This is a genomic window from Ramlibacter sp. G4-7 (assembly GCF_057784995.1).
The window spans coordinates 217618-271280 of record NZ_JBYNTT010000005.1 but is presented as its reverse complement, the minus strand read 5'-3'; the positions used below and the strand labels follow the sequence as shown (position 1 = coordinate 271280).

Sequence of the window (53663 nt, the reverse complement as noted above, 5' to 3'; positions counted from 1 at the left end):
GAGAAGCTCCCGAACATGCAGAAGCAGTTCAGCGTGATGCGCGGCATCTCGCACGCGAGCTTCCAGCAGAAGAACTACATGATGGTCTACCAGATCCTGCATGCGTTCTTCACGCTGCAGGACCCGGTGTACACGGGGTGATGCCATGCAACGCACCCTTCCCGCCATCCTCACGGGCCTGGCCCTGGCGCTGGGCACGCTCTCCGCGCACGCGCAGTCCGGCGCCCAGAACTACCCCAACCGGCCGGTCAAGCTGATCGTGCCCTTCGCCCCCGGCGGCTTCACCGACGTGGTGGCGCGCATCCTGGGGCAGAAGCTGTCGCAGGCCATGGGGCAGCAGTTCGTGATCGAGAACAAGCCCGGCGCCGGCTCGAGCATCGGCAGCGACTTCGTCGCCAAGGCGCCTGCGGACGGCTACACGCTGCTGATGGTCTCCAGCACGCACGTGATCAGCCCCTGGATCTACAAGAACCTGCCCTACGACCCGATCAAGAGCTTCACGCCGGTGGGCAAGCTGGTCGACTCGCCCTATGTGCTGCTGGTGCATCCCAAGGTGCCGGCCAAGGACGTCAAGGAGTTCATCGCCCTCGCCAAGTCCGCGCCGGACACGATCCACTACGCGTCCTCGGGCAACGGCAGCGCGCAGCACCTCATGGGCGGGCTGTTCGTGGCGCTGACGGGCGCGCCCCTCAAGCACGTGCCGTACAAGGGCAGCTCCGGCGCCGCCAACGACCTCGTGGCCGGCCAGGTGGAAAGCAGCTTCGCCGGCGTGCCCAACGCGCTGGCGCAGGTGCCGCAAGGGCGGCTGAAGGCCCTGGCCGTCACCACCGCCAAGCGCGCGCCGCAGCTGCCCGACGTGCCCACCTTGCAGGAAGCGGGTGTGCCTGGCTACGACGCTTCGGTGTGGCTCGCCCTGCTCGCGCCTGCCGGCACGCCGCCGGACATCGTGCAGAAGCTCAACGGCGAAGTGAACAAGCTGCTCGCCTCGGCCGACACGAAGAAGGCGCTGTTCGACGCCGGCGTGGAGCCCACGTCGTCCACGCCGCAGGAGCTGGGCACCTACATGGCCCAGGAACTCGATCGCTGGGGCAAGGTGGTGAAGGAAGCAGGGATCAAGCTCGAGTGAGGCGGGGTGGCGCTACACCAGCAGCGCCACCACGAAGATCCCGATCATCATGAAGGCCAGGACGAACTTGGCCAGCATCCCCGCCATGAGGCCGAGCCAGGTCGCGATGCCGACCCGCACGGCCTGTTGCTGGTTGCGCCGCGCCATGTACTCACCGATGGCGGCGCCCACCAGCGGCATGAACAGCACACCGACCAGCCCCATGAAGATGCCGGCCACCGTGCCGATGGCCGCGCCGACGATGGCCTGCCGGCTCGCCCCGGCGCGCTTGGCGCCCAGCATCGCGGCGACGTAGTCCATCGCCCAGGCGAGCACCGCCAGCACCGCGATCGCTGTGAGCGCGATCCAGCCGACGCGGGTGAAGTCGTCGATCCAGGCGCCCAGCACGATGCCGCCCAACACGAGGATCGTGCCCGGCAAGGCCGGCAGCACGATGCCCGCCAGGCCGACGAGGATCAGCCCGACACTCAGGATCCACAACAGGGACTGGCTCGCTTGCATGTCGCTCCCATTCAGGTTTTTTGGTCTCGGGAGGAGAGCGTAGTCCGTTCGCGGCTTTTGGGGGTGCCGGGAAGGCTGCCGCACGCCGCCGCGGGTGCCGGCACCGGGTCACCCGGCCGATTGCGCCGCAAGGGCCCTTCCCCTATCCTCCCCCCGCACGCTCAGGAGGCTCCATGGCGCTCTACCGCTTGATGGTCAACGGCTCCCCGCAGCAGGTGGACGCCTGGGACGGCGACATGCCGCTGCTCTACGCCCTGCGCAACACGCTGGGCCTGCACGCGCCCAAGTACGGCTGCGGCCTGGGCCAGTGCGGCGCCTGCACCGTGCACATCGACGGCCAGGCCGTGCGCTCGTGTGTCGTGAAGCTGTCCGACGCGACCGGCAAGCGCATCACCACCAACGAAGGCCTGGGCACCCCGGAGAAGCCGCATCCGGTGCAGGCCGCCTTCATCGCCGAACAGGCGGCGCAGTGCGGCTACTGCACAAATGGCATGGTGATGACAGCGGCCGCCCTGCTAGCGCGCAACCCGAAGCCCACGCGTGAACAGGCCCAGGCGGCGCTCGCCGGCAACCTGTGCCGCTGCGGGTCGCACGACCGCGTGCTGCGCGCCATCGCCCGTGCCTCGGGCCAGGGGGAAGCATGATGGACCTGCGCCGCCGTGAACTCCTCAAGGGCAGCGTGTGCTTCGTCGGCTTCTCGCTGCTCGGCCAGCTGCCACCCGCTGCGGCACAGGTTCCGGCCGCCCGCGGCCCGCTGCCGCTGGACCAGGTCGACTCCTTCCTCGCGCTGCGGCCCGACGGCTCGCTGGTGGTCTATTCCGGCAAGGTGGACCTCGGCACCGGCCACCGCATCGCGATGCGCCAGATGGTGGGCGAGGAACTGTCACTGCCCGTCGCGCGCATCGAGCTCGTCGAAGGCGACAGCGCGCTCACCCCCAACCAGGGGCCTACGGCAGGCAGCAGCGGCGTGATGCGGGGCGGCGTGGAGCTGCGGCGCGCGGCGGCCAGCCTGCGGGAAGGGCTGCTCGCGCTGGCGGCCCCCAGGCTAGCCGCCGACGCCGCCAGCCTGAAGCTGCAGGACGGGCGCGTGCTGGCCTCCGACGGCCGCTCGGTCGCGGTGGCGGAGCTCACGGGCGACGCGCCCCTGCGGATCGCCATGAACGCCAACGTGCCGCTGAAGAAGCCGTCGGAGTTCCAGCTCATTGGCAAGCCGCTGCCACGGCCGGACGTGCCGGGCAAGATCACCGGCCGCCACGTCTACATGCACGACTTCACCCTGGCCGGCATGCTGCATGCGCGGGTGGTGCGTCCGCCCGCGGTCGGCGCGCGCGTGGTGGCGATGGACGAGTCCTCCGTCGCGAAGCTTCCGGGCGTGCGCGTGGTGCGCATCCAGGACTTCGTCGCCGTCGCCAGCACGGACGAATGGGCCGCGATCCGCGCCGCCCGCGAGCTGAAGGTGCAATGGAGCGAGAACGCCACCCTCACCTCGCACGAAGGCGTGCTGGCCTGGGCCAAGGCCGGGCCGTTCGGGGCCGAGGAGACGCTTGTGAACAAGGGCGATGCGAGCCGTCTCTCGGAGATGGCCAGCGCGCCCCAGCACCTGCGCTCGGCCTACTACTGGCCGGTGCAGTCCCACGGCTCGATCGGTCCCTCCTGCTCGGTGGCCGACGTGCGTGCCGACGGCGCCACGGTCTGGACCGCGTCGCAGGCGAGCCACCGACTGGCCGTCTCCTGCGCCGCCGCGCTCGGCCTGGAGCAGGCGAAGGTGCGCACGGTCTACCTCGATGGCGCCGGCTGCTACGGCATGAACGGGCACGACGACGCCAGCGTCGAGGCGGCCATGCTGTCCAAGGCGCTGGGTGCGCCCGTTCGCGTGCAGTGGAGCCGCGAGGACGAACTGGGCTGGGACCCCAAAGGCCCGCCGCAGGTGCTGGAACTCAGCGCGACGCTCACGCCCGAGGGGCGCATCGATGCATGGAACACCGAGATGTGGGTGCCGCGCGCGACCGCCAACCTGGCGTGGATCCCGCTGCTCTCGCCGCAGGCTGCCGGGCTGCCGCAGCCCAAGGGCCAGGCGACCGGCCTCATTTCGCAGAACGGCGACCCGCCCTATGCCGCCAAGGCCGTGCGCGTGCACGTGCACTGGCTGGAGAACGCGCCCCTACGCCCGTCCAACATCCGCGCGCCGGGCAAGGTGGCCAATTGCTTTGCGGTGGAAGGCTTCACCGACGAACTGGCGGCGCAGGCCCAGGTCGATCCGCTGGAGTTCCGGCTGCGCGACCTCGCGCAGCCCCGCGGGCGCGAGACCATCGAGCGGCTGGCGAAGCTGATGAAGTGGCAGCCCCGCCCTTCCCCCGGCCCGGACGCGCGTGCCGCGCTGGCCCGCGGCCGGGGCATGGCCTACATCCACTACAAGCACAACGAGACCTTCGTCGCGATGGGCATGGACGTCGAGGTGGACCGCCGCAGCGGCGCCATCCGCGTGCTGCGCATTGCCTGCGTGCACGACTGCGGCCTCATGATCAACCCCGACACCGTGCGCGCGCAGGTGGAAGGCAACATCCTGCAGACACTCTCGCGCACGCTGCACGAGGAAACCACCTTCGACCGCAGCCGCGTGACCAGCGTCGACTGGGCGGGCTACCCGCTGCTGCGCTTCCCCGAGGTGCCGCGGCTGGACATCGAACTGGTGCAGCGGCTGGACCAGCCGCCGCTGGGCGCCGGCGAGGCGGCCTCGGCGCCCGTGCCGGCGGCACTGGCGAATGCGGTGTTCGATGCGGCCGGCGTGCGGCTGCGCAGTGTGCCCTTCACGCGGGAGAGGGTGAAGGCAGCGTTCGCTTGAGGGCGGTTAGCGCAGAAATTTGGCACGTCCCAAGGAGGTGCCGCATGAGCGCAGGCGGCGGCCGCGCCGGTGCTGCGCAAAGGTTCAAGGCGTCGTGATGCCCTCGTACTCGGACTCCGCTGGTACGCGAGGCGGTCCCGTCGGCAGCGGATTTTTCACCTTGATCTCTCCCGTATCCGTCATGGTGATTCCGGCACCCAGATCGAGGTCCGGCACCGACACCTCGAAGCTGACCGGTCCCGCAGCCACCATCAGTGCATAGAAGATGATCGCGGCCAGAACCACCACCCAGATCGAGCGATCTGCTGCCTTGTCCTGCACCCCGCGCTCACGGAGTCTCTCGGGTCCACTGCGCGGATGGGCAACGCCGCGCTTCCTGGAAGTGCTGCGGACGAGCCACTCACGCGCTTTGCGCATCGGATGAGAGGACACCGGGCGGACCGTGGCGCGGGTCAAGGGAGGGATTCGCATATGTTGTTCCACTGGTGCTGGACACGGACCTGGCGGAGCGGCGTGCTGCTGCTCCGGCGGCATGCGCACCAATGCAGCCGACCAGGACGAGACGAAGATGGTCCGACCACGACTGGACAGGATGAATCCGACGGATGAGGCCGTGAGCCACCCGTCGACCCCGAACCCGCAGGTCCTGCGCATCGCAAGTCAAGATGCCGCGCAGCGCCAAGCCACGCAGTGCTGGCGCCAAGAAATCATCGGTCGGAGATTCGGCTGCGGCTCGCCGTGGCGGGAGCAGGGTACGAGTGACCTGGAGATGCAGACTCTTGTGAAGCGCCAGCGAAGGCAGTCTATTCCAATCCCTGAATGCGGCGACAGAATTTTTTACGTCCCCGCAATGACCAGGTCAAGTCGGCAGCGCCGATCGACTCGAGCGAGGCGAGTGCGCCGCCCGCCGGCAAGGATGCGCCCTGCGGTCGGCGGGCCGGTCGAAGCCAGCCGCTCTGAATGGCTTCAGGATGAACTCGACAAAGGCCGTGGTCTTGGAGGGAAGCATCTTCTCACTGCTTGCTGCGTCACAACTGGCAACCGCGCGGCACCTCAGGCCAGCGGCAGGGAAAGCTCCCTGCGCCTGCGCAACGAGGATGGGCGCGAGCAGCTGCTGCGGCCTTGATCGCGTATAACGCCGCCCATGCGCTTCGAAGGCTCCCTGCATTCCTGGAACGACGAACGCGGCTTCGGCTTCATCGAGCCCGCGCAAGGCGGCGACACGATCTTCGTCCACATCAAGTCCCTGCCGCGCGGTTGCGGGCGGCCGCAGGCGGGGCAGCGCTTTTCCTTCGACGTGGAACCCGGGCCGCAGGGGAAGAAGCGCGCGCGGAACGTGGAGGTGGTGCGGGTAGCGCGGGCGGTGCGGGCGCCGCCGCGGCCAAGAGGAAGGCGTGAAGCCCCTGCGCAGTTCGCGACGGCGACGCTGCTGGTGCTGCTGCCGTTCGTTGTGCTCTGCCTGGTGGTCGCGCTCCTGTGGAGGCCGCCGGCGTGGTTCCCGCTGGTCTACGTGGGCGCGAGCATCGTGACCTTCTTCGCGTACGCGTTTGACAAGTCGGCGGCGCAGCGTGGCGCGTGGCGCACGAAGGAGAGCACCTTGCACCTGCTGGCCCTCGCCGGCGGCTGGCCGGGGGCGTTGATCGCGCAGCAGGTGCTGCGGCACAAATCGGCGAAGGCGGAATTTCGAGGTGTGTTCCGGGGGACGGTGGCCCTGAACGTGGCGGGGTTCTTGTTCGTTTGTTCGCCGATGGGGCGGGGGGTGCTGGGTGCGTGAACGCTGGGGTTCGCGGCCGCTCACCGTCCGCGGCTGGCGCCGCGCCAGCCTACAGGGAACCGGCCGCGGCAAAGGAAGCATGTCATTGCGGGCTTGACCCGCAATCCATAGGGTGCCTCCATCTCACACACCTCACCCATGCCTCGCCCGTGAATCCGCCGGCGCCTGCTCCCGCGCGTCCTTCCCATAATCCCGCGTCACCTCCGCAATCCGCAACCGGTACTCCTTGAACATGGTGCGGCGGCCGGCGCTCTGGGCGGCGCGATGCGCTTCCAGGTTGCGCCAGCGCGCGAGGCATTCCTCGTCACGCCAGAACTGCAGCGACAGCAGCTTGTCGGGATCGGTGAGGCTCTGGAAGCGCTCGATGGACAGGAAGCCCTCCATCTTCACCAGCTCGCTTTTCAGCTCCGCGGTCCAATCGAGGTAAGGCTGGCGGTGTTCGGGATGGGGCCAGACTTCGAAGATCACGGTGACCATGGGTTTCCTCACGAAGTGAAGACAGGGATGCGTGCATTGGGCAGGGGGCGGTAGCCGTCCAACTTGCCGAAGGTGCGCGAAAGCGGCGCCAAGGATTGCAGCGTGCGCAAGGCGGTCGCGGCGATGCGCAGGGCGATGCGCTCGCCCGGGCAGGCATGCGCGCCGCGTCCGAAGGCGCACTCCGGCACCAGCACGAGCACGAGGCCCTGCCCTGCTTCGATCGCCTGCCCGCCGAGCTCCAGGTCGGCGGCCGCGAAGCGGCGGGTGTTGTGGATCGCGGGATCCGTGCGCGCCAAGGCTGCAACCATCTGGGTCGCATCACGCGTGTCCCCCGACAATGCAGCGCGGATCGCGTTTCCCAGTAGCCCCGAGGTCGCGTCCAGCGCCTGCTGCATGAGCGCGATGCGATTCGCGGACCGCGAACGCGACAAGCCTTCGCGTTCGCCCTGCGCCATCAGCCCCACACAGGCCGCATCGGCGCGCTCCACGGCGTCGACACTCGCACCAGCCGCAATGCCTTGCGTGAAGTCGTGCACCCACGCGACGGTGCGATCGAGTTCGCCCTCGGTCACCCCGAGCAGCCGCGCCATCGCCTGCACCGGGATGGACCAGAGCAAGCCGTTGGCATCGCAGTGCGAAACGAGCGAGCGCGTTGCGGCCTCCGCCGCCTGGGCCACCGCGGCCTCGTCGAATGCTGCGATGCCAGCTTCCACCCCGGGCCGATGCCGCGCATGAAAGTCGCCGTCGTTCATCCGCGCCAGCTGTGCGAACACCTCCCCCACCGCCCGACCTTGCAATGCGCGCGGCAGGGGTTCCGCCGGCGGCCGCACGCGCAGTTGCGGATGCCCCAGGGCCTGCTCGACGAGGTAAGGTCCGCTCACGACCCAGAGCCCCAGCCCGTGATCGAAGAAGATGGGGTGCGCCACGCGCAGCCGCGCGTACCAGGCGTACGGATCGGGATGGCTCGGCGCTGCGAGCACATGGCGCGGTTCTTCCATGCATGCAGTGTGGACCACGGCCCGCGATTTGGCGAGCCGCAATAGTTTGATTAGGATCGAAGCATGGAAGCCGAACCCGACCTCGCCCGCATCGCCACCACCGTCGGCGACCCGCGCCGCATCCAGATGCTCGCGCTGCTGATGGAGGGCCGCGCCCTCACCGCGAAAGAGCTGGCACTCGGCGCGGGGGTGGAGCCTGCCACCGCCAGCACGCACCTGAAACGCCTGCTGGAGGACGGCCTGCTCGAGGCCGCCGCGCAGGGCCGGCACAAGTACTTCCGCTTCGCCTCCGAGCAGGTCGCGCAGCTGGTGGAGAACTTGATGCGCGTGGCGCCACGCAAGCCGCTGCCGGTGCGCGTGACCACGCCCTTGCCCCTGCGCCGCGCGCGCTACTGCTACGACCACCTGGCCGGCGCGCTCGGCACGGGCCTGCTCGCCCACATGTTGCGCAAGGGCTGGCTGCAGGACGACGTGGAGCCCAAGCAGCTCACGCTCACGCCGCGCGGCGCCAAGGGGCTGGCGCAGCTGGGCATCGACCTCGAAGCGACGGCCACGCGGCGACGCCAGTTCGCCTGCCGCTGCCTCGACTGGTCGGAGCGGCGCGACCACCTGGGCGGCGCCCTGGGCGCGGCGCTGGCGCAGGAGCTGCAGGAGCGCAAGTGGATCGAGCGCAGGAAGCACACGCGGGAGGTGCGGATCACGGCCGCAGGCGAGGACGGCCTGGCGGCGCTGGGGGTGAAGCTCGCATGAAGGCGGTCGCAACCTTGCTGGCCTGCGCCCTCTTCGGCACCGCGCATGCGGACGAATGGACCGACGCCGACCGCACGATGCGCCGCCTGGCGCCTGCGGAGGTCACCGCGCTGCCCGCGCCCGCGCGCGCCGACCTCGAGCGCCGCGGCTGCCGCATCCCGCAGGCCTTCAGCCACGCGCGGCCGGGAAATTTCGCGCGGGGCAGCTTCCTCGGCAAGGAGCGCGAAGACTGGGCCGTGCTCTGCTCCATCGAGCGCGCATCGCGCATCCTCGTGTACCCGGGCGGCACCGCGCAGTCCGTGGTGGAAGTGCCCGGTTCGGAGCGCAAGGACGCGGATTTCCTGCAGGAAGTGGGCGGCGGCAAGATCGGCTTCGCGCGCACCATCGCCGCGATCGCGCCACCCCAGGCGCATCGCCGCCAGACGGACAAGCTCGGTCGCGTGGTCGTGCGCATGAAGTACGCGGGCATCGAAGACGCCTTCATCGAGAAGGCCTCGCGCGTCTACTACTTCAACGGCGTGAAGTGGCTGCAGGCGCAGGGCCGGGAGTGAGCCTCAGGCGGGCGTGCGGACCTGCGCGAGCAGGTCCGACAGGACGTCCAGCACCAGCCCGGCCTCGGTGAGCTGCGGGAAATGCCCGCTCTTCTCCGCGATCACCTGCTCTCCCAGCGGCGACAGGCGCGCCAGCGCCTGCTGGTTCGCACGCCGGGCGCCGACGGCCGCGGGTGACATCAGCGCGCCCTTGGGGGTCAGCCCGCCGGTGAGCACGCGCACGGGAATGTCGGGAAACGGCCCCGCCGCAGCGATCTCGCGCACGGTGTCCTCCACGCAGGCGAGCTCCCGCTGCACGTTGGGGCGGAAGAAGACTTCGGGCAGCGTGAGCAGCTTGCCCAGCGCGTGCACCAGGTGCTCCTCGTGCTTCTGCAGCAGTTCATGGTCGTCGGGATGCGTGGACTCCAGGAACAGCACGCCGGCCACCTGGTCGGGATACAGGCGCGCGTAGAGGTTTGCGAACAGGCCGCCGAAGGAGTGCGCGACCAGCACGAAGGGCTCCGGCAGGCCGCTGTAGCCCAGGAGCTCGCGCAGGGAAGCGAGCACGACGGTACCGGTCTGCCGCTGCACGGGCGGGTCGCTGCCCTGCATGCCGAAGCGGTTCCAGCCGAACACCGTGCCGAGCTTTTCGATCGCGGGATACAGCGGCTCCCACGCCTGCAGGCTCATGCCCGCTCCGCTGAACAGCACGATGGGCGGATCACCCGATCCCGAGAGCATGTAGCCCAGCCGGCCGCTGCGCGTCTGCAGCGCGCGGACGGGTGGAAGGACGCCGATGCGGTCGCGCGGCATCGGCATGCAGGCTGTTCAGGCCCCGCCGATCCCGACGATCACCTTGCCGGTGCCGAGGCAGTTGGCGCACGACGAGGCGCCGAGGCGCCCGCTGCCGCCGCATTGCGGGCACACGCTCTCGCCGGTGCTGGGCGTGCCGGCCGGTGCCTCGTCGCCGGGCGCCATCTGCGCCTGCGCGTTGGCGGGCTGCCTGGGTGCCTGGCCCGCAGGCTGGTCGTTTCGGCCTTCGTTGCCGCGCGGCTGCACCGTGTCCATCGAAGCACCCGGATCTTCCTCGCCCGCCACGGAGGTGGCGAGATCGAGCGGATCGCCCGGATGCGCTGTTGTTCCGGAGCCCGGCGGGGAATCGTCTCTTGCGGCCATGGTGTCCCTCGGTGATGGATTCATCCTAGGCAGCAGTGCGGCCGCTGCCCGTAGGACGGCGCCGCCGCCACCCTGCGGGGACCGACCGTGAACGAGGCGAATTCCTACAGGGGCACATCGAGGGCGTGCCTACAGTGCCACTGCTTACCGCTGGCACAAATTGCAAAATCTTTCCCCGCAGTCGACCGGATCCGAAGGTGTCGCCGACGAATGGGCGGAGGAAAACCGGCAGCTGGCGGAACTAGTCGCGCTCGCGAGCCATGGCTCGGTGGCTGCTTTCGAGGCGCTCTACGACCGGACGGTGCGGTGGCTGCTTGCCGAAGTGCGCAGCGTGGTGCGCGACGGCCAAGCCGAGGACGTGCTGGCCGAAACCTACCTGCAGGTCTGGCGGACGCTGCGCACCTATGACCGCGACCGCGCCTCGCCCGGCGCCTGGATGCGGACGATCGCCCGCAGCCGCGCGCTGGACCACCTGCGCCGCGAAAAGGTGCATGGGAACGGCCATGCGCACGAGGACGCCTGCGCATTTGCGGAGCAGGGCAATACGCGCTACAACCCTGAGCAACTCCTGTCGAGCGCGGAGGAAAGCAAACTGGTCCGGCTGATGCTGTCGGGCCCCTGCCTGAGTACGGATGAACGCAATGTGATCGGACTGGCCTATTTTCGGGACCACACGCAGCAGGAGATCGCAGATCTCACCGGCCTGCCCCTGGGCACGGTGAAAACGATGATGTCGCGCGCGCAGAACAAGCTGCGCCGGGAATTGGGCGTTCTCCTTTCGCGGGACAGGGCGGCACGAACGATGCCTCCATCCGCATGAAAGATTCCGGACCTCCCGGCTCGTCCCGGCTCGCACCCTCCGTGCGCCGCGCCCTGGACGAGCAGCTGGCGGGCGCGGACGACGCCGCCCTGATCGCCCGCGTCAAGGGCCGCGTGCTGGACACGATCGCGAGTGAAGGCCAGGGCACCTGCGACACCGTGCGTGCGTCGGAAGGCGCGTGGCAAACGGTCGCTCCCGGCGTCGAACGCAAGATCCTCTGCGCATCTGCTGAGGGGCGGCCCTCGCTCTGGCGCATGGTGCCGGGTGCCTTCCTGCCGGGCCACGTGCATGACCGGGACGAGGAATGCATCGTGCTCGAGGGAACCGTTCGCTTCGGCGACAGCCTGGTGCTGCACGCCGGCGACTACCACCTGGCGCGCAAGGGCAGCTGGCACGGACGCGTGACCACGGACACCGGCTCGCTCGTCTACCTGCGCGGCGTGCCCGAGTCCCTGCTCGACGCTTCCTGAGCGGGCCTGCGCCCCAGGGCGAACGTGAGGTTGCCCCAGTAGCTGTCCCAGTCGAAATCGGCGGAGTCCTGCGTGGGGATCATGTGGACCACGCTGGCCATCCAGATGCCCCCGGCGGGCAAGGCGAGATCCACGCGGCCGCGGGCATCGGAAACGCCCTGGCGCACGACGAGCTCTTCGCCCTCCTTGTGCCATAGCTTGAGCAGTGCGCCGTCCAGCGGCTGCGCATCGAAGATCACGTCGAAACCCGCGGTCGACGCAGGCCGCCACTGCAGCGGATCGAAGCGCGGCACGATCTCCAGGCGCTGGCCGGTGCGCTGCGACACGGTCGCATCGCCTGCCCCGCCGGCCTGCACCAGGGTCTTGATGTTCCTGCGGAAACGCTCGCGCCCCGGCATGGCGCTTGTTCCGGCGCGTTCGCGTGCGGCAAGGACGGCGCGCAGGCCCTCGGTTTCCAGGTACGCGTTGAACTTGTCCGCGGGCAACACGATCGCGCTCGGGGTCGTGTCCAGCGCGAAGAGATGGGTGCCGGCCTCCGGCACCCGCATGTGCAGGACCGCAGTCGCCGCGCGCGCGGGGACGAGAGGCCGCAGGTTCATGCTGCGGCCCTGGGCGTAGCGGCGGAAGTCGGCCACCAGGGGGCCGGAGATGGCCACCTGGTCGCCGGCAAAGTCCTGGCCGACCCAGAGCGAGAGCTTGACCGTGTCGCCGGCCTCCGCGCTGAACCGGTCCGGCAACATCCAGAATTCATGCGCATCCGCCAGTGCGGCGGCTGCCAGCAGGAACGCGGCTGCCAGCGCCTGCCGGCAGCCGCGACGCGGCCACCCTGGGATCAAGGCAGGGGCTCGCTGGTCTCGCTGGTCGGCAGCGTGGCGTTGCCCAGCACGATCGGTTCGCTCGTCTCGTCGGTCCGGTTCGCGATCAGGTCCTTCAGGAACGCGTTGAGGCCTTCGATGCTGTCCTGCGCGGACTGCGGGACCTCGGATGCCGCGTTGCCGTTGCCCGGGCCATTGACGTTGCGGTGACTGTCGCCCCCGCAAGCCGTCACGAGCGCGGCCGCACCGAGCAGGGCCAGTGCCGCCACCCACCTGGATTGCAGTCGGTTCATCAGGCCTCTCCTCTCAAGGGAAACTCGCGCCGGCGGGCGCGGCAGGATTGAAATTGCCCGGCAGCGGCGTCGTGAGGTAGGGGAAGGCCGCGCCGTAGTTGGCCGCCGTCTTGCGCACGCCATCGGTGAAGGCCAGGCCGCCGGCAGGAGCATCCGCGGGCTTGCAGCCGACCTTCAGGGTGTCGGTGGCGCCGGTCAGCACGCAAAGCGCACCCATCGCCACCCGCAGCTCGACGTCCACGATGTCGTCGGCCGGCCGGCGTCCATTGGGGAAGCCGGCGTTGTCACCCGCGGCGACACCGAGCGGATTCTGCGCGGCAGGCGCAACGGGCGGGGTGGACGTGTTGAGCCTCAGCATGTCCGAAGGGGCCACGTTCCTTGGCTGGTTCAGGCCCGACAGCCCGGTGAGGAACGCCGCCACCAGGTCCGTGCGCGGGAAGTTGGTCGGTGCCTTGGCCGAGGGGAAGAGGGACTCGATCAGCGCCGGCAACGCGGGGTTGGTGACGTAGTCCGCGAACTGGGCATCGTTCCTGGGCTTGGACGCGTTGAAGCGGTCCTTATCGGCCAGCCCGATCACGACCTCGTTCACCAGCGGCATGCCGAGCCGGGACACCTGCGCCCACGGGCCACCGTCCTTGCTGGCCTTGCCGAGCCCGCCGGTGGGAGCGCCATCGATCAGCCGGGCCTGCCGCAGGCTTGCCGTGGTGAAGGCGCCGATCACTGGATCCGAAGTCGTCGCGACGCAGCCGATCGGCAGTTCGACAGCGATCGTGCTGACGTTCTTCGCCTCGAGGTCGTTGTTGTTGCCGCCGGACTCGGGGCCGAGCGGGTTGAGGTTGAACAGGTCGAAGATCTTGCCCACCGCGATGTAGAACGGCTCCTTGCGCTGGCCCACGAAGACCCGCCCCGGTGTCGCGCAGCCCGGCAGGTTGACCGTGTACACGTGCTGTGCCGCATAGGCGGCATAGCCGGAAGAAAAGCTCTTGTCGCCGATGTTGTCCACCGGCTTGTCGAAGCTGGCGTTGCCGCCGTTGGTCACGGCGCTGCGCGCGCCGCCACGGCGGTCGCCGCGCACCAGGTTCACCGTGTAGGTCTCGCGCACGTTGAGGGTGGCCGCGTTGACGCCGCTGATCGGGCCGCTGTTGATCAGCGGGATCTTGGTCGACTTGTTGCCCACCGTCAGCGCCGTGTCCTTGGACGTGTTGCTGAACCGGAACTGCAGCGTCAGGTCCTCCACCCCGTCGCCGTTGTTGTCGATGTGGATCTCGTAGAGCGCGTTCGGGTTGAACATGTAGAAGTTCGGGCCGCCCTGCGGATCCTGGAAGGGGATGTAGTTCGCCAGGATGGTGACGAAGTCCTGCCGGCCCGGCTCGTAGCTGCGGAACATGTACAGGTCCGTGGCGTCCACCTGGGGCTGCCCCGCCACGAACGGAGCCTCGCGGTGGCTTGACGCGAAACTCGTTGCCGCCAGGCTTGCGCCCAGGCAAAGCAGGCACGCACGCGCGGCTCTGCCGAAGGCAGGCGGCGGACTCAATGGGGAGGGGGTGGGGCTTGGCATGAGCACTCCTGGTGGACGACGGACATCCGTCACACCGAGTACGAAGCCAGACCCCTTCCGGTTTGTAGGACGACGCCTCGAGTATCGCCATGAAGGCGAACTCGGGGGAACGGTCGGGCTACTGCCCCTTCCAGGCCGGCGGGCGCTTGGCCATGAAGGCCTGCACGCCTTCGCGGAAGTCTTCGCTGCCGTAGGTGCGGCGGATGAGGTCCTCGGCGTCGGGCAGGCTGTGGCGCAGCAGTCGCGCCAGCGCTTCCTTGCTCACCGCCTGCGTCACGGGGGCGAGGCTCGCGAGCTTGCTGCACAGCTTCTGCGCGCTCGCCTCGATCTGCTCGGGCGCGGCGATCTCCAGCACGTAGCCGCAGGCCTGCGCCTCCTCGGCACCGATCATGTCGGCCAGCAGCAGCAGGCGCTGGACGCGCGGCCGGCCGAAGGCGGCGACCAGCCCGGCCACGTTGGCCATCGACAGGCAGTTGCCCAGCGTGCGCGCGATCGGCACCCCGAACTTGCTCGCCGGCGTGGCGATGCGGAAGTCGCAGGTGCTGGCGATCGCCAGGCCGCCGCCTATGCACCAGCCGTGCACCACGGCCACGGTGGGCATGGGCAGGGCCGCGAGCAACTGCATGGTGCCGTCGATGCGGTGCTCGTACTCCACGCCGTCCTTGCCGGACTGGAAGTCCTGGAACTGCGCGATGTCGGTGCCGGCCACGAAGGCCTCGCCGCCGGCGCCCTGGAAGCGCACCACGCGCACGTTCCTGTCCTCGCGCAGCTGCTCGCAGTGGCGGCGCAGCTGCTGGTACATGGCCCAGGTCATCGCGTTGCGTGCTTCCGGCCGGTCGAAGGTGACCGAGGCGACCGGGCCTTCGATGGTGAGATGGACGACGCCTTCGTTGCTCATGATCCGAATGCTCCTTCTTCGCGCAACCGCGCGATTTCGCTGGACGCGATGCCGGCTTCGGCCAGCACTTCTTCCGTGTGCTCGCCCAGCAGCGGCGGATGCCTGCGCACCTGCTGCGGCGTGCCCGAGAGTTTCACCGCAAAGCCGATGTTGGGCACCTTGCCCTCCACCGGGTGGTCGATCTCCATGCGCATGCCGCGCACCTGCGCGTGCTCGCTGCCGAACGCCTCCGGGTACGTGAGGATGGGGCCGGCCGGGATGCCGTTGGCCAGCAGCGTCTCCACCCAGTAGTCCTTGCCGTGCTGGCGGAAGCTCTTCTCCAGCTCCTCCTGCAGTTCGGCGCGGTGCGCCAGGCGCTGCGCGATGGTCGTGAAGCGCGGGTCCTCGACCAGCTCCTCGCGCTTCATCAGCCGGCACAGCTGCACCCACAGCTTCTGGTTGTTGGCACCCATGACGAAATGGCCATCGGCGCAGGCCATGGCCTGGTAAGGCGCCGTCATCTTGTTCGAGGTGCCCAGGGGCTGCGGCGGCTTGCCGGTGCCCCACCAGTCGCAGGTGTCCCACACCGAGAACGCCATCGCCGTGTCGAACAGCGCGGCGTCGATGTACTGGCCCTGCCCCGTATTCTTCGCGCCTATGTAGGCCGCGAGCGTCGCGTAGATGGCGAACAGCGCGCAGCCGATGTCGGCCACGGGCACGCCGGCCTTCACGGGCGGCGAATCGGGATAGCCGGTCACGCTCATCACGCCGGACATGGCCTGCGCCATCAGGTCGAAGCCGGGGCGGTCGGCCCAGGGACCGGTCTGTCCGAAGCCGGAAATGCTCGTGTAGACCAGGCGCGGGTTGATCTCCTTGAGCACGTCGTAACCCAGGCCCAGCCGGCGCAAGGCGCCCGGGCGATAGTTCTCGACGAGGATGTCGGCGTCCTGCGCCAGCGTCTTGAGCACCTCCTTGCCGGCCTCGGACTTGAGGTCCAGGGTGATGCTGCGCTTGTTGCGGTTCATGTTGAGGAAGCCGAGGCTGTCGGCCCCCTTCATCTTGAAGCCCATGGAGCCGCGGGTCTGGTCACCGGTGCCGGGCGGCTCCACCTTGATCACGTCGGCACCGAGGTCGCCGAGCAGCATGCAGGCGTAAGGGCCGGCCATGACCTGGGAAATGTCGAGAACGCGAACGCCGGCCAGGGGCAGCGGGCGGGAAGTGTCTGTCATGGGGAGAAAAGAAGAGCGTTGATGGGCGGGGGCCGTGCGTGCCCCCACCCCTGCCCTCCCCCGAAAGGGGAGGGAGGAAGGCGGGAAACCTTAAGCGTCGACCTTGACGTTCGCTTCCTTGATCACCTTGGCCCACTTCGCGTGTTCGACGTGGATGAACTCGCGGAACTTCTCGGCGGAGCCGCCGCCGTCTTCGGCGCCGGAGGCTTCGAGCTTCTCCATCACGTCGGGCATCACGAGCGCCTTGTTGACGTCCTCGTTCATGCGCTTGGCCAGCGCCGGCGACATCTTGCCGGGGCCCACCAGGCCGTACCAGGTGGTGGCCTCGAAGCCCGGGAAGCCGGATTCGGCCATCGTCGGCACGTTGGGGTGGCCGGAGGCGCGCTTCTGGCGCGTCTGCGCGATGGCGATGGCCTTGCCGTTCTTCACGTGCGGCGTGGCGGCCGTCATCGTGTCGAAGGAGTACTGCACCTGCCCGCCGATCAGGTCCGTGAGCATGGGGCCCGAGCCCTTGTACGGCACGTGGATCGCCTTCACGCCGGCCTGCAGCATGAACATCTCCAGCGCCATGTGCTGGGCGGAGCCGGGGCCGGCGGAGCCGAAGCTCACCTTGCCCGGCTCGGCCTTGCACAGCGCCACCAGGTCCTTGACGGTCTTGGCCGGCTGCATCTGGCCGCAGATCAGCAGGTTGGGCGTGACGCCCACCAGCGCGATCGGCTGGAAGTCCTTCTCGGCGTCGTAGCCCAGCTTCTGCAGGTTGGGCATCAGCGCGTGGCTGTTGATGTGCGCCATGTGCAGCACCGTGCCGTCGCCCGCCTGCTTGGCCACGTAGTCGGAGGCAATGGTGCCCGAGGCCCCTGCCTTGTTCTCCACGATGACCTGGGTCTTCCACATGTCGGCCAGCTTCTGGCCGATCACGCGCGCGAGGATGTCCGTGCCGCCTCCGGGCGCGAAGCCCACGATGATGCGCACCGGGCCGGTGGGCAACTGCTGCGCGCGGACCATGGGCAGCGCGAGGGACGCCGCCACACCGGTCACGAAGGTTCTGCGTTGCATGTTTTCTCTCTCCTGAAGGGCTTGGTTTGGGGGAAGCGAAAAAACCTCAGGCCGCCTTCTGCAGGGCGACGGGTGCCGGGTGGCCGGCGAAGTAGTCCATGGCGGCCTGCACGCCCGAGCCGGCCAGCTTCACGCCGGCGAGCCTCAGGCCCATCTCGCAGCCGGAAAGCGCCGCCATCAACGTCAGGTCGTTGCAGTCGCCCAGGTGGCCGATGCGGAACATGCGGCCCTTGAGCTTGCCCAGCCCCGTGCCCAGCGAGAGGTCGAAGCGTTCGTAGATGAGCTTGCGCACGGCGTCGGCGTCCACGCCCTCGGGCATGACCACGCCGGTGAGCACGGGCGACTGGCTCGCCGCCTCGGTCACCTGGACCTCCAGGCCCCAGGCCTTGACGGCGCCGCGCACGCCTTCGGCCCAGCGCTTGTGGCGGGCGAACGTGCCCTCCAGGCCGCCGAACGCCGGCTCCAGCAGCATGTCGCAGGCTTCGGCCAGGCCGTACAGCAGGTTGGTGTTGGGCGTGTAGGGCCAGTAGCCCGTCTTGTTCATCTCCACGATCTCGTCCCAGGCCCAGAAGGACTTGGGCAGCTTCGCGGTCTTGCTCGCCTCGATGGCCTTGGCCGACAGGGCGTTGAAGCTGATGCCGGGCGGCATCATCAGGCCCTTCTGCGAGCCGCTGACGGTGACGTCCACGCCCCACTCGTCGTGCTTGTATTCCGCCGAAGCCAGGCCCGAGATGGAGTCGACCAGCAGCAGCGCCGGATGCTTGGCCGCGTCGATCGCGCGCCGCACGGCCAGGATGTTGCTGGTGGCGCCGGTGGAGGTCTCGTTGTGGACCACGCACACGGCCTTGATCGCGTGCTCCTTGTCGGCCTTCAGGCGCTCCTCGATCAGGTGCGCCTGCACGCCCTTGCGCCAGCCTTCGATGCCGGGCAGGCCCAGGAACTCGGTCTTGACGCCCAGGCGCGTGGCCATCTTCTGCCACAGGGTGGCGAAGTGGCCGGTCTCGTACATCACCACCTGGTCGCCGGGCGAGAGCGTGTTGGCCAGCGCCGCTTCCCAGGCGCCGGTGCCGGAGGCCGGGTAGATCACCACCGGCTGCTTGGTCTGGAAGATGCGCTGGATGCCCTTGAGCACGCGCAGGCCCAGCACGGCGAACTCGGGACCGCGGTGGTCGATGGTGGGCAGGCTCATCGCCCGCAGGATGCGGTCCGGCACGGGCGACGGGCCCGGGATCTGCAGGAAGTGGCGGCCGGTGGGGTGGAAATCGATCGTGACCATGCGTGCGTATCTCGGGTGCGTTCAGGAGGCGCCCATTTTTTGCATACAAAATTCAGCTGTCAACAACCCTTCACCCTAGTTCTGACATTTGCATACAAAGAAATTTGCATACAAAATCGCCCTCCATGACTGCGGACGTGATTTCCATCCCCCGCGCCGCCCTGCACGAGCAGGTGGCGCAGCGCTTGCGCCAGATGCTGGTCGAAGGGCGCATCGCGCCCGGCGCCAAGCTCAATGAGCGCGAACTCTCCGAACTGCTGAACGTGTCCCGCACACCCTTGCGCGAGGCGATCAAGATGCTCGCCGCCGAGGGGCTAGTGGAACTGCTGCCGAACCGTGGCGCGATAGCGCTTTCCCTGACCGAGGCCGACGTCCTGAATACTTTCGAGGTGATGGCGGGCCTCGAGGGGATGGCCGGCGAGCTCGCCGCCGAGCGCATCACGCCCGAGGAACTGGGCGAGGTGCAGGCGATGCAGTTCGAAATGATGGCCGCCTACACGCGGCGCGACCTGTCCGCGTACTACGCGATCAATGCGCGCATCCACGCCGCGATCAGCGCCGCCGCCAAGAACCCGGTGCTCGCCATCGTCTACCAGCAGGTCAACGCCCGCCTGCAGGCCCTGCGCTTCCGCTCCAACCAGGACGGCGAGAAATGGAAGCGCGCCGTGAAGGAACACGAGAAGATGATCGAAGCCCTCGCCGCGCACGACGGCAACGCCATGCGCGAGATCCTGCAGCTGCACCTGCGCAACAAGCGCGACGTGGTGCTGGAGCAGCTGCGCGAAGCGGCGAAGAAGCAGCGGGGAGCCGCATGAACGCCCGCATCCCGCTCGAGATCGGTGCCGGCACCGCCGACGCCTATGACGCCGTCGCCCGTGCCAGCAACGAGGTCGCCGGCAAGCTGGCGCAGCGCCTGGCCGGTGAAACGCAGGGCGAAGTCCTGTTCTCCCCGGCCGACCGCGGCCGCTACGCGACCGACGCGTCGATCTACCAGGTCATTCCCGTCGGCGTCTTCGTGCCGAAGTCCGTCGAGGACGCGCGCATCGCCCTGGACATCTGCCGCGACCTGAAGGTGCCCGTGGTGCCGCGCGGCGGCGGCACCAGCCAGTGCGGCCAGACGGTGGGGGCCGGCCTCGTCATCGATTTCTCCAAGCACGTGCGCAAGGTGCTGGAGGTCGACGAGGCGAACCGCACCGCCACCGTGGAGCCCGGCATCGTGCTGGACCACCTGAACGCGGCGCTGAAGAAGACGGGCCTGTGGTACCCCGTGGACGTGTCCACCTCGGCGCAGGCCACGCTGGGCGGCATGGCCGGCAACAACTCCTGCGGCAGCCGCTCCATCGCCTACGGCAACATGGTGCACAACGTGCTGGGCGCCCAGGCCTGGACGTCCGACGGCCAGCTGCACACCTTCGGCCGCTTCGACGAGGCGACCGGCACCGCGCGCCAGCTCGGCGAGCGCGTGCGCGAGCTCGCCCTGGCGCTGCAGCCCGAGATCGAGGCGCGCTGGCCCAAGGTGCTGCGGCGCGTGGCGGGCTACAACCTGGACGTCTTCCACAACCAGAACGAGAAGCCGTACACGCGCGACGGCAGCGTCAACCTGGCGCACTTGCTGGTGGGCAGCGAAGGGACGCTCGCGCTGACGCGCAGCCTGAAGCTGCAGCTGTCCGAACTGCCGCGCGCCAAGGTGCTGGGGGTGGTGAACTTCCCGACCTTCTACAAGGCGATGGACTCGGCCCAGCACATCGTCAAGCTGGGAAGCGACGGCACGCTGACGGCAGTCGAACTGGTGGACCGCACCATGATCGAGCTGTCCTTGCAGAACCCGGCCTTCGCGTCGACCGTGCGCAGCGCCCTCATCGGTTCGCCCGACGCGCTGCTGCTCGTGGAGTTCGCGGGTGCCGACAAGGCGGCGCTGCTGCGCAAGCTCTCCGAACTCGAGGAGCTCATGGGCGACCTGGGCCTGCCCGGCTCCGTCGTGCTGATGCCGGACGAGACGCCGCAGAAAGCGCTGTGGGAGGTGCGCAAGGCCGGCCTGAACATCATGATGAGCCTCAAGGGCGACGGCAAGCCGGTGTCCTTCATCGAGGACTGCGCGGTGCCGCTGCAGCACCTGGCCGAATACACCGACGCCCTCACGCAGGTCTTCCGCAAGCACGGCACCAAGGGCACCTGGTACGCCCACGCCTCGGTCGGCACGCTGCACGTGCGCCCCATCCTGGACATGCGGCGCAACGGCGCGCCCGAGATGCGCCGCATCGCGGAGGAAGCCTCGGAGCTGGTGCGCAAGTACAAGGGCGCCTATTCCGGCGAGCACGGCGACGGCCTGTGCCGCGGCGAGTGGATCCAGTGGCAGTTCGGCCCCGCGATCACCACCGCCTTCGGCGAGATCAAGCGCCTGTTCGATCCGATCGGCCTGCTCTCGCCCAACCGCATCGTCGAGCCGCCGCGCATGGACGAGACCCGGCTGATGCGCTTCCCGCCCTCGTACAAGGTGATCCCGCTGCAGCCCGCGCTGGACTGGCGCGCCTGGGACGTGCAGAACGATCCCGCCACCGAGCGCACGACGGCGCCGGGCACCGGCGGCGATCCGGCCAAGGGCTTCGCCAAGGCCGTGGAGATGTGCAACAACAACGGGCATTGCCGCAAGTTCGATGCGGGCACCATGTGTCCCAGCTACCGCGTCACCCGCGACGAGCAGCACCTCACGCGCGGCCGCGCCAACACGCTGCGGCTGGCCGTCAGCGGCCAGCTCGGGCCCGACGGCCTGACGAGCGATGCAGTGCGCGAGGCCCTGGACCTGTGCGTGAGCTGCAAGGGCTGCAAGCGCGACTGCCCCACCGGCGTGGACATGGCGCGCATGAAGATCGAGTTCCGCCATGCCGACGGCAAGAAGAACGGCTGGTCCCGCAAGGACCGCCTGATCGCCCGCCTGCCGGAGTACGCGGCCACCGCCAGCCGCTTCGCCGGCCTGCTGAACCTGCGCAACCGCGTGCCCCTGCTCGCGGCGCTGGGTGAAAAGCTGCTGGGCTTCTCGGCCAGGCGCAGCCTGCCGGAATGGCAGGGCGCGCACTTCTTCCAGGGGCGGCTGCCGGGCGTCACGCGCGAGGAACTGCTCACGGCGGCCAGCCCGGTCGTCCTCTTCGTCGACACCTTCAACGGCTTCTTCGAGTCGGAGAACGCCCGCGCGGCCTTCGCCGTGCTGGAGGCGGCGGGCTACACGGTGCACGTGGCGCGCAAGGCGCGCGATGACGGCAAGCACCTGTGCTGCGGCCGCACCTACCTGGCCAGCGGCATGGTGGACGAGGCGCGGACCAAGGCGACCGAATTGCTGGACGCCTTGCACCCCCTGGCCGAGCGCGGCATCGCCGTGGTCGGCCTGGAGCCCTCCTGCCTGCTTTCGCTGCGCGACGAGGTCACGGCCATGGGCCTGGGCGAGCGGGCCCAGGTGGTGGCAGGGCAGTCGCTGCTGCTGGAGGAGTTCCTGGCGCGCGAGGCCGCCGCCGGGCGCCTCGACATCCTGAAGGCGCAATTGAAGCCGCTGGGCCAGCCCATCCTCGTGCACGGCCACTGCCACCAGAAGGCCTTCGGCGCCGTCTCGCCGGTGCTGGAGGTGCTCAAGCTGATTCCGGGCGCCCAGCCGCAGCTGATCGAGTCCAGCTGCTGCGGCATGGCGGGCAGCTTCGGCTACGAGGCGAAGCATCACGACGTCTCCATGCAGATGGCCGAACTGAGCCTGCTGCCGGCCGTGCGCAACGCGCCCGACGCCATCGTTGTCGCGGACGGGACAAGCTGCCGCCACCAGATCCACGACGGAGCGCAGCGCGAGGCCGTCCACGCGGCCGTGGTGCTGCGGATGTCCATGGAACGCACATGAGCTGACACCCCGCGCCGCCGGGCGGCGGCCGGCGGTCCCGCGATCGCACGCCTCGCGGCACAATGCAGAGGTGACCTCGATGCCCTGCCTCATCCGCTCCGCCATCCCCTCCGACGAAGCCGCATGGAGGGAGCTGTGGAAAGGATACTGCGAGTTCTACCGCGCGCGGATCGCCGACGAGGTCACCACCCGCACCTGGCAGCGCATCCTCGATCCGGACTCGCAGATCATGTGCGTCGTCGCCGAAGTCGACGGCCAGGCCTACGGCTTCGCCAACTGCGTCGTGCACGAGGCCACCTGGGAGACGCAGGCCGTCTGCTACCTGGAAGACCTGTACGTGCGCCCGGGCGCACGCGGGCGCGGCATCGCCAGCGCGCTGCTGGAGTGGTTGCGCAACGCCATGCGCGCGGAAGGCTGGGCGCGCCTCTACTGGTTGACCAAGCAGGACAACGCGGAGGCGCGGCGCCTGTACGACCGCTTCACCGGGGCGGACGATTTCGTCCGTTACGTCATCCGGCAGAAATGAAGCCGCTCGGTCGTCCGCTGCGCTTCCGGCTGTTCCTGTTGGCGGCGAGCGGGCTGCTGCCGCTGGCGATCGTGGCCGCCATCGTGGTGTCGTACGTGACGCGCGAGCGCGAACACGACGCCCAGGACGCAGCGCTGGCCGTCTCCCGCGCGATCGCCTCCGCCGTGGACGCCGAGCTGAGTTCCACCGTCGGCATCCTGCAGAGCCTGTCCTTGTCCGACGAGCTGCAGCCCGCGCGGCACGCCGAATTCCATGGGCTCGCGCGCCGCGTGGCCGAACAGCAGGGATGGCGTGCCATCGTGCTGGCGGACCGGGCCGGGCAAGTGGTCCTGAGTTCGTCGCAGCCGCTCGGGGCGTTGCCGGGCCGGCCCGTGGAGCAGGAGAGCATGCAGCGCGTGATCGCCACGCGCGAACCCGTGGTCGGCACGGTCGCGGAAGGCCGCCAGCGCCTGGGGCCGGCCTTTGCCGTGCGCGTGCCCGTGCTCGCCGACGGCCAGCTGCTGTACGTCCTGTCCGCCGTCGTGCCGGTCGAACGCATCGCCGCGGTGGTGCAGCGGCAGAAACTCTCTCCCGCGTCGACCGTGGGCATCTTCGACCAGAAGATGAACCGGGTGGCGCGCTCGCGCCTGCACTCTTCCGCCCGCCCCTCGCCTTCCCTGCAGGCGCTGCTGGAGCAGGGACATCCCGAAGGAACCGGGCCGACGTACACGCTGGAGGGTGTGAAGAGCCAGACCGGCTACGTGCGCCTGCCGGGCTCCGGCTGGGTCGTCGCCACCGGCATGTCGGTGGAGGAGGCCGACCGCGGGATGTACGGCGTGCTGGGTGCCGTCGGCGCGGGCCTGCTCGCCTCGCTGGCCCTTGCCGCCTTCGCGGCGTGGTACTTCGCGCGGGACGTGACCGATCCCATCGATGCGCTCAAGTCCGCGGCCGGCGCCCTCGGCCGCGGCGAGCCGCTGCAGCTGCGGCCCCTGGGCATCGCCGAACTGGAGGAAGTCAGCAAGGCCCTGCAGATCGCCTCGGCCGACCGCGACCGCGCCAACGACGCGCGGCGCGCCGCCGAAGCCGAGCGCGAAGGCCTGCTCGCGCGCGTGACCGAAGCGCTGCGCCATGCCGAGGACGCGGCCCGCAGCAAGGACGAATTCCTCGCGATGCTGGGGCACGAGCTGCGCAATCCGCTCGCGCCCATGGCCACCGCGCTGCACCTCATGGCGCGCAAGGGCGACCCGGGCACGCGGCTGGAGCGCGAGGTGATGGAGCGCCAGGTGGCGCACATGAAGCGGCTGGTCGACGACCTGCTGGACGTCTCGCGCATCACGGGCAAGCGCCTGCAGATGCGCCAGCAGCCGCTGCGCCTCGCCGACCTCGTGTGGCACGCCGCCCAGTCGGTGCAGGCGGTGCTGGGCCTGCGCCGGCTGGACGTGGACATCGCGCCGGAGGCCGCGAACCTGTGGGTGGCCGGCGACGAGGTGCGGCTCGCGCAGGTGCTGAACAACCTGCTGGGCAACGCGATCAAGTTCACGGCGCCGCAAGGCCACCTGGCGCTGCGGCTGCAGCGCGTGGACGACGGGGCCGAGATCACGGTGCGCGACGACGGCATGGGCATGCCGCCCGAGGTGCTGGAACACGTGTTCGACCTGTTCTACCAGGCGCCGCAGGAGGCGGACCGTTCCCGCGGCGGCCTCGGCCTGGGCCTGGCCATCGTGCGCAGCCTGGTCGAGATGCATGGCGGCACCGTGTGCGGTGCCAGCGCGGGCCCGGGCCAGGGTAGCAGCTTCATCGTGCACCTGCCCACCATCCAGCCTCCCGCCGGCTCCGCGGACAGCGGCACCGGCGCCACGGCGCCCGGCGGCCAGGGCCGCATCCTGCTGGTCGACGACAACCAGGATGCGGCAGACACGGCGGCGTCGCTGCTGGAACTCTCGGGCTACGAGGTCAAGGTGGCCTACGATCCCGGCGTGGCGCTGGGCCTGCTGGACGAGTTCTCCCCGCAGGTCGCGGTGCTGGACATCGGCCTGCCCGGCATGAGCGGCTACGAGCTCGCGCAGCGCGTGCGCACGCATCGCAACGGCCGCGGCTGCCATCTGGTGGCCCTCACCGGCTATGGCACGGCGGCGGATGTCGCGAAGGCGCGCGAGGCCGGCTTCCAGCAGCACCTGGTGAAGCCGGCGGGGCCGGACGCGCTGCTCGGGGCCATACGGGAAGGATTGGAAACATGAGCACACGACGCGATCTGCTGGTGGCGGGTGCCCTCGCAGCCACCCTCCCCCTGGCCGCGCTGGCGCAGCAGCCGGCGCGCGTGCGGCTGCGCGGCACGCTCGAAGCGGTTTCCGCCACCGGCCTCACGCTGCGGCAACGCAACGGCGACCGCGTGGAGTTGGCTCTCGCGCCGGACTTCACCGTGACGGAGGTGTATCCCGTCACGCTGGCGGACATCCGTTCCGGCAGCTTCGTCGGCGTGGGTGCGATGCCGCAGGCCGACGGCACGCAGCGCGCGATCGCCGTCACGGTGTTCCCCGAAGCGATGCGGGGCACCGGCGAAGGCCACCATCCCTTCGACTTCCTGCCGCAAAGCACGATGACCAATGCGACGGTGGCCGAGGTGGCGGGTTCGCCGGACGGCGAGCGCATGGTGCTGCGCTACAAGGATGGCGAGAAGACCATCGTGGTCCCGCCCGGCACGCCCATCGTGAGCCTGCGCCCCGGCGAGCGCAGCCTGCTGGTGCCCGGCGCCGCCTTGTCCGTCACCGCGCAGGAGGTCGCCGGCAAGCCCACCGCCACGCGCGCCAGCGCCGGCCGCGCCGGTTTCGCGCCGCCGTATTGATTGCGCGTTTCTCGCTGGGTGGCAACGGCTGCCCGTCACATGTAAGGTGGCGGCGGCCAGCGGCCGCCGGACGGTGAGCACCGCGAACCCCACCGCCGCACCCCCACCCTCCTCGAACGCGCAACATCGGCGGTACCATCGGCTGCAAGGCCTTCGGCGAGGCAGTCGTCGCCGCCGTCGCCGCCGCATGAACCACACAGGATGACTTCGACCCTCAAGCTGGGCTGCATCGCCGACGACTTCACCGGCGCAACCGATCTCGCCAACAACCTCGTGCGCGCCGGCATGCGCGTCGTGCAGACCATCGGCGTCCCCGAAGGGCCGGCGCCGGAGGCCGACGCGGTGGTGGTGGCGCTCAAGTCGCGCACCATTCCCGCCGAAGAAGCCGTCGCCCAGTCCCTCGCGGCGCTGCGCTGGCTGCGCGCCCAGGGCGCGCGCCAGTTCTACTTCAAGGTCTGTTCCACCTTCGACTCCACCGCCAGGGGCAACATCGGGCCGGTGGCCGAGGCGCTGCTGCAGGAACTGGGAAGCACGTTCTGCTGCGTGACGCCCGCCTTCCCGGAGAACGCGCGCACGGTCTACAAGGGCCACCTGTTCGTGGGCGACGTGCTCCTGAGCGACTCGGGCATGCGCAACCACCCGCTCACGCCCATGACCGACGCCAACCTCGTGCGCGTGATGCAGGCGCAGTCGCAAGGCAAGGTGGGGCTCGTGGAGCACCGCGTGGTGCGCGGCGGCGCTGCGCCCATCCACGCGCGCATCCGCCAGCTGCAGGACGAGGGCTACCGGTTTGCCATCGTCGACGCCCTGGACAACGAAGACCTGATGCACCTGGGCCGCGCCATCGCGGACATGCCGCTGGTGGTGGCGGGTTCGGGCGTCGCGATCGGGCTGCCGCAGAACCACGGCCTCGCGCCGTCCGCGGGCGCCGCGGCCTTGCCGCCCGCGCAAGGCGCTTGCGCCGTCGTGTCGGGAAGCTGCTCGCTGGCCACCAATGCGCAGGTGGCGGAGTTCCTGCGCCGCGGCCTGCCCGCGCTGGCCGTCGACCCGCTGCAGATCGCCTCCGGCCGCGACGTGGCGGGCGAAGCCCTCGCCTGGGCCACTCCGCTCCTGGGCGAGCAGCCGGTGCTGGTGTACTCCAGCGCGCCGCCCGAGTCGGTGCGCGCGGTGCAGCAGCAGCTCGGCGTGGGCGATGCCGGCGAGATGGTGGAAAAGACCCTGGCGGCCATCGCCAAAGGCCTCGTCGACCGCGGCGTGCGCAAGCTGGTCGTCGCCGGCGGCGAGACCTCGGGCGCCTGCGTCCAGGCTCTCGGCGTGCGCCAGATGCGCATCGGCCCGCAGATCGACCCGGGCGTGCCCTGGTGCCATGCGGAGGCGCAAGCCTGCGGCCAGCCGGTGCACCTGGCCCTGAAGTCCGGCAACTTTGGCACCGCCGATTTCTTCACCAAGGCCTTCGGCCAGCTCGCATGAACGAAAGCCTGGCCCGCGAGGAGATCTGCCGCGTGGGGCGCTCGCTGTTCGAGCGCGGCTATGTGCACGCCACCGCCGGCAACATCAGCGTGCGGCTCGAGGACGGCTTCCTGATCACGCCCACCGATGCGTGCCTGGGCTTCCTGGACCCGGCGGAACTCGCCCGCGTCGACCTCGCAGGCCGCCAGCTCGCAGGCGGCAAGGCCAGCAAGACGCTGGCGCTGCACCGGCGCATCTACGAGGCACAGGCCGCGCTCGGCGCACCCGTGCGCAGCGTGATCCACACGCACAGCACGCACTGCGTGGCGCTGACGCTGCGCGCGGACGTCGGAGCGGAGCTGCTGCCGCCGATCACGCCTTATTTCATCATGAAGGTCGGCCACGTGCCGGTCGTGGCTTACCACCGTCCGGGGGACCCGCAGGTGGGGGAGCAGGTTGCCGCGCTGATCGCCCGCTACGGCGCGCAAGGCACGCCGATCCGCGCGGTGATGCTCGGTCGGCTGGGTCCCAACGTCTGGCACGAGTCGCCCGGGCAGGCGATGGCGGTGCTGGAGGAACTGGAGGAGACGGCGAAGCTGTGGCAGCTGAGTGCCGTGCCGCCGACGCCGCTGTCGGGCGAGGCGATCGATGAACTGCGCAGCACGTTCGGGGCGAGCTGGTGAGCTCCGCGGCGTGAGCATGGCGAAACCGCGCCCGCTCGCCGGCGGCAATCCGCAGATCGCCAAGGCCGATGGCGACGAGGCCGTCCAGTCGTACATCGCGGCGATGCCCGGCTGGAAACGCGACCTCGGGCAGCGCATCGACGCGCTCGTCACGCGCACCGTCCCCGAGGTGCGCAAGGCCGTCAAGTGGAACTCGCCCTTCTACGGCATGGCGGGCCGCGGCTGGTTCCTCAGTTTTCATTGCTTCACGAAGTACGTGAAGCTGACCTTCTTCGACGGCGCCTCGCTGCGCCCTCCTCCGCCTGGTGCATCGAAGCAGGAAGCCGTGCGGTACCTCGACCTCCACGAGGACGACACGATCGATGACGACCAGCTCGCTGCGTGGGTGGAGCAGGCCAGCCGCCTGGCGGGCTGGGGCAAGGCGTGATCGAACGGCGCTCGCGTGCAAGACGCGGCCTGCCGGCTTGCGATCCGTCAAATGCGGGGGCAACAGGCACCTTAGGATCGGGGCATCTCAGGAGCTCGCCATGACCATCACTTTCGCGCTGCGCCGGGCCCTGCCGGCCATCCTTCTTTGCGCCTTGCTTGGGGCCTGCGCCACACCGGCAGGGTCGCACTCGCACGACGCACACAACTACGGCAGCGCGATGGACATGCAGGCGATGTGCGAGCATCACCGGAAGGAAATGGCAGTGATGAGCCCCGCCGAGCAGCGCGCCCACATGGACGAACACATGAAGGACATGTCGCCGGAGATGCGGGCGCGGATGCAGGCGATGATGGAGCAGTGCCGGTAAGGGGCGCGCAGGCCGTGGGGTTCGCTGTCGCTCACCTTCCGGCCGCGAGCGGCCGCCACCCTACAAATGCGGAACGAACAGCAGCCGCGGCACGAACGGCAAACGCGGCACGAACGAAGTTGTAGGGTGGCGCGGCGCAGCCGCGGAAGGTGAGCAGCGCGAACCCCACCGCCCGCGAAGCGGTCGGCGCCCCCACCGCGACAAGGTCAGCCCTTGCCCTTCTCCTGCACCAGCAGCCCCACCGTGTTCCAGTCCATCTCCGCGCGGCCGCCGTCGCACAGCTCGCCCACCAGCTTCTCCGCCAGCGCGGCGGCCTGCAACTGCGCCCCGCCGGCCTGCGCCGTCGCCAGCGCGATGCGCAGGTCCTTGCGCATCAGGCGCGCACGGAAGCCGGGCTGGAAATCACCATCGATGATGCGCTGGCCGTGCTTTTCCAGCGCGAAGCTGCGCGCCGTGCCACCCAGCAGCACTTCGCGCATCACCTTCGGATCGACGCCCTGCGACTTCGCCAGCGCGATCGCGTCGGCCACGCCCAGCATCGCCCCCGCCACCGCCACCTGGTTGCAGGCCTTCACGGTCTGCCCGGCACCGACGTCCCCCACGTGCGTGATCGTCTTGCACATCGCGGACATCACGTCGCGGCAGGCGGCCACCGTTTCGGCCGGACCTCCGACCATGCAGGCCAGCGTTCCGGTCTCGGCCCCCTGCTGGCCGCCGCTGATGGGCGCGTCGAGATAGGAGACGCCTTGCGCCGACAGGCGCTGCGCGAAGGAGCGCGCCGACGTGGCCGCGATGGTGCTCGTGTCGACGACGCAGCTGCCCATGGGCAGCGCGCCGGCAAGGCCCTGCGGCCCGAACAACACGTCCTGGACCGCCGCATCGTCCGACAGGCACAGGAACACCAGCCGGCATTCGCGCGCCAGCGCCGCGGGCGTGGCCGCCCGCGTAGCACCGGCCGCCACCGCAGCCTGCGCCGCATCGTCGCGGCGGGCAAACACCTGCAGCGGATAGCCCGCGCGCAGCAGGCACCTGGCCATGCCCGCGCCCATCACGCCCAGGCCGATGAAGCCGATGCCGTCGTCCTTGCCGAAGCTCATTTCGCGATCGCCTTTCCGATCAGTTCATAGGCGTCGACGATTTCCTTCTGGAAGGTGGCGCCGTCCGCGTAGTCCTCGGTGAGGCCGGACTTGGCCACGTACTCCTTCCACGCGGCGGTCTGCATCGCCTTGCGGAAGCTGTCGTGCAGGTAGCGCACCACGGGCGCGGGCATGCCGGCCGGCCCCATCAGGCCCTTCATGTTGTCCAGGACGATGGGCACGCCGATCTCGGTCATCGTCGGCGTGTTGGGCAGCCCCGGCAGGCGCGTGCGCGAGAACAGCGCCAGGGGCCGTGCGCGGCCGGCGTCGATCATCGGCTTCATTTCCTCGTACGCGCCGAACGCCGAATCCACCTGGCCCGCGAGCAGCGCGTTCATCGAATCGGCCGCGCCCTTGTAGGGCACGTGCAGCAGCTTCACGCCGGTCTGGCGCTCCAGCACGACGCCCGTCGCGTGGAAGATCCCGCCCTCGCCGGTGGAGCCGTAGGAAACCTTCTCCGGCGCCTGCTTCGCCTCGGCCAGCAGCGCCTTCATGTCCGCGAACCTCGCGTCCGCGCGCACGGCCAGGATGCTGGGCGCACGCGACACCTTGATCACGGGCACGAAGGACTTGCGCGGGTCGTAAGGCAGCGCCTTGAAATTGCCCACCGCGGTGGTCTCGCTGCCGCCGCCCACGAACAGCGTGTAGCCGTCCGGCTTGGCCTCGGCGACGGCCTGCGCGGCGATCGCGCCGGCGGCACCGACCTTGTTCACCACCACGACCGGCACGGGGATGATGCCCCTGGCCGCGAAGGACAGCTGGCGCGCGATCTGGTCGGCCGAGCCCCCGGGCGCGAAGCCCACCAGGATGGTGATCGGTTGCGTGGGCGTCCATTCCTGGGCCCATGCGGGCGCGGCCGCGGCGGCCAGGAGGCCGAAAGCGGCCTGGCGGCGGGTCATCCCGCCGTGTTGCGAGTTCATGCCTGTCTCCTTTGGGTTGCGCGCGAGTGTGGGGTGGCGGCGCCGCGCCGTCCAATACATAAGAACACCCCGATTGATGCCCTCAGGGCATCATGGCCGCCGCGACCTCCTCCGTGACCTTGCGGAAGGAGCGGATCGCCGGCGTCTCCTGCCCGCGCCGCCAGGCCAGCGCGACGTGCACCGGCTCGGCCTTGTCGGCGATCTGCAGGAAGCGCACCTGCCGCGGATGCAGGTTGCGCGCCGAGGCCGGCAAGACGGCCACGCCGAGCCCGCCGCCCACGAGTCCCACGATGGTGTGCAACTGGGTCGCCCGCTGCACGACGTCCGGGCTGAAGCCGGCCTGCTCGCACATCGCCTGCACCCGGTCGTGCAGCAGCGGCGCCTCCGCCTTGTTGAAATGCACGAAGGGTTCGCCGGCGACTTCCTTCAGGCGCACCTTCTCCCGGCCCGCCAGCGCATGCCGGGCCGGCACGGCGAGCACGAAGGGATCGGGCATCACGATCGCCATCTCCAGCTCGGGCGGCGCCGGCTGCACGCGCAGCAGCGCCAGGTCGATCGTGCCGCGCACGAGGGCCGACAGCTGCGTGGTGATCGGCATCTCGGACAGCTCCAGCTCGATGCCCGGATAGAGCTGCCGGAAGCGCCGGATCACGGTGGGCAGCAGGCCGTAGGTGGAGGAGTGGATGAAGCCCAGCGCCAGCTTGCCCAGCTCGCCCGCGCCGGTGCGGCGCACGTCGGCCAGCGTGCGTGCCAGCTCCTGCTGGATCGCGCGGCTGCGTTCCAGCAGCAGGGCGCCGGCCGGCAGCAGCTCCACGCGGCGCTGCGTGCGGCGCAGCAGCGGCGTGCCCAGCGCCTCTTCCAGCTGCTGGATCTGGCGCGACAGTGCCGGCTGCGCGATGGACAGGCGCGCGGCGGCGCGGCCGAAGTGGAGCTCCTCGGCGACGGCCTGGAAATAGCGCAGCTGGCGGATGTCGATCATGGGCGACGATGCCGGCAAGGCATCAATCAGGGGTCGATTATGTATTGGACGCGAGGCTGGCCGGGCGCCACACTCGCGCGTCCATGCAATTCGAACCCTCCGCCGACGGCACGGCCGCGGCGCAACCCGCGGCCAGCACAGCCGCCGCCGCGCAGCTCGCGCTGCCGGCGCGCCTGGGCCACATCCTGTCGCTCGACGACTTCGAGCGGGAGGCGCAGCGCCACCTGCCCAAGCCGGTGTTCGCCTATGTCTCCGGCGCCGTCGAGCGCAATGCCTCCCTGCGCGCCAATGCCGAAAGCTTCGGGCAGTACGAGTTCGTGCCGCGCATGCTGGTGGACATCTCGCGCCGCACCACCGCCGCCACCCTGCTGGGCAAGCGCTGGTCGGCGCCCTTCGGCATGGCACCCATGGGCATCAGCGCGCTGTCCGCCTACCGGGGGGACCTGGTGCTTGCGCAGGCCGCGGCCGTGGAGAACGTGCCGATGATCATGAGCGGCTCGTCCCTGATCCGGCTCGAGGAGATCGTGCAGGCCAACCCCGAGGCGTGGTTCCAGGCCTACCTGCCGGGCGACGAGCCGAACCGCATCGCGCTGGTCGAGCGCGTGAAGGCCGCCGGCTACCGCACGCTGGTGGTCACGCTGGACTCGTCCATCGCCTCCAACCGCGAGAACAACGTCCGCGCCGGCTTCTCGACGCCGCTGCGCCCCAGCCTCTCGCTGGCGTGGCAGGGCCTCACGCATCCGCGCTGGACCCTCGGCACCTTCCTGCGCACGATCGTGCAGCATGGCATGCCGCACTTCGAGAACAACTTCGCGCGGCGCGGCGCCCCCATCCTGTCGTCCAGCGTGCAGCGCGATTTCTCCGACCGGGGCCACCTCACCTGGGACGACCTGCGCACGATCCGCCGGCTGTGGCCCGGGCAGCTCGTGGTCAAGGGCATCCTGGACGTGCGCGACGCGCGCATCGCGGTGGAGCTCGGCGCCGACGGCATCATCGTCTCCAACCACGGCGGCCGCCAGCTCGATGGCACCGTGCCGCCGCTGAAGGTGCTGCCTGCCATCGTCCAGGCCTGCCCCGAGGTGCCCGTGATGATCGACAGCGGCTTTCGCCGCGGCACCGACGTGCTCAAGGCCCTGGCGCTGGGCGCGAAGTTCGTCTTCATTGGCCGCCCCTTCAACTACGCGGCCTCGGTCGCCGGCGAGGCCGGCGTGCGCAAGGCGATCACGCTGCTGCGCGAGGAGGTCTCGCGCAACATGGCAATGCTGGGCGTGAACACCCTGGCCGAGCTCGACGCCAGCTACCTGCTGAAAGCCTGAGAATCCCATACCTCACCGCCTCGGCGGTGATTTCCCCTTTCCCCTCGCACCCTTCAAGGACAAGACCATGGTCGGTTTCCAGATCCTCCAGCGCCGCCGCCAGGTGGACGCGCGCCACGTGCAGGCCTTCGCGGACATTCCGGTCGCGAACGTCAGCGACTGCATGACCCGCATGACGGCGGGCGGCCCGCGACTGCGCCCGATGCACAAGGGCGGCCGCCTCGGCGGCCCGGCGCTCACGGTGAAGTGCCGTCCCGGCGACAACCTGATGATCCACAAGGCGCTGGACATGGCCCAGCCCGGCGACGTGATCGTGGTGGACGCCGGCGGTGACCTGACGAACGCCCTGTTCGGCGAGCTGATGCTCTCCTACGCCATCACGCGCAAGCTCGCGGGCATCGTGCTGAACGGTGCGGTGCGCGACATCGACGTGATCGCCGCCGGCAGCTTCCCGCTCTACGCGGCCGGCGTGACGCACCGCGGCCCCTACAAGGACGGCCCCGGCGAGATCAACGTCCCGGTGGCCATCGACGGCATGGTGATCCAGCCCGGCGACCTGGTGATCGGCGACGCCGACGGCCTGCTGTGCGTGCCCTTCGACGACGTCGAACAGGTGCTGGCTGCCTCCCGGGAGAAGGTCGCCCTGGAACAGAAGACGATCGAGAACATCCGCTCGGGCAAGCACGACACCTCCTGGGTCGACGCGCGCCTGAAGGCCCAGGGTTGCGATCCCACGTCGCGCTGACGATGACCGACCACAAACGCGTCGTCCGCACGGACCTCTGGATCAACCCCGCCTTCGACCGGCGGCTGAAGAACGAAGCCGGCGTCTCGGTTGCCGTCTTCCCCACCCGCGGCAACCCGGCCGCGGCATGGGACCTGCTGGCTGCCGCGAACGTGTACCACGTGTCCGCTGCCAAGGACGAACTGCCGCGCGAGTGGTTCGTGACCGCCGAGCTGCTGGCACGCTGCCCGCAGCTGCTGTGCGTCTCCTCCAGCGGCGCCGGCTACGACACGGTGGATGTCGCGGCCTGCACCGCCGCCGGCGTGCTGGTGGTCAACCAGGCGGGCGGCAACGCCGCGTCGGTGTCCGAGCACACGCTGGCCATGATGCTGTCGCTGTCGCGCCGCATGATCGAGTGCGACAAGCGCATGCGCCGCGAGACCGGCTTCGGCCGCGAAACGATCATGGGCCACGAGCTGCGCGGCCAGACGGTGGGCCTGGTCGGCATCGGCCACGTGGGCACCCGCGTGGCGGCCCTGGCGAAGGCCTTCGGCCTGGAGGTCATCGCCTGCGACCCGCTGCTGGCACCGGAAGAGATCGAGCGGCGTGGGGCGCGTGCCGTGAGCCTCGACGAGCTGCTGGCCGAAGCAGACATCGTGTCGCTGCACTGCCCGCGCGATGCCACGACGCTGAAGATGATCGATGCCCGCGCCTTTGCGCGCATGAAGCAGGGCGCCATCTTCATCACGACCGCGCGCGGCGGCATCCACGACGAGCAGGCCCTGGTGGAGGCGCTGCGCTCCGGCCACCTCGCCGGCGCCGGCGTGGACGTGTGGGACCGCGAACCGCCGCCGCTGGACCACCCGCTGCTGGCGATGGAGAACGTCTACGCCACCTTCCACACCGCGGGCGTGACGCACGAGTGCCGCCGCGACGTGGCCGCCATGTCGGCCGAGCAGATCGCGCAGGTGCTACAGGGCGGCCGTCCGCCGCGGCTGGTCAACCCCGAGGTGTGGCCCGCCTACGAACAGAGACGCGCGCGCATCCTGCGCTGAGTGCTCGCAAGACCCAAGGAGACGAAGAGATGAAGTTCATTCCCACCGTGCTGCGCCGGCTGCTGCCTGGCCTGGTGCTTGGCGCCGTCGCGGCCGTCGCGCACGCGGCCTACCCCGAGCAGCCGATCAAGATGATCGTGGCCTACGCCCCCGGCGGCGGCACCGACATCACCGCGCGGCTGATCGCGCCCTACATCGCCAAGTACCTGGGCAACAACGCCTCGGTCGTGGTGCTGAACCGGCCGGGCGCCGGCGGCGGCATCGGCTTCTCCGAGGTGGCCAATGCGCCGGCCGACGGCTACACCATCGGCTTCATCAACACGCCCAACGTGCTGACGATCCCCATCGAGCGCAAGGCGACGTACCACTGGAGCGGCTTCGACCTGCTGGGCAACGTGATCGACGATCCGGGCAACTTCTCGGTGCACGCCGACACGCCGGTGAAGAACCTGGCGGAGCTGGTCGCGTATGCCAAGGCCAATCCGGGCAAGGTGAGCTACGGCACGACGGGCATCGGCTCCGACGACCACCTCGCCGCGATGATGTTCGAGCGCGCCGCCGGCGTGAAGCTGACGCACGTGCCGTTCAAGGGCGCGGCCGAAGTGCACCAGGGGGTGGTGGGCAAGCAGATCTACATGGCGTCCATGAACATCGGCGAGGCGCTGCAGTACGAAAAGGGCGGCTCGCCCATGCGCAACCTGGGCCAGATGAGCACCTCGCGCACGACGCTGGCCCCCGGCCTGCAGACGTTCAAGGAACAGGGCTACGACATCGTGATGGCATCCCTGCGCGGGATCGCCGCGCCCAAGGGGCTGCCGCCTGCGGTGAAGGAGCAGCTGGTGAAGGCCGTGGAGAAGGCCGCCGCCGATCCGGAGTTCCAGGCCAAGGCGGCCGGCTACTTCGCGCCGCTGCGCTACATGCCGCCGGCCAAGTACGAGGCGGAGCTGAAGGAAGCGGAAGCCGGCTTCAAGCAGCTGTGGAAAGAGATGCCCTGGAGCGAGACCGCGACCAAGTGAGCGACGCGTGCGCGGTGGGGTTCGCCGCTGCGCTGGCGCACCGCCACGCTACAAGACGAACCACGCTTCGTAGGGTGGCGCGGCGACGCCGCGGCCGGTGAGCGAACGCGAACCCCACCGTCTTGCGTTCACTTCAACGCCGCGATCGACCCGCCCGCCTTCTCGATCTTCCTGCGCGCCTCCTCGGCATCGACGCCGAAGCGCTTCATGACGATGGCGGTCTTCACGTGGCCACCGGAGGCGTCCAGCAGGCGCTCGGCCTCCGCCCGGTCCACGCCCAGCGTCTCCACCAGGATGCGCTCGCCGCGGTCCTGCAGCTTCTGGCAGGTGACCTGCAGGTCCACCATCAGGTTGCCGTAGACCTTGCCCATGCGCACCATCGCGCCGGTGCTCAACATGTTCAGCACCATCTTGGTCGCCGTCCCCGCCTTCATGCGGGTGGATCCGGTGACCACCTCGGGTCCCACCAGCGGCGCGATGACCACGTCGTGCGTCTGCAGCAGCTCCTCGGACGGATAGGTGCACAGCAGGAAACCGGTCCGCGCACCGCGCTCGCGCGCACGCTGCAAGGCGCCGTGCACATAGGGCGTCGTGCCCGAGGCGGCGATGCCCAGCACGAAGTCCTTCGCGTCCACGTTGCGTTCGTCCATGGCGGCGGCGCCGTCGCCGGGATGGTCCTCGGCGCCCTCCTGCGCGCGCAGCAAGGCCTCGTAGCCGCCGGCCATGACCCCTTGCACCATGTCGGGGTCGGTGCGGTACGTGGGCGGCATCTCCGAGGCGTCCAGCACGCCCAGGCGGCCGGAGGTGCCCGCGCCGACATAGATCAGGCGGCCGCCCTGCTGGAAGCAGTCCACGACGAGGTCGATGGCCCGCGCGATCTGCACGCGCTCGTCGCTGACCGCGGCGGCGCACAGCCGGTCCTCGGCGTTGACCAGGTCGACGATCTCCAGCGAGGACAGCTGGTCGATCCGCGTGCTGCGCGGATTGCGCTGCTCCGTCAGGCGCGCGTCCAGCGGGGGCTCGGGGAGTGGGGGGGACGTCTTGGGATTCGCGTCCATGGTTTGGCTGGCAGGCTCCTGCTTCACGTCAGGCATGCGATGGTCCCATGGTAGAGGTGAACCAATGGTCCTGCGGCCAGGAGGGCTTGCCTGTAGGAATCGCGTGCGTTCGAGTGTGGTATCCCAGCCGCAAAGCCGCGCCAGCACGCCCAGCCGTGCGGGGCGCCGGGCTTGATCCAGCGCAAACCGCCAGCGGCCGGGCAGTGGCCAGATCGCGGCATGCAGCTCCAGTTCCTGGGTGCCACCGGCACCGTCACCGGCTCCAAGTACCTGCTGCGCGGCCGCGACGGCGCCGTGCTCGTCGACTGCGGCCTGTTCCAGGGCTACAAGCAGCTGCGCCTGCGCAACTGGGAGCCGCTGCCGGTGCAGGCGCGGGACATTTCGGCCGTGGTGCTCACCCACGCGCACATCGACCACAGCGGCTACCTGCCCTTGCTCGTGAAGCAGGGCTTTCGCGGGGCGATCTTCTGCAGCGCGGCCACGCGGGACCTCTGCCGCATCCTGCTGCCGGACAGCGGCTGGCTGCAGGAAGAGGAAGCGGATTTCGCCAACCGCCACCACACGAGCAAGCACGCACCCGCCCTGCCCCTGTACACGCGCGCGGACGCGGTGCACTGCCTGGAGCGCTTCGAGCCCATGCCCTGGCACGAGGACTTCCGGCCGACGCCCTGGCTCACCGCGCGCCTGTCCCATGCCGGCCACATGCCTGGCGCGTCGGTGGTGCGCATCACGGACGGCGCCCGCTCCATCGTCTTCTCGGGCGACCTGGGGCGCAGCGACGACCCGGTGCTGCACGCGCCCGAGCCGATGCCGCAGGGCGACTATGCGGTCGTCGAGTCCACCTACGGCGACCGGCTGCATTCCCGGGTCGACCCGTTCGAGCAGCTCGCGGAGGTGATCAACCGGACCGCCGCGCGGGGCGGCACGCTGGTGATCCCGGCGTTCGCCATCGGGCGGGCGCAGACCATGCTGCACGGCATCCAGGTGCTCAAGAAGCACAAGCGCATCCACCACCTGCCCGTCTACCTGAACAGCCCCATGGCCACCGACGCGCTGGAGGTGTACCGCCGCCACCGGGCGGAGCTGCGCATCTCGGCCCAGGAATGCGATGCGATCTGCCACGGCGCGCAGATCGTGCGCACGCCGGAGGAGTCGCGCGAACTCAATGCGCGCAAGGGGCCGATGGTCATCATCGCCGGCAGCGGCATGGCCACGGGCGGGCGCGTGGTGCACCACATCGAGCGCTTCGCGCCGGACAAGCGCAACACGATCCTGCTGGCCGGCTTCCAGGCCGGTGGCACGCGCGGTGCGTCGCTGGCCGCCGGCGCGCCCACGGTGCGCATCCACGGCCAGGACGTGCCGGTGCGCGCGGAAGTCGCCCGCATCGACGCCCTGTCGGCCCATGCGGACGCGGGGGAGATCGAGGCCTGGCTGCGCACGGCGCCCTCGGCCCCGCGCCGCATCTTCGTTACGCATGGCGAACCCGCCGCCGCCGACGCGCTGCGCCAGCGCATCGAACGCAAGCTGCGGTGGAACGTGACGGTGCCGGATTATCTGCAGGTGGTGGGGCTGGAATGACGACGTGGGTTTTGCAGGGTGGCCCACCGACCACCCCTCACCCCACGCGCCCCGCCCCCTAGCGCACAGCCGCCCACAACAGCGACACCCCCGAGCACAGCATCAGCCCGTCGATCAGCGACCGGTACGCCGACGGCGAGATCTTCAGCACGACGAAGCGTCCGATGAAGGACCCGGCCATGAGCGTCGCGCCGACGCCCAGCCCTTGCACCACCACCTCGATCGGCAAGGCACCGAAGACCTGGAAGGTGGCGACCTTGGCCGCGTACATGCCGATGGAACCGGCCGCCTCCGTCCCGAGGAACGCACCGCGTTCCAGCCCGTAGAAGGTGAACAGCGGCACGGTGATCGGCCCGGTCGACACCACCAGTCCGGTCAGCACGCCGATCGGTCCGCCCAGCAGCAGCAGGTGCGTGCGCGAGAGCTTGAACTCGTGCCGGTGCAGCCAGCGCCGCGCCGGGATCAGCGAGAGGAAGAACACGCCCAGCGCCGTCTCGGCCACGCCCGGCGGGATCGCCAGCAGCAGGCGCGCCCCGATCATGGCGCCAGGAACGGCCGTGGTGCAGTAGGCAGCGACGGCCCGCCAGTCGATGTCGCGGCGCCAGGCCAGCACCCGCCCCAGGTTGCCCATGATGGCCGCGATGGCCATGATCGGCACCGCCTGCCGCGGCCCGAACATCACGACCAGGATGGGCATCAGCACCAGCGAGGAGCCGGTGCCGACGATGCCGCCCAGCGTGCCGGCGAACAGCCCCGCGACGAGGACCAGCAGCAGGTCCAAAGGCTAGCGGTCCCCGTCCCAGACGTTGGCCCGCTCGGCGAAGTCGCTGCGCTGCGGCCGCACGACGCAGAAGCGCTGCCCGGTGGGCGACTCCATGACCCACCAGCGCTTGACGAACTGCAGCCGCTTCGCCCCCAGCTTCTCCAGGCGCGACACTTCCGCCTCGAGGTCGTCGGTCTCGATGTCGATGTGCACGCGGCTCGGGTGCGACACGGCCTGCACCAGCATCGTGGGCTGGTCGGGCGGCGTGTCGAACAGGCGGTACTGCGCGTCGCCGGGATCGGACAGTTCGCGCACCGGCCAGCCCAGCGCCTGGGACCAGAAGGCGGCGGCCGCGGCCACGTCCTGCGTCTGGCAGTCGATGACGATGGTCCCCAGGCGGCTCTTGTGCATCGTTGCTCAGCCCGGGATCTCGGGCTCCACCAGCTTGGCCAGTTGCATCAGCGACTCCTGCCAGCCGAGGTAACAGGCCTCGGGCGGAATGACCGCCGGGATGCCTTCCTGCGTGACCTGCATCTCGGTGCCCACCGAGACCTTCGTGAGCACCACCGTGGTGGTCATCTCGCCGGGAAGGTTCTTGTCGTCGAACACGCTCGTGTAGCGCAGCTTCTGGCCGGGCACCAGCTCGAGGTACTTGCCGCCGAAGGAGTGGGCGTTCCTGGTGCCGAAGTTGGTGAAGTGCATGCGCCACTCGCCTCCCACCTCGGCATCCATGCGGTGCACCTTGCCGGTGAAGCCGTGGGGCGGCAGCCACTTGGCCATGGCATCGGGATCGAGGAAGGCGCGGTAGACGCGCTCCGGCGGGGCACGCAGGACGCGGTGCAGGCGGACGGTGCTGGTGTTGGTGCTGGGCATGGTGCTTCCTGTTGGACAGAGGATGGCCCTCTGCATGCACGACGAAGGACTATGGCGGAAATCGACTGGGGCCCGCGCGGGAAAACCCTAGAGCTGGTCGCGGCGCAAGCGCATCAGCAAGGCCGGGCCGTCGGGGGTCTTCACGATGCCGGCATCGCGAAAGCCGGCGGCGCGGTAGCACCGGATGGCACGCTCGTTGCCGGGCTGCGGATCGGTCTGCACGACGGTCACCGCCGGGTCGGCGAAGACCTGCTCCAGGAAGGCGCGGATCATGGCGCGGCCCAGGCCCTGGCCCAGGCGTGTGCCGTCGGCGAGGAACTGGTCGATGCCGCGGGCACCGGGATCGGTTTCATCCGGCCACCAGCCCGCGCCCGAGTGCATGACCGAGTAGCACTGGATGAAGCCGATCCGCTCGCCTTCGTGCCACGCCATGCAGGCCTGGGCGGCGTCCGCCTCGGGGCCGAAGTAGTCGGCGCGCAGTTCGTCCACGGTGGGCGTGGGCTGCCACCACGCGGCGACGTGCGCGCGTTGCAGCCAGGCGTGCAGCAGCGCGAGGTCGGCTTCCCGCAAGGGCTCGAAACGCAAGCCCGGCTCCGGCATGGCTACTTCGCCGCCCGCATCGCCTTGAGTTCCTTCGTCATCCAGGTCCTGCTTTCCATCGGCGCTTCGTTGCCGCAGCGGACCTGGTAGGGCTTGCCCGACATGCTGCTCTGCGAGGCGGCGCGGTCGATGAACTGCTCGGTGGTCTGCACCAGGTTGCGGTCCTCCAAGTACTGCAGCTTGCGCATCAGGTGCGTGCGCGCCTCGGCTCCCCCGTGCCAGGAGCCGTTGCGGGCAAAGCTGCAGCCGGAGGCCTGCAGCCGCGCGAGCAGCGCATCGATTTCGGGACGTGCAGGCGATGGCGCGGCCAGGCACGCGACGGCCCAGAACGTGATCAGTGTTGCGGCGATGCGTTTCATGCTTGTGGCCATCGTACCGAAAGTGGCAAGCGCTGCCGGCCTGGAGAACGTGCGCTTGCACGGTGAGCCCGGCTTTGCGCTTCCCTAGGGGTGCAAGACCTTGCGGATGTGGCCCTGGAGCTGCTCGAGCTCCCCGTGGTGTTCCCGTGCAATCCGCTCCACCACCCTTTCGCCGGCTGGCGTGAGGCTCACCCGCACCTTGCGAAGATCGTCCGGGTCGCGCTCCCGGCTGACGAGTCCCGCCAGCTCGCACCGTCCCGCGAGTTCCACGGTCGTGTGATGCCGCAGCAGCAGGCACTCGGCCAGCTCGGCGACCAGCGCCCAGTCGCGATCCGGACGGCCCTTGACCTGCAGCAGCAACAGGTACTGCGCGAGGGTGATCTTCTGCCGGGCGCACGCTTCCTCGGTGAAGCGTTCGAACAGCCTCAGCTGGTGTCGAAAGCGTGCGCGTGCCACGTAGTCGGCCTTGTCCAGTTTGTTTTTTTTGACCATGGATGAGTGTTCCGGGGCCCGCCGGGCGCGCAGACCGCGTATATATCGTAGTCCGATATTTTGGACCAGCGGGAGATTCAGCATGACGTCGAGACTCTTGGCCGCGGCAGCACGGGCGCGCCTGCTGGTGATCGCGGCGATGTTGGCGCCCTGGCCGGCCGCCATGCCGCTGGCGCAGGAGACGGCACGAACCACGGCCAATGCCGCGCCCAACGATCCGCCAGGTGAATGGCGCAGCCAGGCGCGCGACTGGGCCAACACTCGCTACTCGACCCTGACGGACATCTCGGCCGCCAACGCCGCCCGCCTCAAGGTGGCGTGGACCTTCTCGGACGGCACGCAGAACGGCCATGAAGCCGCACCCCTGGTGCAGGGTGACACGATGTACCTGGTGACACCGTTCCCGAACATCGCCTACGCGCTGGACCTCTCGAAAGCCGGGGCACCGATCAAATGGTCGTTCGCGCCCAACCCGTCGCCGGTCTCGATCGGAAAGGCCTGCTGCGACACGGTCAACCGCGGCGGCGCGCTCGCCGACGGGAAACTGATCTACAACCTGCTCGACAACCACACGATCGCGGTCGACGTGAAGACCGGCAAGGAAGTGTGGCGGGTGCGCATGGGCGACGTGACGCACGGCGAAACCATGACGATGGCGCCCTTCGTGGTCGGCAAGACGGTGTACGTGGGCAACAGCGGCGGCGAGATGGGCGTCTGGGGCTGGATGGCGGCCCTGGACGTGGCCACCGGCAAGGAACTTTGGCGGGCGTACAGCACGGGCACCGACCAGGAGGTGCGCATCGGGCCCGAGTTCAAGCCGTTCTACGACTGGATGAAGGGCAAGGACCTGGGCATCTCCACCTGGCCGGCCGGCATGCACCGCCAGGGCGCGGGGTCGGTGTGGGCCTGGATCTCCTACGACCCGCAACTCAACCTCATCTACTACGGCACCAGCAATCCGGGGCCACGCGTGCCCACGCAGCGCCCCGGCTACAACCTGTGGACCAGCGCCGTCTTCGCGCGCGACGCGACCACGGGCATGGCGAAGTGGGCCTACCAGTTCACGCCGCACGACCAGTGGGACTACGACGGCGTGAACGAAAACGTGCTGGTCGACATCACCTGGCAGGGCAAGCCGCGCAAGGCCCTGGTGCATTTCGATCGCAATGCCTTCGCGTACACCATGGACCGCGAAACCGGCGAGGTGCTGTCCGCGCAAGCGTTCGCGTACCAGAACTGGTCGAGCGGCATCGACCTGAAGACGGGCATGCCGGTGGTCAATCCGGCGATGCAGCCCAAGCCGAACGTGAAGCTGCCCAACGTGTGCCCTCCGGACATCGGCGGCAAGGACTGGCAGCCCTCGGCGTTCTCGCCGCGCACGGGGCTGCTGTATGCGGGCATCTTCAACATCTGCATGGACGTCACGGACCATCCGCAGTCGTACATCCCCGGAACGCCGTACGACGGCATGGAAATGAAGCGCTATGCGGGCCCGGGCGACAACTGGGGCGAGTTCATGGCGTGGGACCCCGTCGCCGGCAAGAAGGTCTGGTCCATCCGGGAGAAGTTCATGACCATGAGCGGCGTGCTCGCGACCGCGGGGGACGTGGCCTTCTACGGCACCAGCGACGGCTGGTTCCGCGCGGTCGATGCGCGCGACGGCAAGGTCCTGTGGTCGCACAAGTTGGGCTCCGGCGTCATCGGCCAGCCCATGACGTACCTCGGTCCGGACAAGCGCCAGTACGTCGCGGTGTACTCGGGCGTCGGCGGCGCCGCGATGGTCAGCTCCTCGATGCCGGGGTTCCCGCCGCGCGGCAGCACGCTGTACGTGTTCTCGATCGACGGCGAGTCGCCCAGTTCCGGGACGGGCCTGCTGCAGACGGAGGCGGGCATGCCGGCGGCGCGGCACGACCACGGCATGGGGGGCAAGCCGTGAAAGCGCTCGCAGGCATCGCGCTGGGCGCGACGCTGCTCGCGCTTGCGGCCTGCCACCGCGTCCAGGGCGGAAGCACCGCCGCGGCGCCGGCGCACGCCCAGACGGCGATGGATGCGATTGCGGCAGTCCCGCTCGGTGACGTGATCGGCGCCCAGGCGCCCACGGCGGCGGTCATTGCCAACCCGTACGCCGGCCAGCCCGAAGCGGTGGCCGAGGGCAGGACGCTGTTCGTGCGCATGAATTGCGCGGGCTGCCACGGCTACACGGCCGAAGGCGGCATGGGCCCCAACCTGCAGGATGGCTACTGGCGTTACGGCGGCGCGCCGGTGTCGCTGTTCAAGTCCATCTACGAGGGCCGCCCGCAGGGCATGCCGGCGTGGAACCCGGCGCTGCCTCCGGACACCATCTGGAAGCTGGTCGCCTATCTCCAGTCGCTGGGCGGAAGCTACCCCGCCGGCGGGCTGGCCGCTTCCATCCAGGGCGACACGCCGGCCACCAGCTACGCGCCCGAAGTCACGCGCGTGCTGCCTGTCGATGCGAAACAGCCGAAGGAAGCAGCTCCCAGTGCGACGCCCAGCGCACCCGAAGCCCGGCCGGACGCCGGAGGCAGGCCATGACACGCACGCGCCGCATCGCGGCGTGCGCCGTGCTTGCACCGGCAGCGTCCCTGGCGGACGCGCCGCTGCAATACCTGCGCACCGCGGGCCCCGCGGCGGATCCCGTCACGGCGCTGGGCTGGGGGCTGGCGGTCATCTCGGGCGTGGTGCTTGCCGGTGTCTGCGCCGCGCTCCTGCTCGGGCTGGCCCGGCGGCGCGCCGTGGTGCCGGCTGGCGAGCTCGCGGTGGCGTCCGACCACGGGGGCCTGGCCTGGATCTATGTCGGCGTGGGCATCACTGTCGTCGTCCTCGCGGCTTGCACCGTGTGGACCGTGCTGACGCTGCGGGCCATCACCATGCCCGCGCATGCCGCCGACCTGACGCTCGAAGTCACGGCGGCGCAGTGGTGGTGGCGGGTGCGCTACCGCGACGCCGCGCAGCCGTCGCCCTTCATGGCGGCCAACGAAATGCACGTGCCAGTGGGCCGGCCGGTCCGCGTGGAAGTCACCAGCGAGGACGTCATCCACTCGTTCTGGTTTCCGCAACTGGCCGGCAAGATGGATGCGATCCCGGGACGCACCAACGTGCTGTGGCTGCAGGCGGACCGGCCCGGTGTGTACCGTGGTCAGTGTGGCGAGTTCTGCGGCGCGGAGCATGCGCTCATGGCGATGGTCGTGGTCGCCGATGCGCCCGGCGACTATGCCGCCTGGCGCGCGCACCAGCTGGAGCCCGCGCGGGCGCCCGGCAGCGACCCGCTGGTGCAGGCGGGGGCAGCGGCATTCGCGGCGCACTGCGGCGCATGCCACACCGTGCGGGGGGCGCGGGAGGCGGGCGGGCTGCTCGGCCCCGACCTGACGCACCTGATGTCGCGCAAGACCATCGCGGCGGGCGCCCTGCCCACGACGCCCGGCAATCTCGCGGCGTGGGTGGCCGACCCGCAAGGCATCAAGCCCGGCTCGCGCATGCCGGCTCCGCGGCTGTCGCCGCCGGAGCTGCAGGCCGTGCTCGCCTACCTGCACACGCTGGACTGAAGGAGCCTCCATGCAAGCCGCTGCCGACACCCGTGCGCCCAGCCTGGTCCGCCTGGCCGACGACACCTCCATCGCGCCCCGGCTCCAGCGGCTGTGGGAAACGGCTCCCGGACCCTGGGGCTGGCTGTGCAGCGTCGACCACAAGCAGATCGGACTGCGCTACCTGGTCACCTCGTTCCTGTTCCTGCTCGCCGGCGGCATCGAGGCGGCCGTGATCCGCCTGCAACTGGCACGCCCCGGGCAGCACCTGCTGACGCCCGAGCAGTACCACCAGCTGTTCACGATGCATGGCGTGACGATGATCTTCCTGTACGCGCTGCCCGTCCTCTCGGGCTTCTCGAACTTCCTCTGGCCCCTGATCCTCGGCTCGCGTGACATGGCATTCCCCCGCCTCAATGCGTTCTCGTACTGGGTGTTCCTGGCTGCGGGCCTGTTCCTGTATGCCAGCTTCCCGCTGGGGCGCGCGCCCGATGCCGGCTGGTTCAACTACGTGCCTTACACCAGCCGCGAATTCAACCCCGGGATCAACATCGACGTGTACGCACTGGGCATGCTGCTCCTGGGCATCTCCACCACCGTGGGCTCGATCAACTTCATCGTGTCGCTGCTGCGCACCCGCGCACCCGGCATGTCGATCAACCGCGTGCCCATCCTGGTGTGGGGCACCTTGACGGCCTCGGTGGGGAACCTGCTCGCGGTCCCCGCAGTGAGTCTCGCCTTCCTGATGCTGTGGATGGACCGGCAGTTCGGCACGCACTTCTTCGATCCGGCCACGGGGGGACAGCCGCTGCTGTGGCAGCACCTGTTCTGGATGTTCGGCCACCCGTGGGTGTATGCGATCGTGCTTCCCGCAATGGGCATCGTCTCGGATGGACTGCCCACGTTCTGCCGGCGTCCGCTCGTGGGGTACACCGCCGTGGCCCTGGCCACCGTGACGACGATGGTGCTGGGCTTCGGGGTCTGGGTGCACCACATGTTCGCCACCGGCCTGCCGCCGGTGTCGCTGTCCTTCTTCAGCGCCGCGAGCTTCACGATCGTGGTGCCGAGCGCCGTTGCCGTGTTCGCGTGGCTGGGGACGATCTGGACCGGCACGCCGGTGTTCCGCACCCCGTTCCTGTTCTTCGCCGGCTTCGTGGTGCTGTTCGTGATCGGCGGGCTGTCGGGCTTCATGACGGCGGCGGTGCCCGTGGACCGGCAGCTCACCGACACCTACTTCGTCGTGGCCCACCTGCACTACGTGATCGTCGGCATCAACGTGTTCGCGGTGGCGGGCGGCATCCACTACTGGTTTCCCAAGTTCACCGGACGCATGATGAACGAGCGCCTGGGCCACTGGACGTTCTGGGTGATGTTCATCGGCTTCAACGTCGGCTTCTTCCCGATGCACCTGCTGGGGCTGCTGGGCATGCCGCGCCGGATCTACACGTATGGCGCCGGGATGGGTTGGAGCGCCACCAACCTGGTCGTCAGCCTGGGCTCGTACTTGTTCGCCGTGGGGGTGCTGCTGCTCCTCGTCAACGTCGTGCGCAGCCTCCGCCACGGCGTCGTTGCCGGCGCCAACCCGTGGGACGCGGCCACGCTGGAATGGGCGACGGCATCGCCGCCGCCGCCCTACAACTTCGCCGTGATCCCCACGATCACCAGCCGCAACCCGCTGTGGGAAGGCCGCATGGACGACCGCGTCCAGCGCAGCACCTTCGACGAAGGCCTGCTGCTGGACCAGGGGCGCGAGACGCTGGGCACCACCGCGCTGGATGCGGAGCCGGCCGTGATCCTGCGCATGCCGGGCGACTCGCCGGCGCCCTTGTTGCTGGCCCTCGCGCTGGCCGGCGCTTTCGCAGCGCTCCTGGTGCACGCGTGGTGGGTCGCCGGCGCGTTCGCGCTGCTCGCCGCGCTGGCCACGCTGGTGTGGCTGTGGCCCGAGCGCGAACTGGGGCAGACCCGGGAGGTGGCCTATGCCTGACGCGCGCATGGCGCTCACCCGTCCCCTGCCGGTGGGCAGCGTGGGACGAGAATCCAGCGGCTGGTGGGGCATGTGGGGTGTGATCGCCACCGAGGGCGGCCTGTTCGCCTACCTGCTGTTCTCGCACTTCTACATCGCGGCGCAGGCCCCGGCGCCCTGGCCCGCCGGCGGTCCGCCCAAGCTGGGCATCGCCTCGCTCGGCACGGTGGTGCTCGTCGCGGCGAGCCTGACCGTGTGGTGGGGCGAGCGCGGGATCATGCGCGGGCGGCCGGGGCAGCTGCGCATCGGCCTGGCGGCCACCCTGGTGCTGGGCGTGCTGTTCCTCGCGCTGCAATGGTACGAGTGGAGCAACAAGCCCTTCACCCTCAGCACGGACGTGTACGGCTCGCTGTTCTTCACCATCACCGGCTTCCACATGGCGCACGTCGCCGCGGGACTGCTCATGCTGCTCGTGCTGCTCGTGTGGAGCACGCTCGGCTATTTCGACCAGCGCCGGCATTCCGCGCTTTCGATCGGCGCGATCTACTGGCACTTCGTCACCGCCGTCTGGCTTGCGGTCTTTACCGCGCTCTACCTGATGCCGCGCCTGGGCATGTCGCCATGAGCACCGGCTCCCCGGACGTCGCCCGGCACACGGACCATCCGGCGCCGCACCGCCAGAAGGCGTCGCTGCGCTCGTTGTGGATCGGCCTCCTGCTGGGCCCTGCGGCGTGGTTCCTGCAGCTGACGATAGACACCGCGCTTCTGGGCAACGCATGCGACCTCGCCAACGCGCCAGCCGCCGCGGGTGCCGGGTCCGTGCTTGCGTTCGTGCTGGCGATGGACGTCTTCGCCCTCCTCCTCACCGCCGTCGCCGCGATGGTTGCATGGCGCAACTGGCGCCGCGCGGCGGCGGAACAGCCCGGCGGCGGCCACGCCCTGCTGGCCAGCGGCGCCGGACGGACACGCTTCATGGCCATGGCCGGCCTCCTGACCTGCGCGCTCATCGCCCTGGCTGTTGTCTACAGCCTGGCGAGCCACCTCATCCTGCGGGAGTGCGGATTGTGATCGCGAGGCGGGTGCTGCTTGCCCTGGTCACGGCATGCGCTGCTGCCTCCGCCCTAGCAGCGGGGCCGCGCCAGACCTGGCAGGTCGCAGGCGGCGACGCCCGGCGCGGCCAGCGCCTGGTCGCCGAATTCGGATGCGCGCACTGCCACACCATCCCGCGCGTGCGCGGTGCGCGCGGCAACGTCGGTCCGCCACTGACCCGCTTCGCCGACCGCACCTTCGTCGCAGGCATGTTGCGCAACGAACCCGACAACCTGGTGCGCTGGCTGCGGCAGCCGCAGTCCGTGGTTCCGGGCAACGCGATGCCGGACACCGGCCTGTCGGACGCCCAGGCCCGCGACATCGCGGCGTTCCTCTACACCCTCCACTGAAGGGTGCCCGCCGGGTCATGACGGATTCACGCTTCATCTTCGCCACGGGGGTCGAGAACAGCATCCCGACCATCCAGGCCGGACGCGTGCGCGTCGACGAAATGGAAAAGTGCGGCCACTACCGGCACTGGAAGACGGACTTTTCGCTGGTGCGCGAACTGGGCATCCGCTTCCTGCGCTACGGGCCGCCGCTGCACCGCACCCTGCTCGGCGCCGGTCGCCACGACTGGGATTTCAGCGACCTGGCCTTCGCCGAGCTCAAGCGCCTGGACATCGTCCCCATCGTGGACCTGTGCCACTTCGGCGTGCCCGACTGGGTGGGCAATTTCCAGAACCCGGACTTCCCGCGGATCTTCGCGGACTACGCCGGCGCGTTTGCCGGGAGGTACCCGTGGGTGCAGCTCTACACACCGGTCAACGAGATGTACATCTGCGCGCGCTTCTCGGCGCTGCATGGCTGGTGGAACGAACAGTTGAGCGACGATCGCTCGTTCGTCAACGCCCTGACCAACATCGTCAAGGCCAACGTGCTGGCGATGCGTGCCATCATCAGCCGGCGCCCGGACGCGATCTTCATCCAGAGCGAATCCTCCGAATACTTCCACGCCGAAAACCCGGCCGCCATCGGCCCCGCGGAGATGCTCAATGCCAAGCGCTTCCTCTCCCTCGACCTGAACTATGGGCGGCACGTGGATTCGCAGATGTACGAGTACCTCATGGACAACGGCATGCGCCGTGAGGACTACCACTTCTTCATGCGCAACTCGCTCAAGCACCATTGCATCATGGGCAGCGACTACTACGTCACGAACGAGCACCGCGTTGCCGCCGACGGCGTGACGACAGCTTCAGGCGAGGTCTTCGGCTATGCAGTGCTGACAAACCAGTACTACGATCGCTACCGGCTGCCCGTCATGCACACGGAGACGAACCTCGTACAGGGCCCGCGCGGCGACGAGTCCGTCAACTGGCTCTGGAAGGAATGGGCCAACGTGCTGCGCGTGCGCAACGACGGCATCCCCGTGCTCGGTTTCACCTGGTACTCGCTCACCGACCAGGTCGACTGGGACACGGCGCTGCGGGAAGACAACGGCCGCACGAACGCCCTGGGTCTCTACGACCTCGACCGGAAGATCCGCCCGGTCGGCGAGGCGTACCGCAAGCTGATCGCCGACTGGCGCACGGTGCTGCCGACGCAAAGCGTGTGCCTGCAGGTTCCGGTGATCCTTCCCAGTGAACATCCAGGCGACGACGCGCCGCGCTGGCGCAAGGACGCGGCCGGGGCAGCGCGCGACGACACCGCCGCCCCCAAGAACAGCGAGTGATTGCCATGAAGAGACGATTCCACGGCAAGGTTGCGATCGTCACCGGCGCGGCCGGTGGCATCGGCCTTGCCACGGCGCGGCGCCTTGCAGACGAAGGCGCCGTGCTGGTGCTCGTCGACTTGAAGCAGGATGCGCTGGAGGGGCTCTGTGCCGACCTCAGGACGGCGGGTGCACCGGATGTCTGGGCCGCCGGCTGCGACGTCTCGGTCGAACACCAGGTGCAGGCGGTCATCGAAGGTTGCATGCAGCGCTTCGGCCGGCTCGACGTCGTCGTGAACAATGCGGGACGGATGTCCTTCAAGCCCCTCGAACGGTTCACCGGCGTGGACTGGACGCAGATCCTGGGCGTGGACCTGCTGGGTGCCTTCTTCTTCACGAGATTCGCCTTCCTGCACATGCAGCACGGCGGCGCCATCGTCAACGTCTCCAGCGTGCACGCCGTGCGCACTACCCCGTTCGTGGCGCCGTATGCGGCCGCCAAGGCAGCCTTGTTGTCCCTGACGAGGTCGACCGCCCTGGAAGGCCGGGACAAGGGCATTCGCGCCAACGCAGTGCTGCCCGGGGCGGTGGACACGCCGATGCTTCGCAACAACCCGGAAGTCAAGGCGGGGGTGGAAAAAATCGACGCCGGTGAACTCGGCCAGCCGGAAGACATCGCGGCCGCGATCGCCTATCTTGCATCGGATGACGCTGCCTTCGCGAACGGCGCGGCGCTGGTCGTGGATGGGGGGCGGATGGCGGAACTCTAGGAGGAGAGGGCGCTTTGGACTGCCACCCGTCGCAGCCGACATTCCGCGAAGCCTTCTCCGATTCGCCGCGCTGGCACCAGCGCAGCGCCTGCGAAGGCGGGCAGCGCGGCGGGATGCGCCTCATGGTTCATCCTCGCTGGTCATGTCCGTCATGGCCTTGACGGCCAGGGCCGCCGGCAAGGCCGTGAACAGCACGCCGCAGATCCCGATCATCACCGCCAGCGAGCGGGTGAGCAGGGTTCTGGGCGCGAGGTCGCCGTAGCCTAGGGTCAGGCCGGAGATGAAGGCGAAATAGATCGAATCCTGCAAGGGCCAGCCCTCCAGGAAGCCGACGGGAAGGCCGAGGCCGATCACCAGCGCAAGCAGCACCGAGAGGATGGGCCAGACCACGCGCAGCCCCGTGACCAGGCCGCGGGCAAAACGGCGCCGCATGGTGTGTGGGTCCATGGTGACCTCCTGCGAGGGTCGTACAACGACGCCCATCGGCGATGATGACGACGTCGCATGGAAGACCGGACCGCATCTCCTAGCTTCGCCTCACCTCGTACCGCAATTCGGCAAAACCGTCGCCGATCCGCCGCGCCGACACCAGGCGCAAGGCCGGCGAAGTGATCCTCCTCGGCAACAGCGGCTTTCCCGCTCCCAGCGTCACCGAGCCCACCTGCACGATGATCTCGTCGAGCAGGCCGGCGTCGTGGAACTGCCCGACCAGGTCGCCGCCGCCCACCAGCCAGACATTGCGCCCCGCCGCCGCCTCGTGCATCTCCGCGTGCACGGGCCGCACGTCGCCCCGCACGAAGCGGATGTCCGCCCCCGGCACCGGGGGCAGCGCGCGGCTCGAGAACACCCAGGTGCGTTGCGTGTACGGCCACGGCCCGGAGCCGTCGGCCTTCACGACGTGGCGCAGCATCCACTCGTAGGTCGCCGAGCCCATCGCCAGTGCGCCCACCTCGCGGATGAAATCCGGGTAGCCCGTGTCGTTGATGTCGCCCAGCGGGAACAGCCAGTCGAGCGAGTCGTCGGGCGTCGCGAGGAAGCCATCGAGGCTGGACGCGGTGTAGTACTGGGTGCGCATACGCGATTATTGAGGCAGCCGCTCGTACCGGATCGACGACACCCGCCCATCCCGGAACCGCACCGTCGCCATCAGGTTCCCCGGCCCGCGGTCGTACAGCCACTCCTCCACATTCTGGCAAGGCACGCCGTAGGGCACGACGGGGGGCGGGGTGTACGGATAGCCGTAGGCGTAGATCTGCGCGCAATAGGTTTCCGCCAGCGCCGGCTGGCCACACTTGTACAGGACGGAGAGCTTGGAGTCCCCTTCGGCCGCGATCGCGCCGTTGCAGCGCAGCGTTTCCGCGCCGGCCCACGCGGCGGGGAAACACAGCGCGAGCGCGAAGGCTGCGCGGGCGACGGCATTCATGGCGCGGCTCCGGAGGATGCGGTCTCGCCCATTGTGCCGCGCGCCCGCGGCTCGGACTGCCCTTGCGCGCCCGCCAGCGCGGCGAGCAAGGCATGCCAGGTCGACGCCCTGGGCCGCGAGGTGAGATCGAAGATGCGCGCCGCCGCTTCCGCCCGCCGGCGGTTGGGGGACTGCGGCGGCACCGTGGACCACAGCTGCGCGAGCGAGGTCTCCAGGAAGTCGCGATCGGTGCTCGCGTCGATGACGAACACGACCCGTTCCAGGTCCACGCCGCGCAGCAGCTCCCCGAGTTCGAACAGGCAGCCGCGGTGCACCGGCGAGAAACTGCGCAGGTCCATCAGCACCGCGTCGCTCCGCGCGGCCAGCTCGCGCATCACCATCTGCCAGGTGTCGGCGCGGCAGAAGAACTCGTTCACGCGGTAGCGGCCGTCCACGTCCGCCGCGGTGTCCAGGCGCGCGAGGCGCCGGTCCAGGTCGGCGCGGCCGTCCACGAACTGGCGCGAGAGCTTGCCGCCCAGGAAGGCGAGGAATTCGTGCGGCTCCACCGTCGTGGTGACGAGGTCCGGCCCGGCGATCATCGTGATGTCGCCCAGGCGCAGCCAGTGCGTCTGCAGCACGTCGAACAGCCGCGCGCTGCGCGGGCCCAGCGCGAACACCCGCAGCAGCAGCAAGGTGCGCCGCGCGGGCGGCGGCCGCGCGCGCAGCCAGCGGAAGCCGAGCGCCCGCGTCACCCGGAAGCAGGCAAACGCGACCAGCCCCGTGAACACCCACCACCAGCCCTGGAACGCCAGCGTGTACGAGTGGGTGATGCCGAACAGCAGCCACAGCGCGTCCGTCATCAGCATGTGGTCGGTGATGCGCTTGTGCTCGTAGCGGCGCCCCAGCCACCGCAGCAGCCACCATCCGACCAGGCCGAACACGGCCGCGCCCACCAGCAGCATCGCCCAGAAGGTCTCCGCGCCGCCGAGGCCCACGGCGCCGCCCGCTCCGGCCAGCGCGCGGATGGACGCGTCGTCGGTCAGGAACATGGGCGGCAGCTGCGACCCGATCAGCGCCAGCACCATGAAGGCCAGCACCATCGGACCCACCGCGCGGATGCGCCGCGACAGGAAGGCCGCCAGCAGCACGGTGGGCACCCCGTTCTCCAGCAGCCAGAAGAAGGGCATTTCGTGCCAGCGCAGGTTGGGGCTGGCGGCATAGGCCGCGGCCGTGAGCGCGACCAGCATCGCCGCATACGCGCCCACCAGCCACCACTTGCTGCGCTCCACGGTGGCCACGAGGCTCACGCCGATCACGGTGGGCCACAGGTAGGTCCAGGCGATGGCGACCACGCGCGTGACCGACAGGCTGATGCCGGTGGCCGTCAGCCAGCCGACGGCCATGACGAGGGCGTACACCGCACCGGCAGCGGCGTACACCCAGGCCGCCCGGCGCGGCGCCGCGAGCAACCAGGCCACGTCGCTCCCACCCGTCTGGCCCCCTGCGAGCTCGACGATCTTCAGCGGCGCACCCTCCTGCGGCCCGGCGGTTTCCACTGGCGGTGGCGCCGAGGCGGTGCCGGACGCCTGCATGCCGCGTCCCACGCTGCGGTGGTACAGCGCCAGCAGCCAGCGGGCGACGGGGTACGACAAC

General features: G+C 69.7%; 59 protein-coding genes (2 of these 59 only partly in view). 32 read left to right on the top strand and 27 right to left on the bottom strand.

Going from position 1 to position 53663, the window contains the following annotated elements; translation table 11 throughout:
* Both AC3EGR_RS09605 and AC3EGR_RS09600 read left to right on the top strand, forming a co-directional pair.
* Positions 1-141, top strand: partial view of an alpha/beta hydrolase gene (locus AC3EGR_RS09605; RefSeq protein WP_488546243.1) — the 3' end only. 774 nt of this gene lie to the left of the window's left edge; 141 of the gene's 915 nt are visible here — the last part of the coding sequence; the start codon falls outside the window, past its left edge; it ends in the stop codon at positions 139-141.
* Positions 142-145: 4 nt separating this feature from the next.
* Positions 146-1126 carry a Bug family tripartite tricarboxylate transporter substrate binding protein gene (locus AC3EGR_RS09600; RefSeq protein WP_488546242.1) on the top strand — a complete coding sequence of 327 codons (981 nt, stop codon included), beginning with the start codon at positions 146-148 and terminating at the stop codon, positions 1124-1126.
* A 12-nt stretch (positions 1127-1138) separates the two neighbouring features.
* Here AC3EGR_RS09600 and AC3EGR_RS09595 read toward each other — a convergent pair whose 3' ends face one another.
* On the bottom strand, positions 1139-1627 hold the full coding sequence (locus tag AC3EGR_RS09595) for a DUF456 domain-containing protein (protein ID WP_488546241.1): 489 nt from the start codon (positions 1625-1627) through the stop codon (positions 1139-1141).
* Positions 1628-1800: 173 nt separating this feature from the next.
* Here AC3EGR_RS09595 and AC3EGR_RS09590 point away from each other — a divergent pair, with 173 nt between their 5' ends.
* On the top strand, positions 1801-2271 hold the full coding sequence (locus tag AC3EGR_RS09590) for a (2Fe-2S)-binding protein (protein ID WP_488546240.1): 471 nt from the start codon (positions 1801-1803) through the stop codon (positions 2269-2271).
* Positions 2268-4469, top strand: coding sequence for a xanthine dehydrogenase family protein molybdopterin-binding subunit (locus AC3EGR_RS09585; protein ID WP_488546239.1), 2202 nt, complete (start codon positions 2268-2270; stop codon positions 4467-4469). Before AC3EGR_RS09590 ends, AC3EGR_RS09585 begins: the two co-directional genes overlap by 4 nt.
* Positions 4470-4553: 84 nt before the next feature.
* On the opposite strand, the gene AC3EGR_RS09580 is transcribed toward AC3EGR_RS09585, so the two are convergent.
* Positions 4554-4925 carry a hypothetical protein gene (locus tag AC3EGR_RS09580; RefSeq protein ID WP_488546238.1) on the bottom strand — a complete coding sequence of 124 codons (372 nt, stop codon included), beginning with the start codon at positions 4923-4925 and terminating at the stop codon, positions 4554-4556.
* 688 nt (positions 4926-5613) lie between these two features.
* Between AC3EGR_RS09580 and AC3EGR_RS09575 the strand changes: the two genes are divergently transcribed.
* Positions 5614-6243, top strand: a complete 630-nt coding sequence (locus tag AC3EGR_RS09575) for a DUF1294 domain-containing protein (protein WP_488546237.1) — start codon at positions 5614-5616, stop codon at positions 6241-6243.
* Positions 6244-6375: 132 nt separating this feature from the next.
* On the opposite strand, the gene AC3EGR_RS09570 is transcribed toward AC3EGR_RS09575, so the two are convergent.
* A complete protein-coding gene (locus AC3EGR_RS09570; protein WP_488546236.1) occupies positions 6376-6720 on the bottom strand; it encodes an antibiotic biosynthesis monooxygenase family protein in 345 nt (114 codons plus the stop codon).
* An 8-nt stretch (positions 6721-6728) separates the two neighbouring features.
* Positions 6729-7718 (bottom strand): hypothetical protein, encoded by a 990-nt coding sequence (locus AC3EGR_RS09565; RefSeq protein WP_488546235.1) that lies wholly within the window; start codon positions 7716-7718, stop codon positions 6729-6731.
* A gap of 63 nt (positions 7719-7781) precedes the next feature.
* Between AC3EGR_RS09565 and AC3EGR_RS09560 the strand changes: the two genes are divergently transcribed.
* Both AC3EGR_RS09560 and AC3EGR_RS09555 read left to right on the top strand, forming a co-directional pair.
* Complete coding sequence (locus AC3EGR_RS09560; protein ID WP_488546234.1) at positions 7782-8468, top strand: ArsR/SmtB family transcription factor; 687 nt, start codon at positions 7782-7784, stop codon at positions 8466-8468.
* Positions 8465-9019, top strand: a complete 555-nt coding sequence (locus AC3EGR_RS09555) for a hypothetical protein (RefSeq protein ID WP_488546233.1) — start codon at positions 8465-8467, stop codon at positions 9017-9019. The genes AC3EGR_RS09560 and AC3EGR_RS09555 overlap by 4 nt, the downstream gene beginning before the upstream one ends.
* Before the next feature lie 3 nt (positions 9020-9022).
* On the opposite strand, the gene AC3EGR_RS09550 is transcribed toward AC3EGR_RS09555, so the two are convergent.
* Together AC3EGR_RS09550 and AC3EGR_RS09545 are read right to left on the bottom strand one after the other, a co-directional pair.
* Entirely contained in the window at positions 9023-9817 is a 795-nt protein-coding gene (locus AC3EGR_RS09550; protein ID WP_488546232.1) for an alpha/beta fold hydrolase, read from the bottom strand.
* Between the two features lie 9 nt (positions 9818-9826).
* Positions 9827-10174 carry a hypothetical protein gene (locus tag AC3EGR_RS09545; RefSeq protein ID WP_488546231.1) on the bottom strand — a complete coding sequence of 116 codons (348 nt, stop codon included), beginning with the start codon at positions 10172-10174 and terminating at the stop codon, positions 9827-9829.
* Positions 10175-10334: 160 nt separating this feature from the next.
* On the opposite strand from AC3EGR_RS09545, the gene AC3EGR_RS09540 reads away from it, so the two are divergent.
* Together AC3EGR_RS09540 and AC3EGR_RS09535 are read left to right on the top strand one after the other, a co-directional pair.
* Positions 10335-10994 carry an RNA polymerase sigma factor gene (locus AC3EGR_RS09540; protein ID WP_488546230.1) on the top strand — a complete coding sequence of 220 codons (660 nt, stop codon included), beginning with the start codon at positions 10335-10337 and terminating at the stop codon, positions 10992-10994.
* On the top strand, positions 10991-11464 hold the full coding sequence (locus tag AC3EGR_RS09535; protein ID WP_488546229.1) for a cupin domain-containing protein: 474 nt from the start codon (positions 10991-10993) through the stop codon (positions 11462-11464). Before AC3EGR_RS09540 ends, AC3EGR_RS09535 begins: the two co-directional genes overlap by 4 nt.
* On the opposite strand, the gene AC3EGR_RS09530 is transcribed toward AC3EGR_RS09535, so the two are convergent.
* From AC3EGR_RS09530 to AC3EGR_RS09500, 7 genes are all read right to left on the bottom strand, one after another.
* Positions 11422-12300: a DUF4198 domain-containing protein gene (locus AC3EGR_RS09530; protein WP_488546228.1), complete on the bottom strand. Its 879-nt coding sequence runs from the start codon at positions 12298-12300 to the stop codon at positions 11422-11424. The genes AC3EGR_RS09535 and AC3EGR_RS09530 overlap by 43 nt on opposite strands.
* Positions 12297-12572 carry a hypothetical protein gene (locus AC3EGR_RS09525; RefSeq protein ID WP_488546227.1) on the bottom strand — a complete coding sequence of 92 codons (276 nt, stop codon included), beginning with the start codon at positions 12570-12572 and terminating at the stop codon, positions 12297-12299. Before AC3EGR_RS09525 ends, AC3EGR_RS09530 begins: the two co-directional genes overlap by 4 nt.
* A gap of 13 nt (positions 12573-12585) precedes the next feature.
* Positions 12586-14130, bottom strand: a complete 1545-nt coding sequence (locus AC3EGR_RS09520; RefSeq protein ID WP_488546226.1) for a DUF4331 domain-containing protein — start codon at positions 14128-14130, stop codon at positions 12586-12588.
* A gap of 118 nt (positions 14131-14248) precedes the next feature.
* The gene (locus AC3EGR_RS09515) at positions 14249-15028 is read right to left on the bottom strand and encodes an enoyl-CoA hydratase/isomerase family protein (protein ID WP_488546225.1); all 780 of its coding nucleotides are present in this window, start codon (positions 15026-15028) and stop codon (positions 14249-14251) included.
* On the bottom strand, positions 15025-16236 hold the full coding sequence (locus AC3EGR_RS09510) for a CaiB/BaiF CoA transferase family protein (protein WP_488546224.1): 1212 nt from the start codon (positions 16234-16236) through the stop codon (positions 15025-15027). The genes AC3EGR_RS09515 and AC3EGR_RS09510 overlap by 4 nt, the downstream gene beginning before the upstream one ends.
* Positions 16237-16326: 90 nt before the next feature.
* Entirely contained in the window at positions 16327-17292 is a 966-nt protein-coding gene (locus AC3EGR_RS09505; RefSeq protein ID WP_488546223.1) for a Bug family tripartite tricarboxylate transporter substrate binding protein, read from the bottom strand.
* A gap of 46 nt (positions 17293-17338) precedes the next feature.
* Positions 17339-18568: a pyridoxal-phosphate-dependent aminotransferase family protein gene (locus AC3EGR_RS09500; protein WP_488546222.1), complete on the bottom strand. Its 1230-nt coding sequence runs from the start codon at positions 18566-18568 to the stop codon at positions 17339-17341.
* A gap of 125 nt (positions 18569-18693) precedes the next feature.
* Between AC3EGR_RS09500 and AC3EGR_RS09495 the strand changes: the two genes are divergently transcribed.
* From AC3EGR_RS09495 to AC3EGR_RS09455, 9 genes are all read left to right on the top strand, one after another.
* Complete coding sequence (locus tag AC3EGR_RS09495; RefSeq protein ID WP_488546221.1) at positions 18694-19383, top strand: GntR family transcriptional regulator; 690 nt, start codon at positions 18694-18696, stop codon at positions 19381-19383.
* A complete protein-coding gene (locus AC3EGR_RS09490) occupies positions 19380-22445 on the top strand; it encodes an FAD-binding and (Fe-S)-binding domain-containing protein (RefSeq protein WP_488546220.1) in 3066 nt (1021 codons plus the stop codon). Before AC3EGR_RS09495 ends, AC3EGR_RS09490 begins: the two co-directional genes overlap by 4 nt.
* A 79-nt stretch (positions 22446-22524) precedes the next feature.
* Positions 22525-22971, top strand: a complete 447-nt coding sequence (locus AC3EGR_RS09485; RefSeq protein WP_488546270.1) for a GNAT family N-acetyltransferase — start codon at positions 22525-22527, stop codon at positions 22969-22971.
* On the top strand, positions 22968-25187 hold the full coding sequence (locus AC3EGR_RS09480; RefSeq protein WP_488546219.1) for a hybrid sensor histidine kinase/response regulator: 2220 nt from the start codon (positions 22968-22970) through the stop codon (positions 25185-25187). Before AC3EGR_RS09485 ends, AC3EGR_RS09480 begins: the two co-directional genes overlap by 4 nt.
* Positions 25184-25792: a hypothetical protein gene (locus tag AC3EGR_RS09475; RefSeq protein ID WP_488546218.1), complete on the top strand. Its 609-nt coding sequence runs from the start codon at positions 25184-25186 to the stop codon at positions 25790-25792. Before AC3EGR_RS09480 ends, AC3EGR_RS09475 begins: the two co-directional genes overlap by 4 nt.
* A gap of 201 nt (positions 25793-25993) precedes the next feature.
* Complete coding sequence (otnK, locus tag AC3EGR_RS09470; protein ID WP_488546217.1) at positions 25994-27262, top strand: 3-oxo-tetronate kinase; 1269 nt, start codon at positions 25994-25996, stop codon at positions 27260-27262.
* Positions 27259-27924: a class II aldolase/adducin family protein gene (locus AC3EGR_RS09465; RefSeq protein WP_488546216.1), complete on the top strand. Its 666-nt coding sequence runs from the start codon at positions 27259-27261 to the stop codon at positions 27922-27924. Before otnK ends, AC3EGR_RS09465 begins: the two co-directional genes overlap by 4 nt.
* Before the next feature lie 16 nt (positions 27925-27940).
* Complete coding sequence (locus tag AC3EGR_RS09460; RefSeq protein WP_488546215.1) at positions 27941-28351, top strand: DUF1801 domain-containing protein; 411 nt, start codon at positions 27941-27943, stop codon at positions 28349-28351.
* Positions 28352-28451: 100 nt separating this feature from the next.
* The gene (locus AC3EGR_RS09455) at positions 28452-28721 is read left to right on the top strand and encodes a hypothetical protein (RefSeq protein ID WP_488546214.1); all 270 of its coding nucleotides are present in this window, start codon (positions 28452-28454) and stop codon (positions 28719-28721) included.
* 206 nt (positions 28722-28927) lie between these two features.
* Here the strand turns inward: AC3EGR_RS09455 and AC3EGR_RS09450 are convergent, their stop codons facing one another.
* The 3 genes from AC3EGR_RS09450 to AC3EGR_RS09440 form a co-directional block, all read right to left on the bottom strand.
* Complete coding sequence (locus AC3EGR_RS09450) at positions 28928-29818, bottom strand: NAD(P)-dependent oxidoreductase (protein ID WP_488546213.1); 891 nt, start codon at positions 29816-29818, stop codon at positions 28928-28930.
* Positions 29815-30777 carry a tripartite tricarboxylate transporter substrate binding protein gene (locus tag AC3EGR_RS09445; protein WP_488546212.1) on the bottom strand — a complete coding sequence of 321 codons (963 nt, stop codon included), beginning with the start codon at positions 30775-30777 and terminating at the stop codon, positions 29815-29817. The genes AC3EGR_RS09450 and AC3EGR_RS09445 overlap by 4 nt, the downstream gene beginning before the upstream one ends.
* Positions 30778-30859: 82 nt before the next feature.
* Positions 30860-31756: a LysR family transcriptional regulator gene (locus AC3EGR_RS09440; protein ID WP_488546211.1), complete on the bottom strand. Its 897-nt coding sequence runs from the start codon at positions 31754-31756 to the stop codon at positions 30860-30862.
* Positions 31757-31839: 83 nt separating this feature from the next.
* Here AC3EGR_RS09440 and AC3EGR_RS09435 point away from each other — a divergent pair, with 83 nt between their 5' ends.
* The 4 genes from AC3EGR_RS09435 (at position 31840) to AC3EGR_RS09420 (ending at position 35867) form a co-directional block, all read left to right on the top strand.
* The gene (locus AC3EGR_RS09435) at positions 31840-33072 is read left to right on the top strand and encodes an alpha-hydroxy acid oxidase (protein ID WP_488546210.1); all 1233 of its coding nucleotides are present in this window, start codon (positions 31840-31842) and stop codon (positions 33070-33072) included.
* A 67-nt stretch (positions 33073-33139) separates the two neighbouring features.
* Entirely contained in the window at positions 33140-33817 is a 678-nt protein-coding gene (locus tag AC3EGR_RS09430; RefSeq protein ID WP_488546209.1) for an RraA family protein, read from the top strand.
* Positions 33818-33819: 2 nt separating this feature from the next.
* A complete protein-coding gene (locus AC3EGR_RS09425) occupies positions 33820-34851 on the top strand; it encodes a hydroxyacid dehydrogenase (protein ID WP_488546208.1) in 1032 nt (343 codons plus the stop codon).
* A 29-nt stretch (positions 34852-34880) separates the two neighbouring features.
* Positions 34881-35867, top strand: a complete 987-nt coding sequence (locus AC3EGR_RS09420; RefSeq protein ID WP_488546207.1) for a tripartite tricarboxylate transporter substrate binding protein — start codon at positions 34881-34883, stop codon at positions 35865-35867.
* Between the two features lie 128 nt (positions 35868-35995).
* Here the strand turns inward: AC3EGR_RS09420 and murQ are convergent, their stop codons facing one another.
* Entirely contained in the window at positions 35996-36925 is a 930-nt protein-coding gene (gene murQ, locus AC3EGR_RS09415; RefSeq protein ID WP_488546206.1) for an N-acetylmuramic acid 6-phosphate etherase, read from the bottom strand.
* A 219-nt stretch (positions 36926-37144) separates the two neighbouring features.
* Here murQ and AC3EGR_RS09410 point away from each other — a divergent pair, with 219 nt between their 5' ends.
* Positions 37145-38503 (top strand): MBL fold metallo-hydrolase RNA specificity domain-containing protein, encoded by a 1359-nt coding sequence (locus AC3EGR_RS09410; protein ID WP_488546205.1) that lies wholly within the window; start codon positions 37145-37147, stop codon positions 38501-38503.
* A 58-nt stretch (positions 38504-38561) separates the two neighbouring features.
* On the opposite strand, the gene AC3EGR_RS09405 is transcribed toward AC3EGR_RS09410, so the two are convergent.
* From AC3EGR_RS09405 to AC3EGR_RS09380, 6 genes are all read right to left on the bottom strand, one after another.
* Positions 38562-39284, bottom strand: coding sequence for a sulfite exporter TauE/SafE family protein (locus AC3EGR_RS09405; protein ID WP_488546204.1), 723 nt, complete (start codon positions 39282-39284; stop codon positions 38562-38564).
* 3 nt (positions 39285-39287) lie between these two features.
* A complete protein-coding gene (locus AC3EGR_RS09400; RefSeq protein WP_488546203.1) occupies positions 39288-39677 on the bottom strand; it encodes a VOC family protein in 390 nt (129 codons plus the stop codon).
* Between the two features lie 6 nt (positions 39678-39683).
* Complete coding sequence (locus AC3EGR_RS09395) at positions 39684-40139, bottom strand: SRPBCC family protein (protein WP_488546202.1); 456 nt, start codon at positions 40137-40139, stop codon at positions 39684-39686.
* Positions 40140-40226: 87 nt separating this feature from the next.
* The gene (locus AC3EGR_RS09390) at positions 40227-40739 is read right to left on the bottom strand and encodes a GNAT family N-acetyltransferase (RefSeq protein WP_488546201.1); all 513 of its coding nucleotides are present in this window, start codon (positions 40737-40739) and stop codon (positions 40227-40229) included.
* 2 nt (positions 40740-40741) lie between these two features.
* A complete protein-coding gene (locus AC3EGR_RS09385) occupies positions 40742-41098 on the bottom strand; it encodes a YfeK family protein (protein ID WP_488546200.1) in 357 nt (118 codons plus the stop codon).
* A gap of 84 nt (positions 41099-41182) precedes the next feature.
* Positions 41183-41590, bottom strand: a complete 408-nt coding sequence (locus AC3EGR_RS09380; protein WP_488546199.1) for a MarR family winged helix-turn-helix transcriptional regulator — start codon at positions 41588-41590, stop codon at positions 41183-41185.
* 82 nt (positions 41591-41672) lie between these two features.
* On the opposite strand from AC3EGR_RS09380, the gene AC3EGR_RS09375 reads away from it, so the two are divergent.
* From AC3EGR_RS09375 to AC3EGR_RS09335, 9 genes are read left to right on the top strand one after another with little or no spacing between them, the layout of a single operon-like run.
* Positions 41673-43526, top strand: coding sequence for a PQQ-dependent dehydrogenase, methanol/ethanol family (locus AC3EGR_RS09375; protein WP_488546198.1), 1854 nt, complete (start codon positions 41673-41675; stop codon positions 43524-43526).
* The gene (locus tag AC3EGR_RS09370) at positions 43523-44143 is read left to right on the top strand and encodes a c-type cytochrome (RefSeq protein WP_488546197.1); all 621 of its coding nucleotides are present in this window, start codon (positions 43523-43525) and stop codon (positions 44141-44143) included. Before AC3EGR_RS09375 ends, AC3EGR_RS09370 begins: the two co-directional genes overlap by 4 nt.
* Positions 44140-45153: a cytochrome c oxidase subunit II gene (gene coxB / locus AC3EGR_RS09365; RefSeq protein ID WP_488546196.1), complete on the top strand. Its 1014-nt coding sequence runs from the start codon at positions 44140-44142 to the stop codon at positions 45151-45153. Before AC3EGR_RS09370 ends, coxB begins: the two co-directional genes overlap by 4 nt.
* A gap of 10 nt (positions 45154-45163) precedes the next feature.
* The gene (gene ctaD / locus AC3EGR_RS09360; RefSeq protein ID WP_488546195.1) at positions 45164-47116 is read left to right on the top strand and encodes a cytochrome c oxidase subunit I; all 1953 of its coding nucleotides are present in this window, start codon (positions 45164-45166) and stop codon (positions 47114-47116) included.
* Positions 47109-47720: a cytochrome c oxidase subunit 3 gene (locus AC3EGR_RS09355; protein ID WP_488546194.1), complete on the top strand. Its 612-nt coding sequence runs from the start codon at positions 47109-47111 to the stop codon at positions 47718-47720. Before ctaD ends, AC3EGR_RS09355 begins: the two co-directional genes overlap by 8 nt.
* Entirely contained in the window at positions 47717-48163 is a 447-nt protein-coding gene (locus AC3EGR_RS09350) for a hypothetical protein (protein ID WP_488546193.1), read from the top strand. Before AC3EGR_RS09355 ends, AC3EGR_RS09350 begins: the two co-directional genes overlap by 4 nt.
* Positions 48160-48534 carry a c-type cytochrome gene (locus AC3EGR_RS09345; RefSeq protein WP_488546192.1) on the top strand — a complete coding sequence of 125 codons (375 nt, stop codon included), beginning with the start codon at positions 48160-48162 and terminating at the stop codon, positions 48532-48534. The genes AC3EGR_RS09350 and AC3EGR_RS09345 overlap by 4 nt, the downstream gene beginning before the upstream one ends.
* Positions 48535-48551: 17 nt before the next feature.
* Positions 48552-49859, top strand: coding sequence for a family 1 glycosylhydrolase (locus tag AC3EGR_RS09340; protein ID WP_488546191.1), 1308 nt, complete (start codon positions 48552-48554; stop codon positions 49857-49859).
* Between the two features lie 5 nt (positions 49860-49864).
* On the top strand, positions 49865-50608 hold the full coding sequence (locus tag AC3EGR_RS09335) for an SDR family NAD(P)-dependent oxidoreductase (protein WP_488546269.1): 744 nt from the start codon (positions 49865-49867) through the stop codon (positions 50606-50608).
* Positions 50609-50728: 120 nt separating this feature from the next.
* Here the strand turns inward: AC3EGR_RS09335 and AC3EGR_RS09330 are convergent, their stop codons facing one another.
* The 4 genes from AC3EGR_RS09330 to AC3EGR_RS09315 all read right to left on the bottom strand — a co-directional run.
* Positions 50729-51055 (bottom strand): potassium channel family protein, encoded by a 327-nt coding sequence (locus AC3EGR_RS09330; protein ID WP_488546190.1) that lies wholly within the window; start codon positions 51053-51055, stop codon positions 50729-50731.
* A 79-nt stretch (positions 51056-51134) separates the two neighbouring features.
* Positions 51135-51683 (bottom strand): dihydrofolate reductase family protein, encoded by a 549-nt coding sequence (locus tag AC3EGR_RS09325; protein ID WP_488546189.1) that lies wholly within the window; start codon positions 51681-51683, stop codon positions 51135-51137.
* Between the two features lie 6 nt (positions 51684-51689).
* Positions 51690-52031, bottom strand: coding sequence for a DUF2845 domain-containing protein (locus AC3EGR_RS09320; protein ID WP_488546188.1), 342 nt, complete (start codon positions 52029-52031; stop codon positions 51690-51692).
* On the bottom strand, positions 52028-53663 hold the 3' portion of the coding sequence (locus AC3EGR_RS09315; RefSeq protein ID WP_488546187.1) for a hypothetical protein. 83 nt of this gene lie beyond the right edge of the window; the window shows 1636 of its 1719 coding nt (coding positions 84-1719); its start codon lies off the right edge, out of view; the stop codon is at positions 52028-52030. Before AC3EGR_RS09315 ends, AC3EGR_RS09320 begins: the two co-directional genes overlap by 4 nt.

Excerpts from the sequence above, each read along its gene's own strand:
- AC3EGR_RS09465 (WP_488546216.1), top strand. The coding sequence starts at position 27,259 with ATGAACGAAAGCCTGGCCCGCGAGGAGATCTGCCGCGTGGGGCGCTCG.
- AC3EGR_RS09380 (WP_488546199.1), bottom strand. The coding sequence starts at position 41,590 with ATGGTCAAAAAAAACAAACTGGACAAGGCCGACTACGTGGCACGCGCA.
- AC3EGR_RS09445 (WP_488546212.1), bottom strand. The coding sequence starts at position 30,777 with ATGAACTCGCAACACGGCGGGATGACCCGCCGCCAGGCCGCTTTCGGC.
- AC3EGR_RS09320 (WP_488546188.1), bottom strand. The coding sequence starts at position 52,031 with ATGAATGCCGTCGCCCGCGCAGCCTTCGCGCTCGCGCTGTGTTTCCCC.
- AC3EGR_RS09435 (WP_488546210.1), top strand. The coding sequence starts at position 31,840 with ATGCAATTCGAACCCTCCGCCGACGGCACGGCCGCGGCGCAACCCGCG.
- AC3EGR_RS09485 (WP_488546270.1), top strand. The coding sequence starts at position 22,525 with ATGCCCTGCCTCATCCGCTCCGCCATCCCCTCCGACGAAGCCGCATGG.
- otnK (WP_488546217.1), top strand. The coding sequence starts at position 25,994 with ATGACTTCGACCCTCAAGCTGGGCTGCATCGCCGACGACTTCACCGGC.
- AC3EGR_RS09520 (WP_488546226.1), bottom strand. The coding sequence starts at position 14,130 with ATGCCAAGCCCCACCCCCTCCCCATTGAGTCCGCCGCCTGCCTTCGGC.
- AC3EGR_RS09505 (WP_488546223.1), bottom strand. The coding sequence starts at position 17,292 with ATGCAACGCAGAACCTTCGTGACCGGTGTGGCGGCGTCCCTCGCGCTG.
- AC3EGR_RS09575 (WP_488546237.1), top strand. The coding sequence starts at position 5,614 with ATGCGCTTCGAAGGCTCCCTGCATTCCTGGAACGACGAACGCGGCTTC.
- AC3EGR_RS09450 (WP_488546213.1), bottom strand. The coding sequence starts at position 29,818 with ATGAGCTTCGGCAAGGACGACGGCATCGGCTTCATCGGCCTGGGCGTG.
- AC3EGR_RS09400 (WP_488546203.1), bottom strand. The coding sequence starts at position 39,677 with ATGCACAAGAGCCGCCTGGGGACCATCGTCATCGACTGCCAGACGCAG.
- AC3EGR_RS09600 (WP_488546242.1), top strand. The coding sequence starts at position 146 with ATGCAACGCACCCTTCCCGCCATCCTCACGGGCCTGGCCCTGGCGCTG.
- AC3EGR_RS09545 (WP_488546231.1), bottom strand. The coding sequence starts at position 10,174 with ATGGCCGCAAGAGACGATTCCCCGCCGGGCTCCGGAACAACAGCGCAT.
- AC3EGR_RS09425 (WP_488546208.1), top strand. The coding sequence starts at position 33,820 with ATGACCGACCACAAACGCGTCGTCCGCACGGACCTCTGGATCAACCCC.
- AC3EGR_RS09510 (WP_488546224.1), bottom strand. The coding sequence starts at position 16,236 with ATGACAGACACTTCCCGCCCGCTGCCCCTGGCCGGCGTTCGCGTTCTC.
- AC3EGR_RS09325 (WP_488546189.1), bottom strand. The coding sequence starts at position 51,683 with ATGCGCACCCAGTACTACACCGCGTCCAGCCTCGATGGCTTCCTCGCG.
- AC3EGR_RS09525 (WP_488546227.1), bottom strand. The coding sequence starts at position 12,572 with ATGAACCGACTGCAATCCAGGTGGGTGGCGGCACTGGCCCTGCTCGGT.
- AC3EGR_RS09570 (WP_488546236.1), bottom strand. The coding sequence starts at position 6,720 with ATGGTCACCGTGATCTTCGAAGTCTGGCCCCATCCCGAACACCGCCAG.
- AC3EGR_RS09335 (WP_488546269.1), top strand. The coding sequence starts at position 49,865 with ATGAAGAGACGATTCCACGGCAAGGTTGCGATCGTCACCGGCGCGGCC.
- AC3EGR_RS09490 (WP_488546220.1), top strand. The coding sequence starts at position 19,380 with ATGAACGCCCGCATCCCGCTCGAGATCGGTGCCGGCACCGCCGACGCC.
- AC3EGR_RS09420 (WP_488546207.1), top strand. The coding sequence starts at position 34,881 with ATGAAGTTCATTCCCACCGTGCTGCGCCGGCTGCTGCCTGGCCTGGTG.
- AC3EGR_RS09550 (WP_488546232.1), bottom strand. The coding sequence starts at position 9,817 with ATGCCGATGCCGCGCGACCGCATCGGCGTCCTTCCACCCGTCCGCGCG.
- AC3EGR_RS09460 (WP_488546215.1), top strand. The coding sequence starts at position 27,941 with ATGGCGAAACCGCGCCCGCTCGCCGGCGGCAATCCGCAGATCGCCAAG.
- ctaD (WP_488546195.1), top strand. The coding sequence starts at position 45,164 with ATGCAAGCCGCTGCCGACACCCGTGCGCCCAGCCTGGTCCGCCTGGCC.
- AC3EGR_RS09330 (WP_488546190.1), bottom strand. The coding sequence starts at position 51,055 with ATGGACCCACACACCATGCGGCGCCGTTTTGCCCGCGGCCTGGTCACG.
- AC3EGR_RS09410 (WP_488546205.1), top strand. The coding sequence starts at position 37,145 with ATGCAGCTCCAGTTCCTGGGTGCCACCGGCACCGTCACCGGCTCCAAG.
- AC3EGR_RS09500 (WP_488546222.1), bottom strand. The coding sequence starts at position 18,568 with ATGGTCACGATCGATTTCCACCCCACCGGCCGCCACTTCCTGCAGATC.
- AC3EGR_RS09395 (WP_488546202.1), bottom strand. The coding sequence starts at position 40,139 with ATGCCCAGCACCAACACCAGCACCGTCCGCCTGCACCGCGTCCTGCGT.
- AC3EGR_RS09495 (WP_488546221.1), top strand. The coding sequence starts at position 18,694 with ATGACTGCGGACGTGATTTCCATCCCCCGCGCCGCCCTGCACGAGCAG.
- AC3EGR_RS09385 (WP_488546200.1), bottom strand. The coding sequence starts at position 41,098 with ATGAAACGCATCGCCGCAACACTGATCACGTTCTGGGCCGTCGCGTGC.
- AC3EGR_RS09480 (WP_488546219.1), top strand. The coding sequence starts at position 22,968 with ATGAAGCCGCTCGGTCGTCCGCTGCGCTTCCGGCTGTTCCTGTTGGCG.
- AC3EGR_RS09565 (WP_488546235.1), bottom strand. The coding sequence starts at position 7,718 with ATGGAAGAACCGCGCCATGTGCTCGCAGCGCCGAGCCATCCCGATCCG.
- AC3EGR_RS09350 (WP_488546193.1), top strand. The coding sequence starts at position 47,717 with ATGAGCACCGGCTCCCCGGACGTCGCCCGGCACACGGACCATCCGGCG.
- AC3EGR_RS09585 (WP_488546239.1), top strand. The coding sequence starts at position 2,268 with ATGATGGACCTGCGCCGCCGTGAACTCCTCAAGGGCAGCGTGTGCTTC.
- AC3EGR_RS09440 (WP_488546211.1), bottom strand. The coding sequence starts at position 31,756 with ATGATCGACATCCGCCAGCTGCGCTATTTCCAGGCCGTCGCCGAGGAG.
- coxB (WP_488546196.1), top strand. The coding sequence starts at position 44,140 with ATGACACGCACGCGCCGCATCGCGGCGTGCGCCGTGCTTGCACCGGCA.
- murQ (WP_488546206.1), bottom strand. The coding sequence starts at position 36,925 with ATGGACGCGAATCCCAAGACGTCCCCCCCACTCCCCGAGCCCCCGCTG.
- AC3EGR_RS09515 (WP_488546225.1), bottom strand. The coding sequence starts at position 15,028 with ATGAGCAACGAAGGCGTCGTCCATCTCACCATCGAAGGCCCGGTCGCC.
- AC3EGR_RS09355 (WP_488546194.1), top strand. The coding sequence starts at position 47,109 with ATGCCTGACGCGCGCATGGCGCTCACCCGTCCCCTGCCGGTGGGCAGC.
- AC3EGR_RS09560 (WP_488546234.1), top strand. The coding sequence starts at position 7,782 with ATGGAAGCCGAACCCGACCTCGCCCGCATCGCCACCACCGTCGGCGAC.
- AC3EGR_RS09555 (WP_488546233.1), top strand. The coding sequence starts at position 8,465 with ATGAAGGCGGTCGCAACCTTGCTGGCCTGCGCCCTCTTCGGCACCGCG.
- AC3EGR_RS09390 (WP_488546201.1), bottom strand. The coding sequence starts at position 40,739 with ATGCCGGAGCCGGGCTTGCGTTTCGAGCCCTTGCGGGAAGCCGACCTC.
- AC3EGR_RS09375 (WP_488546198.1), top strand. The coding sequence starts at position 41,673 with ATGACGTCGAGACTCTTGGCCGCGGCAGCACGGGCGCGCCTGCTGGTG.
- AC3EGR_RS09590 (WP_488546240.1), top strand. The coding sequence starts at position 1,801 with ATGGCGCTCTACCGCTTGATGGTCAACGGCTCCCCGCAGCAGGTGGAC.
- AC3EGR_RS09535 (WP_488546229.1), top strand. The coding sequence starts at position 10,991 with ATGAAAGATTCCGGACCTCCCGGCTCGTCCCGGCTCGCACCCTCCGTG.
- AC3EGR_RS09455 (WP_488546214.1), top strand. The coding sequence starts at position 28,452 with ATGACCATCACTTTCGCGCTGCGCCGGGCCCTGCCGGCCATCCTTCTT.
- AC3EGR_RS09340 (WP_488546191.1), top strand. The coding sequence starts at position 48,552 with ATGACGGATTCACGCTTCATCTTCGCCACGGGGGTCGAGAACAGCATC.
- AC3EGR_RS09430 (WP_488546209.1), top strand. The coding sequence starts at position 33,140 with ATGGTCGGTTTCCAGATCCTCCAGCGCCGCCGCCAGGTGGACGCGCGC.
- AC3EGR_RS09475 (WP_488546218.1), top strand. The coding sequence starts at position 25,184 with ATGAGCACACGACGCGATCTGCTGGTGGCGGGTGCCCTCGCAGCCACC.
- AC3EGR_RS09595 (WP_488546241.1), bottom strand. The coding sequence starts at position 1,627 with ATGCAAGCGAGCCAGTCCCTGTTGTGGATCCTGAGTGTCGGGCTGATC.